At 67.6% G+C, this 57,671-nt stretch carries 28 protein-coding genes, 1 tRNA gene and 1 pseudogene (2 of these 30 only partly in view); 16 read left to right on the plus strand and 14 right to left on the minus strand.

Annotated features, from left to right (window positions below; translation table 11 throughout):
- The 3 genes from G6N45_RS13625 to G6N45_RS13635 form a co-directional block, all read right to left on the minus strand.
- On the minus strand, positions 1-16,056 hold the 5' portion of the coding sequence (locus tag G6N45_RS13625) for a non-ribosomal peptide synthetase (RefSeq protein ID WP_163722802.1). It extends 531 nt beyond the left edge of the window; 16,056 of the gene's 16,587 nt are visible here — the first part of the coding sequence; its start codon is at positions 16,054-16,056; the stop codon falls past the left edge of the window.
- Positions 16,046-22,345, minus strand: a complete 6,300-nt coding sequence (gene pks2 / locus G6N45_RS13630; protein WP_163722803.1) for a sulfolipid-1 biosynthesis phthioceranic/hydroxyphthioceranic acid synthase — start codon at positions 22,343-22,345, stop codon at positions 16,046-16,048. Before pks2 ends, G6N45_RS13625 begins: the two co-directional genes overlap by 11 nt.
- A 250-nt stretch (positions 22,346-22,595) precedes the next feature.
- Entirely contained in the window at positions 22,596-22,817 is a 222-nt protein-coding gene (locus G6N45_RS13635) for an MbtH family protein (protein WP_163722804.1), read from the minus strand.
- 144 nt (positions 22,818-22,961) lie between these two features.
- Here G6N45_RS13635 and G6N45_RS13640 point away from each other — a divergent pair.
- Together G6N45_RS13640 and G6N45_RS13645 are read left to right on the plus strand one after the other, a co-directional pair.
- Positions 22,962-23,422: pseudogene (locus G6N45_RS13640) on the plus strand (transposase); the annotation flags it as partial.
- 268 nt (positions 23,423-23,690) lie between these two features.
- Positions 23,691-24,194, plus strand: coding sequence for a DUF2505 domain-containing protein (locus G6N45_RS13645; RefSeq protein WP_163722805.1), 504 nt, complete (start codon positions 23,691-23,693; stop codon positions 24,192-24,194).
- A 13-nt stretch (positions 24,195-24,207) separates the two neighbouring features.
- Here the strand turns inward: G6N45_RS13645 and G6N45_RS28395 are convergent, their stop codons facing one another.
- Entirely contained in the window at positions 24,208-24,381 is a 174-nt protein-coding gene (locus G6N45_RS28395) for a hypothetical protein (RefSeq protein WP_179965323.1), read from the minus strand.
- Between the two features lie 25 nt (positions 24,382-24,406).
- Positions 24,407-27,397, minus strand: a complete 2,991-nt coding sequence (locus tag G6N45_RS13655) for an MMPL/RND family transporter (RefSeq protein WP_264060832.1) — start codon at positions 27,395-27,397, stop codon at positions 24,407-24,409.
- Positions 27,398-27,786: 389 nt separating this feature from the next.
- Here G6N45_RS13655 and G6N45_RS13660 point away from each other — a divergent pair, with 389 nt between their 5' ends.
- Complete coding sequence (locus G6N45_RS13660) at positions 27,787-28,029, plus strand: SRPBCC family protein (RefSeq protein WP_163722806.1); 243 nt, start codon at positions 27,787-27,789, stop codon at positions 28,027-28,029.
- A 3-nt stretch (positions 28,030-28,032) separates the two neighbouring features.
- Here G6N45_RS13660 and G6N45_RS13665 read toward each other — a convergent pair whose 3' ends face one another.
- Positions 28,033-29,370: a PE-PPE domain-containing protein gene (locus G6N45_RS13665; RefSeq protein ID WP_246228989.1), complete on the minus strand. Its 1,338-nt coding sequence runs from the start codon at positions 29,368-29,370 to the stop codon at positions 28,033-28,035.
- A 109-nt stretch (positions 29,371-29,479) separates the two neighbouring features.
- A complete protein-coding gene (locus tag G6N45_RS13670; protein ID WP_246228991.1) occupies positions 29,480-30,181 on the minus strand; it encodes a dienelactone hydrolase family protein in 702 nt (233 codons plus the stop codon).
- A gap of 344 nt (positions 30,182-30,525) precedes the next feature.
- Here G6N45_RS13670 and G6N45_RS13675 point away from each other — a divergent pair, with 344 nt between their 5' ends.
- Entirely contained in the window at positions 30,526-33,315 is a 2,790-nt protein-coding gene (locus G6N45_RS13675; RefSeq protein WP_163722807.1) for a CocE/NonD family hydrolase, read from the plus strand.
- Positions 33,316-33,350: 35 nt separating this feature from the next.
- Here the strand turns inward: G6N45_RS13675 and G6N45_RS13680 are convergent.
- Positions 33,351-33,423: transfer RNA gene (locus tag G6N45_RS13680), tRNA-Arg, on the minus strand.
- A 75-nt stretch (positions 33,424-33,498) separates the two neighbouring features.
- Here G6N45_RS13680 and G6N45_RS13685 point away from each other — a divergent pair.
- From G6N45_RS13685 to G6N45_RS13700, 4 genes are read left to right on the plus strand one after another with little or no spacing between them, the layout of a single operon-like run.
- Positions 33,499-35,004: a wax ester/triacylglycerol synthase family O-acyltransferase gene (locus G6N45_RS13685; RefSeq protein ID WP_163722808.1), complete on the plus strand. Its 1,506-nt coding sequence runs from the start codon at positions 33,499-33,501 to the stop codon at positions 35,002-35,004.
- Between the two features lie 26 nt (positions 35,005-35,030).
- Positions 35,031-36,644 carry an HAD-IB family hydrolase/lysophospholipid acyltransferase family protein gene (locus tag G6N45_RS13690; RefSeq protein WP_163722809.1) on the plus strand — a complete coding sequence of 538 codons (1,614 nt, stop codon included), beginning with the start codon at positions 35,031-35,033 and terminating at the stop codon, positions 36,642-36,644.
- Positions 36,641-38,989, plus strand: coding sequence for a glycerol-3-phosphate 1-O-acyltransferase (locus G6N45_RS13695; RefSeq protein WP_163722810.1), 2,349 nt, complete (start codon positions 36,641-36,643; stop codon positions 38,987-38,989). Before G6N45_RS13690 ends, G6N45_RS13695 begins: the two co-directional genes overlap by 4 nt.
- 34 nt (positions 38,990-39,023) lie before the next feature.
- A complete protein-coding gene (locus G6N45_RS13700; protein ID WP_163722811.1) occupies positions 39,024-41,078 on the plus strand; it encodes a bifunctional copper resistance protein CopD/cytochrome c oxidase assembly protein in 2,055 nt (684 codons plus the stop codon).
- Here the strand turns inward: G6N45_RS13700 and G6N45_RS27810 are convergent.
- Complete coding sequence (locus G6N45_RS27810; protein ID WP_179965324.1) at positions 41,075-41,977, minus strand: allophanate hydrolase-related protein; 903 nt, start codon at positions 41,975-41,977, stop codon at positions 41,075-41,077. The two genes, G6N45_RS13700 and G6N45_RS27810, sit on opposite strands and share 4 nt — an antisense overlap.
- A 171-nt stretch (positions 41,978-42,148) precedes the next feature.
- On the opposite strand from G6N45_RS27810, the gene G6N45_RS13710 reads away from it, so the two are divergent.
- The 5 genes from G6N45_RS13710 to G6N45_RS13730 all read left to right on the plus strand — a co-directional run bounded on the left by G6N45_RS13710 (position 42,149) and on the right by G6N45_RS13730 (position 50,401).
- Positions 42,149-42,622 carry a single-stranded DNA-binding protein gene (locus tag G6N45_RS13710; RefSeq protein ID WP_163722812.1) on the plus strand — a complete coding sequence of 158 codons (474 nt, stop codon included), beginning with the start codon at positions 42,149-42,151 and terminating at the stop codon, positions 42,620-42,622.
- A gap of 87 nt (positions 42,623-42,709) precedes the next feature.
- Positions 42,710-44,383: an energy-dependent translational throttle protein EttA gene (gene ettA, locus G6N45_RS13715; protein WP_057146074.1), complete on the plus strand. Its 1,674-nt coding sequence runs from the start codon at positions 42,710-42,712 to the stop codon at positions 44,381-44,383.
- A 92-nt stretch (positions 44,384-44,475) separates the two neighbouring features.
- Positions 44,476-49,350 carry an NAD-glutamate dehydrogenase gene (locus G6N45_RS28035; protein WP_163722813.1) on the plus strand — a complete coding sequence of 1,625 codons (4,875 nt, stop codon included), beginning with the start codon at positions 44,476-44,478 and terminating at the stop codon, positions 49,348-49,350.
- The gene (locus G6N45_RS13725) at positions 49,347-49,763 is read left to right on the plus strand and encodes an acyl-CoA thioesterase (protein WP_246228993.1); all 417 of its coding nucleotides are present in this window, start codon (positions 49,347-49,349) and stop codon (positions 49,761-49,763) included. Before G6N45_RS28035 ends, G6N45_RS13725 begins: the two co-directional genes overlap by 4 nt.
- Positions 49,751-50,401 carry a DUF8185 domain-containing protein gene (locus G6N45_RS13730; RefSeq protein WP_407664338.1) on the plus strand — a complete coding sequence of 217 codons (651 nt, stop codon included), beginning with the start codon at positions 49,751-49,753 and terminating at the stop codon, positions 50,399-50,401. Before G6N45_RS13725 ends, G6N45_RS13730 begins: the two co-directional genes overlap by 13 nt.
- Positions 50,402-50,485: 84 nt before the next feature.
- Here the strand turns inward: G6N45_RS13730 and G6N45_RS13735 are convergent, their stop codons facing one another.
- From G6N45_RS13735 to G6N45_RS13745, 3 genes are all read right to left on the minus strand, one after another.
- Positions 50,486-50,875, minus strand: a complete 390-nt coding sequence (locus tag G6N45_RS13735) for a globin (protein ID WP_163722816.1) — start codon at positions 50,873-50,875, stop codon at positions 50,486-50,488.
- 45 nt (positions 50,876-50,920) lie between these two features.
- Positions 50,921-53,515: a helix-turn-helix transcriptional regulator gene (locus G6N45_RS13740; RefSeq protein WP_163722817.1), complete on the minus strand. Its 2,595-nt coding sequence runs from the start codon at positions 53,513-53,515 to the stop codon at positions 50,921-50,923.
- A gap of 78 nt (positions 53,516-53,593) precedes the next feature.
- Positions 53,594-54,751 carry a catalase family protein gene (locus G6N45_RS13745; RefSeq protein WP_163722818.1) on the minus strand — a complete coding sequence of 386 codons (1,158 nt, stop codon included), beginning with the start codon at positions 54,749-54,751 and terminating at the stop codon, positions 53,594-53,596.
- Positions 54,752-54,909: 158 nt separating this feature from the next.
- Between G6N45_RS13745 and G6N45_RS13750 the strand changes: the two genes are divergently transcribed.
- The 3 genes from G6N45_RS13750 to G6N45_RS13760 are packed head-to-tail and all read left to right on the plus strand — an operon-like array spanning position 54,910 to position 56,297.
- Entirely contained in the window at positions 54,910-55,575 is a 666-nt protein-coding gene (locus tag G6N45_RS13750) for an HNH endonuclease (protein ID WP_163722819.1), read from the plus strand.
- A gap of 25 nt (positions 55,576-55,600) precedes the next feature.
- Positions 55,601-55,834 carry an aa3-type cytochrome oxidase subunit CtaJ gene (gene ctaJ / locus G6N45_RS13755; protein ID WP_246228995.1) on the plus strand — a complete coding sequence of 78 codons (234 nt, stop codon included), beginning with the start codon at positions 55,601-55,603 and terminating at the stop codon, positions 55,832-55,834.
- A complete protein-coding gene (locus tag G6N45_RS13760; protein WP_163722820.1) occupies positions 55,821-56,297 on the plus strand; it encodes a DUF5130 domain-containing protein in 477 nt (158 codons plus the stop codon). The genes ctaJ and G6N45_RS13760 overlap by 14 nt, the downstream gene beginning before the upstream one ends.
- A gap of 52 nt (positions 56,298-56,349) precedes the next feature.
- Here the strand turns inward: G6N45_RS13760 and G6N45_RS13765 are convergent, their stop codons facing one another.
- Positions 56,350-56,709, minus strand: a complete 360-nt coding sequence (locus G6N45_RS13765) for an HNH endonuclease (RefSeq protein WP_163722821.1) — start codon at positions 56,707-56,709, stop codon at positions 56,350-56,352.
- Positions 56,710-56,806: 97 nt separating this feature from the next.
- A protein-coding gene (pepN, locus tag G6N45_RS13770) for an aminopeptidase N (protein WP_163722822.1) crosses the window boundary here: on the minus strand, positions 56,807-57,671 show its end. The gene runs 1,721 nt beyond the window's last position; only the last 865 of its 2,586 coding nucleotides appear in the window; its start codon lies off the right edge, out of view; the stop codon is at positions 56,807-56,809.

Here is a 57,671-nt window from a genome sequence, read left to right on the forward strand (position 1 = left end):
GGCCTGCAGCACGGTGTTGACCGTGGTGCGACACGAACGCGCCAACGCGGTAACGGCCCGAGTGGTCTCCTCCGACACGCGAAACGAGGTAGTGCCGCGCGGCCCCAGGGTCAGCCGTCCCGGCGGACCCACGAGAGTGGGAGTGTCGAAGCCCGCCAGCACCTCGCGCCACGCGGCGTGCGCCGCATCGAGGTCTCGACCGGCCAGCCAGGTGACGAACCCGCGATACGACCCGGCCGCAGGCAACCGCTGCCCGTGATACGCGGCAAAGATCTCCTGCAACAAGATCGGCAACGACCAGCCGTCCATCACGATGTGATGGAAAGTCAGCACCATCCGATGCGCACCCTCGGCAGTACGGAGCAACGCCACGCGAAATGCCGGCGGGTGTTCGAGGTCGCACACCGCGGCCCGTTCCTCCGCACACACCCGTTGGATCAGCTCGTGGGGGCCGAGGTCGCTGTCGCTGAGTTCGACGTACTGCCAAGGCATCACGGGATCTGCGGGAATGAGCTGCACCGGCTGATCGAACTGCTGGTCGAACCGGGCCGCCAGGTTGGGATGACGGGCAAGCACCATCTGCACCGCGTCGCGCAACCGGTCGGCGTCGAGCGGGCCGGCAATGGTGAAGCCCAGCTGCATCGCATACACATCGTCGCTGCTGCCATGCGTCGTGCCGGTGTGGAACAGCAGTCCTTGCTGCAGCGGCGTCAGCGGCAAGACATCGGCGATCCGGTGGCGCTGCTGTAACTCGTCGATCTGCTGCTGGCTGAGCCGGGCGGGTGCGATGTCGGATGGCGTCAGCCCGCCCCCACCGCGTTGAACATGGGCACAGATGCCGGCCAGCGCATCGAACCACAACTGACTCAACCGGCCGACCTGCGCCTGGTCCAGTGCCGAAGCAGCCCACATCCAGTCCGCATGCAGATACGGCCCGGCCGCGGTGTCAACAGTGCCGGCGTTGAGCTCCACGGTGTGCGCCAACGCCATCGGCACCGCCGCGGCCACACCGCTCACCGACACACCGCCCTCGCTGACCGACCAGAGGTCGCCGTGGGCCTCCGCCTGTGCGCCGCCCATTCGGCCCAGATAATTGAACCCGATCGTCGGGTCGGGGCCGGATAGCTCGATGTCGGTGTTGAGGTAGCGCAGCAGACCATACGAGAGCCCGTCGGGCAGAGCGCGCAGCTGCTCCTTGGCGTTTTTGATGACGGCGCCAAGCGCCGCATCACCGGAAAGCACCTGCGGCCAGCTGAGTCCACCGACAGTCAGCGCCACCGGGTACTTGGTGGTGAACCAACCCACGGTGCGCGACAGATCAATATCGGAGGCCAACTCGTCATGGCGGCCGTGACCCTCGACATCGATCCCGATCGGAGCATCACTGGTGCCCAAGAACTCCGCCCACGCGAGTGCGTAACCGATCAGCAAGATGTCCTGAATGCCGGTGTGGAATGCCGCCGGCACCTCACCGAGGAGCCGTCGGGTCGTCTCCACGTCCAGTGTCACCGACCGATGCCCCGCAGTGGCGTACGTGTCTGTCTCAGGGCGCATCGCAGGAAGCGCGGGCGGGATCTCCAACACCTTTCGCCACGCCTCGGCGTGGTGTTGCACCGCCGTGGAACGCGCATGGTCGGTCAGCAGCGATGCCCACCGCTGGAACGACGTCCCCACCGCCGGTAACGCTATCGGTTGACCGTTGCGATGGTGCGCCCAAGCAATGTTGAGGTCCTCCAGCAAGATCCGCCACGACACCGCATCAACGACCAAATGATGGATGATCAAAACAAGTTCACGTGTGGATGTCAGCCATAGCGCGCTGATCACCAGCCCCGCCGCCGGATTCAACCGCGATCGCGCCGCCACCACTGCCTCGTGGGACAACACATCCGCCGATTGCAGACAGCTTTCCGCCCGCACCGATCCCGCCTCGGGCACCTTCAAGACCCAGCCGCCGAGGCCGTCGTTGACATGTAGCCGCAGCATCGCGTGCTGGTCCAGCAGGGCCTGCAGCACCACCACCACATCGGCCTCGGTCACACCAGGAGGTGCCTGCACCATCATGGTCTGGTTGAACTCGTCAACTGAGCCGTCGACGCTATTCAGCCACCGGATGATGGGAGTCGCGGAGAGGTCGCCGACACCCTCGTCGACCACATCGCCCGTGCCAACGGAGATGCGCGCGACCCTGGCCAGCCGAGCCACCGTCTGCTCGACGAAAACATCGCGGGGCCGACACAGCAGGCCGGCGGCCCGGGCCTGTGCCACCACCTGCATCGACAGAATGCTGTCGCCACCCAGGTCGAAGAACGAGTCGTCAACCCCGACCCGGTCGAGCCCCAACACCTGGGCGTAGATACCGGCCAGGACCTCCTCCACCGCGTCCGTCGGCGCCCGATAACGCTCGGTGTCGGTGTACTCCGCGATTGGCAGAGCGCGGGTATCGAGTTTGCCGTTGACCGTCAACGGCACCGCGTCGATGACCACCACCGCGGCCGGCACCATATAGCCCGGGAGTCGCTCGGCAAGTTCAGCGCGCAACTCAGCTGGATCCGCGGTCCCGGTGATATAGCCGATCAAACGCCTATCACCCGGCCGATCCTCACGGGCAATCACCACCGCCTCATCAACACCGTCGAGGGCCGCCAAAGCCGTCTGGATCTCCCCGAGTTCGATGCGATACCCACGAATCTTGACCTGCTCATCAACACGACCCAGATACCGCAACTGCCCATCCGGTCGCCAGCACACAAGATCCCCGGTCCGATACATGCGGGTTCCCGAGCCTCCGAAAGGACACGCGACAAACCGAGACCCAGTCAACCCCGCCCGGCCCAGATAGCCCACTCCCACACCACGACCGGCGACGTACAACTCGCCGACCACCCCGAGCGGCACCGGACGCAGCCACGCGTCCAGCACGAACAACGCCGCGGTCGATGCCGGCCTTCCGATCGGTGCCGTCCCCGGCCCAGGTTTCAGCGATGTGCTCATCGACGCATACACCGTAATCTCGGTCGGGCCATAGGCGTTGATCATCACCCGCCCCGGCGCCCACCGATACACCACCTCGGCCGGACACGCCTCACCGCCGAGCAACAGCGCCACCGACTCCAGCCCCTCCGGCGACAACGCTGTTACCGCCGAGGGGGTTTGGGTGAGCACGTTGACCTGTTCGGCGAGCAGCAAGGCGTGAAAGTCCCGCGGCGAGGCCACTACCGAGTCAGGCACCACCACCAGCCGTCCGCCGCCCAGTAGCGCGGCCCAGATCTCCCAAACCGAGAAGTCGAAAGCATACGAATGGCACTGCGTCCACACCTGCCTCGCCGGCAACTCCGGGGGTGATGACGCCGCCAAGTGGATCACGTTGCGGTGGGTCACCGCGACTCCCTTGGGCACACCGGTTGTACCCGAGGTGTAGATGAGATAGGCGAGGTCATCCGCGGATGGCGCCGGCAACCCGGTGCTGGGCCGGCCGTCGATGTCAGGATCCTGGATATCGACAATGGACAGGTGGCACCCGTCCAGCCGATAGGCCAGCCCCGCGGTGGTGATCGCGGCCATCGGTGCGGCGTCCTTCACCATGAACTCGATACGCGCTGTTGGCAGCGCGGGGTCGATCGCAAGGTAGGTCGCTCCGGTCTTGAGCACCGCCAGCATCGCGATGATGGCTTGTGCTGAGCGTTCCAACAGCAGGGCCACGCTCTGCCCCGGACCTGTCCCGCGATCAGATAGCAAGTGCGCCAACTGGTTGGATGCGCCATCAACCTCGCGATAGGTCCACGCCCGCTCACCACAGCTGATGGCCACGGCCTCTGGAGCGCGCACCACCTGTTCGGCGAACACCATTGGGATCGACTCCCGAGTCCCCGACTGGGTCAGTACCGCACGATTGCCGAACTCGTCCAGCCGGGCATACTCTTCGGCGTCGAGTACATCGATCGTCGACACCCGCTGTGCCGGATCAACGGCCATCGCTGCGAGTACCCGCCGCAACCGCTCGATCAGAGTGGCGACGGTTGCCGGGTCGAATACGTCGGTGCGGAACTCGACCGCCCCGACAATCCCGGCGGGCTCACCGGCGTCAGTGAGCTGCTCCGACAGCGAAAAACTCAGATCCACGCGAGCAGTGCGGGTGTCGATCGGGATCTGGGTAACCCGCAGGTCGCCCAACGCCAGCCCACCAGCCGGGTCACCGGTGTGTCCGGGAAGGTTCTGCCAAGCCAACATCACCTGCACCAAAGGGTGATGAGTCAGCGACCTGGATGGGTTGAGCCGATCGACGAGCACCTCAAAGGGCAAATCCTGGTGCTCAAAGGCAGCCAGGCTGCGCCGACGCACTTGGGCCAACAACTCGACGACGGTGGGATCGCCGCTCAGATCCGCCCGCAGCACCAACGTGTTGACGAAGAACCCCACCAACCCATTGAGCGCAGGATCAGTGCGGCCGGCGATCGGGAAGCCCACCGCCACATCCGATCTCGAGCTCAGCCTGGACAGCAACACCGCCAACGCGGCCTGAACCACCATGAAGCTCGTCACGTTGAACTTGGCGGCGAGTCCACGCACTTGCTGCTGCACCGTAACGGGCCAATCCACCGCCACTCTGGCGCCACGCTGATCGGCCTGCGGCGGATACGGCCGATCCGTCGGAAGCTCCAGTCGCTCGGGCATTCCCGCCAGCGCATCTCGCCAATAGGCCAACTGCCGAGCGATCACACTGTCGCCGTCGTCGAGATCGCCGAATCGCGCTCGCTGCCACAACGTGTAATCGGCGTACTGCACGGGTAATTCAGCCCAGTTCGGGGCCCGGCCCGCACACCGGGCGGCATACGCAATACTCAGATCCGACACCATCGGGGTGATCGACCAGCCGTCGGCGGCGATATGATGTACCACGCCCACCAACACGTGATCGTCGTCTGAGACACGATAAAGTGTTGCCCGCAATGGTATTTCGCGTGACAAGTCAAACGCGTGACGCGCTGCGGCATCGATCGCGGCCGTGAGGCGGGCCGACGGCCAGCCGTTGGCATCAACCACATCCCAACCCGCATCGGCCCTATCGGGCGACACCACCACCTGCTGGGGTATGCCCTCGGGTGCCGCGATCAGGGTACGCAGGCTCTCATGGCGACCGACCAGGTCCTGCAGCGCTGCTGCCAGCGCCTCGGTATCCAGGCTTCCGCACAAGCGCAACGCGGTTGCAATATTGTAGACCGGTGAAGGCCCCGTCAACTGGTCCAGGTACCACAACCGGTTCTGGGCGAAGGACAGTGGAAGCACCGCGGGCCGTTGGCCTGCGATCAACCGCTCACGCACATCCGTCCCTTCGACGATGCGAGGTGCCAGCTGGGCAATCGTGGGCGCGTCGAACAGGGTGCGCACCGTGAGGTCGGCGTCCAGGCCGGAGTTGATCGCGGCCGTCACCCGCATCGCCAGAATGCTGTCGCCGCCCAGGTCGAAGAACGAGTCGTCGACCCCAACCCGGTCGAGCCCCAGGACCTGGGCGTAGATGCCGGCCAGGATCTCCTCGACGGCGGTGGCTGGGGCGCGGTAGTGCTCGACGTCCGCGTACTCCGGTGCCGGTAGGGCGCGGATGTCGAGTTTCCCGTTGACGGTCAACGGCAGCCTGTCGATAGCCAAGACGGCGGCCGGCACCATGTACGCCGGCAAGCGCTCGGTCAGCTGCGTGCGCACTTCAGCGGTATCGACGGCGCCGGAATGGATTTCGGTGACATAGGCGACCAGGCGTTTACCGCCCGGGTGGTCTTCGCGGGCGATGACCACCGCCTGATCGACACCGTTCAGCCCGGCCAGTGCCGCGCGCACATCTCCGAGTTCGATGCGATACCCGCGAATCTTGACCTGTTCATCGGCGCGCCCGAGGTACTGCAGCTGCCCGTCAGCACCCCAGCGCACCAGGTCGCCGGTACGATACATGCGGGTTCCGGACGCCCCGAAGGGGCACGCGATGAACCGTGCCGCAGTCAAACTCGCCCGGCGGAGGTAACCGATGCCCACGCCGTGGCCGGCCACATACAACTCGCCGACCATCCCAGCCGGCACCGGGCGCAGCCAGCCGTCGAGCACGAACAACGCCGCACCGGGCACCGGCGCACCGATCGGCACCAACCCAGACCCTGGGGTCAGCGGTGCCGTGATCGCCACACACATCGTCGTTTCGGTGGGGCCGTAGGCGTTGACCATCACCCGACCGGGCGCCCAGCGGTCGACCACGTCGGCGGGGCACGCTTCTCCAACCACCACCAACGCCGCCGACTCCAAGCCCTGCGGAGACAGTGCGGCCACCGCCGAGGGGGTTTGGGTGAGCACATTGACCTGTTCGGCGATCAGCAGGGCGCGCAGATCCTCCGATGAGCCCGTGACCTCCTCGGGTACCACCACCACTCGCCCGCCTCGCAACAAGGCGCCGAAGATCTCCCACACCGATACGTCAAAGGCCAATGTGTGACACAACGGCCACACACCCGCGCCCGGCAGACCGGCGTCCAATGACCCCAGCAACTCGGTGACGTTGCTGTGGGTTATGGCAACACCTTTGGGCAACCCGGTGGTTCCCGAGGTATAGATGACGTACGCGGCACTATCGCCGTACGGCACCGGCAGGCCCGTGTTGGGCTGGGCATCGATAGCGGGGTCGTTGACATCGATTACCACGAATTCGCACCCGGCCAACCGGTCCGCGAGTCCCGCCGTGGTGACGGCCGCGACTGGACCGGCGTCGGCGATCATGAACTGCAGCCGGGGTGCCGGCACCGCACGATCGATCGGCAGGTACACGGCCCCGGTTTTGAGTACCGCCAAGATCGACACGACGGCCTCCGCCGACCGCTCCATGAGCACCGCCACCACATCGCCCGGGCCCACACCATGGCCGGCCAACAGATGCGCCAACCGGTTCGCAGCCTCGTCCAGTTCGCGATAGGTCATGGATCCGCCGCCGCTGGTCACCGCTGTCGCCTCGGGGCAGCGCGCGACGTGTTCGGCGAACAACGTCGGAATCGACCGCGGCAGTGGCGCGGGCTGGGTCAACGCCGCCCGATTACCGAATCGGTCGATCCGCGTGTGCTCATTGACGTCCAGCACATCCATCGATGACAGTCGCCGCCCCGGATCGGCGGCTGTCGCTGCCAGTACCCGCCGGTATCGATCGATCAGTACGTCGATACTGTCCGCGTCGAAGATGTCGGTGTCGAATTCGACGCGAAGGCTCAGCTCGGCGCCCGGCACCGCCTGCATTGTCAACGGGTAGTGGTTGGATTCGTGACTGGTGAAATCGGTGATGGCCAGCCCGCCGACACCCGTCAATGCGTCGGTGTCGATCGGGTAGTTCTCGAACACGAACAGGGTGTCGAACAGCTGGCCGTGACCGGTGACACGGTGGATCTCGCTGAGCGCGAGATGCTGATGTTCCAGGGTGCGGTTGTGGCGGTCGTGCAACTGGTCGAGCAACGCGGCGGTGGTGGTCTCCGGCGCGATGGTGGCGCGCACCGGCACCGTGTTGATCAACAGGCCGACAATGGATTCCGCACCGGCGACGTCGGTGGGCCGCCCGGAGACCGCGGTGCCGAAGACGACGTCATGGTTGCCGGTCAGCCACGTCAGCAGCTGCGCCCACGCACCCTGCAATACGGTGTTGACCGTGAAGTGACGCGCGCGCGCCAATTCGCCAACGGCCCGCGTAATCTCCTTGGTCATCTGATACGTGGCAACGCCGCGCGGCCCTGGTCGTACCCTGCCGGGCGGGCCGACCAGGGTAGGGGTGTCGAAGCCGGCCAACACCTCCTTCCACGCCGCCTGGGCGGCCTCGCGGTCGCGCTCGGCCAGCCAGCCGACCAAGCGGCGATAGGGCACGGCCGCGGGCAGCCGGTGACCGTGATAGCCGGCGAATACTTCCCCCAGCAGGATCGGCAGCGACCAGCCGTCGAGTACTAGGTGGTGACTGGTCAGCACGATCCGATGGTTGTCGTCGGCGCTGCGAACCAGAGCCACCCGGAAGGGCGACGGGTCGGCCAGGTCGCAGACCGCTGCACGCTCGGCAGCGCACAGCTTCTCAATCTGCTCACCGGCATCCCCACCGCTTCCGCTGAGGTCGATGTACCGCCACGAGGCCTCGGGATCGGCCGGGATGATCTGCACTGGCTCGTCGAACTGTTGGCAGAATCGGGCGGCCAGGTTGGGGTGGCGGCTGAGCACGGTGTGCATCGCATCGCGCAACCGGTCCGGGTCCAGCGGCCCGGTGACGGTGATGTCGAGTTGCATCGCATACACATCGTCATGGCTGCCCTGTGTGGCGTGGAAGAGCAGTCCCTGCTGCAGCGGGGTCAGTGGCAGGATGTCGGCGATCCGGAATTGCTGGTCGAGCTGGTCGATCTGGTGTTGGGTCAGCTGGGCCGGGGCGATATCGGAGGGGGTCAACCCGCCCCCGCCGTGTTCGACGTGAGCACAGATCCCGGCCAACGCCTCGAACCACAGCCGCCCCAGCCGGCTGATCTGGGTGGCATCGAGTGCCGAGGTGGCCCACAGCCAGTTGGCGTGCAACCGGGGGCCCGCGGCGGCGTCGATGACGCCGGCGTTGAGTTCCACGGTGTGCGCCAACGACATCGGTACCGCCGTGGCTGCGGCGACGGCCACCAGTCCGTCCTGGTCGACCCGCCACAGGTCATCGGCGAGTTCGCCGGTGCTGCCGCCGAGGCGGCCCAGGTAGTTGAATCCGATCACCGGGTCGGCACCGTCGAGATCGATGTCGGGGTTGAGGTAGCGCAGCAGACCGAAGGTCAAACCGTCAGGCAATGCGCGCAGTTGTTCCTTGGCGCTTTTGATGATGGGGCCCAGTGCCGCATCGCCGCTCATCACCTGTGCCCAACGCAACCCGTTGACCCCCAGCGCCACCGGATACTTGGTGGTGAACCAGCCCACGGTGCGCGAGAGGTCCACATCGGCGGCCAGGCTCTCGTCGCGGCCATGACTTTCGACATCGACGCTGATGGGCGTACCGGTGCCCGAGAACTCTGCGAACGCCAACCCGTAGGCGATCAACAAGATGTCCTGCACCCCGGCGTGGAATGCCGCGGGCACCGCACCGAGCAAGCGGCGGGTCGTCTCGACATCCAGTTCTGCTGACCACCGTCCCGCACTCGCATAGGTGTCTGTGTCGGCTCGAGGTGCCGGCAGAACGGCGGGTACCCGCAACACCTGCCGCCAGGCCTCGGCCTGCTCCGCAACCACAGGGCTGTGTGCATGCTTGCCCAACTCCGACGACCATCGCGCAAATGACGTCCCTTCCGCAGGCAACGCCACCGGCTGGCCGTTGCGATGCTGAGACCACGCGATGTTGATGTCTTCCAACAGGATCCGCCACGACACCCCATCAACGGCCAGATGATGAATTATCAACACCAACCGGCTGGTGTCACCGGCCCACAATGCAGTCAGCATCACCCCGGCGGCGGGGTTCAACCGCGACCGCGCCGCCACCAACGCCTCATCGGTCAGCGCGTCGACGGCGTGCACACACGCGTCGGCATCAACCGATCCGGGCTCGCGCACCATCAAAGACCATTCGGCGCCGTCGTCGCCCGCGCGCAGTCGCAGCATGGCGTGCCGATCCAACAATGCCTGTAGCACGACCATGACATCGGCGCGGGTGACGCCAGTGGCGGCTTGCACCACCATCGTTTGGTTGAGCTGCTCGACGGGTCCGTCCATGTCGTGCAGCCAGCGCATGATCGGGGTGGCCACCACCGGTCCGAGCCCATCATCGACCACCGCCGAATCTTCGCCGCCCGACACCTCGGCGACCCGGGCCAGTCGGGCCACGGTCTGCTCGACGAAGACGTCGCGCGGACGACATGTCAGGCCGGCGGCCCGGGCGCGGGCCACCACCTGCATCGACGAGATACTGTCCCCGCCCAGTTCGAAGAACGAGTCGTCGATCCCGACCCGCTCGACTCCCAGGACCTGGGCGTAGATGCCGGCCAGGATGTCTTCCACCGCGGAACTCGGCGCCCGGTAACGATCGCCGCCCTGGTATTCCGGTGCCGGTAGGGCGCGGGTGTCGAGCTTGCCGTTGACCGTCACGGGCAACGCGTCGATCACCACGACCGCGGCCGGCACCATGTACGGCGGCAACCGATCAGCCAGTGCCGCGCGGACAGCGGCCGGATCTGCGTTCCCGGTGATGTAGCCGACGAGGCGTTTGTCGCCGGGGCGATCCTCGCGAGCAATCGCTACCGCCTGATCGACGCCGTCCACATCGGCGAGCGCACTCTGGATCTCACCGAGCTCGATCCGATAGCCGCGGATCTTGACCTGATCATCGGCACGCCCCAAGTACTGCAACTGCCCATCCGGGCGCCAACACACCAGATCCCCGGTGCGATACATCCGCGCCCCGGGCGCCCCGAACGGACACGCCACAAACCGCGACGCAGTCAACCCCGCTCGGCGCCAATACCCGATGCCTACGCCGCGGCCTGCCAGATACAACTCACCGACCACCCCGGCAGGCACCGACCGCAACCACCCATCTAGCACGAAGAAAGCCGCCCCGGGTATGGGCGAGCCGATCGGCGGCGTACCCGGCCCCGACCTCAGAGGCGCGGTCTTGGATACCCACATAGTCGTCTCAGTCGGGCCGTAGACGTTGACCATCACCCGCCGGGGCGCCCACCGATCCACCAGTTCGGGCGGGCAGGGTTCAGCGCCGATCACCAGCGCCGCCGATCCCAAACCCTCGGGCGATAACCCTCGCACCGCCGACGGGGTCTGGGTCAGCACGCTGACCTGTTCGCGTACCAATAAGGCGTGGAAGTCCTCCGGTGACCGGGCTGTCGCGTCGGGGACCACCACCAGCCGCCCGCCAAACAACAACGCGCCCCAGATCTCCCACACCGAGAAGTCGAACGCATAGGAATGGAATTGCGTCCATACCTGTCCCGGCGACAGCGCGAAGCCCACATCCAATGCCTCGAAAAGTTGAACCACGTTGTAGTGGGTGACTGCCACGCCCTTGGGCACGCCGGTGGTCCCCGACGTGTAGATGATGTGGGCGATGTCGTCGGCTGCGGGTTTCGGCAATGCTGTGCTCGGTTGGCCGTCGAGACGGGGGTCGTTCACATCCACAATCGGCAGCTCGCATCCGTCCAGCCGGCGGGCCAGCCCAGCGGTGGTGAGGGCGGCGACCGGCGCGGAATCGGCGATCATGAATTTGATCCGAGCGGGCGGGTGCGCGGGGTCGATCGGCAGGTAGGCCGCCCCGGTCTTGAGCACTGCCAGGATTGCGACGATGGCCTCTGCGCACCTGGTGAACAGCAGCGCCACACACTGTCCCGGACCCGCACCATGGTCGGCGAGCTTGTGCGCCAACCGATTGGACGCGTCATCGAGTTCCCGGTATGTCCACGAACGCTCACCACAGTTGATCCCCACCGCATCTGGAGCGCGTACCACCTGTTCCGCGAACACCACCGGAATTGACAGCGGAGCCGCGGGGCGAGTCAACACCGCGCGGTTACCCATCTGATCCAGCAGCGCATGTTCACCGGCATCGAGCAAATCCATCGATGACAGGCGCGCATCCGGGTCCGCGATCATGGCAGTCAATACCCGCTGGAGCCGCTCGACCAGGGCGCGCACACTGGCTTCGTCGAACACGTCGCTGCGGAACTCCACGTTCCCGACGATGCCGGCCGGCTCACCGGCCTCGCTCCAGCGTTCGGCCAACGAGAACGCCAGATCCACACGGGCGGTGCGGGTATCGATCGGTATCTGAGCGACCTGCAGATCGCCCAACACCAACGCAGCGGGGTCATTGTTGTCGTACTCAACGAAGTTCTGCCAGCCCAACAACACCTGAACCAGTGGGTGGTGGGTCAGACTTCGGGTGGGGTTGAGTCGGTCGACGAGCACTTCGAAGGGCACGTCTTGGTGCTCGTAGGCGGCGAGGCTTCGCCGGCGTACCTGGGCCAGCACCTCGGCGACGGTGGGATCACCGGCCAGGTCCACCCGCAATACCAGCATGTTGACGAAGAACCCGACCAGTTGATCGAGTGCCCGGTCGCTGCGCCCGGCGATGGGAAATCCCACCGCCACATCAGCGCTGGCGCTGGTTTTGGCCAGCAGCACCGCCAGGGCGGCCTGGACCACCATGAAGCTGGTCGCGTTGTATTCGCGGGCGGTCTTGCGGACTTGTTGCTGCAACTCGGCCGGCCAGTCCACGGCGACACTGCCACCGCGCTGATCGGCCACCGGGGGATAGGGCCGGTCGGTGGGCAGCTGCAGGCGTTCGGGCAGCCCGGCCAGGGCGGTTTGCCAGTAGGCCAGCTGCGCGGCGATCGGGCTGTTGCTGTCGTCGAGATCGCCGAACCGTGCTCGCTGCCACAACGTGTAATCCACGTACTGCACGGGCAATGGAGCCCAGTCAGGTGCCTGTCGCGCACATCGGGCGGCATAGGCCGCATTCAGATCAGCCACCAGTGGAGTGATCGACCAACCATCGGCAGCGATATGGTGCACCGCGGCCACTAAAACGTGCTCGTCATCGCTGACGCGCAAAAGTGTCGCCCTGAGCGGGATTTCGGTCGCCAAATCAAACGCATGGTGCGCGGCGGTGTCGATCGTCTCACCCAGCCGGCTCGCCGACGATCCCGTGGTGTCGAGGACCTGCCAGCCGAAGTCGACCTGATCGGCGGGAACGACCAGCTGCTGCGGTATCCCTTCCACCGCCGGGAATATCGTGCGCAGGCTCTCGTGGCGGCTTACCACGTCAGCCATGGCCGCCCCGAGCGCGTCGGGATCAAGGTGCCCGCTCAGTCGCAGCGCCACCGCCATGTTGTAGACCGGTGAGGGGCCCTGTAATTGGTCGAGGAACCACAACCGGCGTTGTGCGAACGACAGCGGAATCACCGCAGGCCGCGCACCGGCGACCAACGGTTGTCGCCCCCCACCCTCCCCGCCGATGTGGCGCGCTAGTTGAGCCACCGTCGGCGCGTCGAACAGTGCGCGCACCGAAAGGTCGGCGTCCAGATCGGTGTTGATCGTGGCGACCACTCGCATCGCCGACATGCTGTCGCCGCCCAGGTCGAAGAAGGAGTCGTCGACCCCGACCCGGTCCAGTCCGAGAACCCGGGCATAGATGCCCGACAGGACCTCTTCGACCGCGTTGGTGGGAGCGCGGTAACGATCGGTGTCGGTGTATTCGGGTGCCGGCAGGGCCCGGGTGTCGAGCTTGCCGTTGACCGTCAACGGCGCCGCATCGATCACCACCACCGCCGCCGGCACCATATAGGCCGGCAACCGCTGGGCCAGCTGCATCCGCACCACAGCGGGATCAACTGCGCCGGGTCGGGTTTCGGTGACATATCCGACCAAACGCTTGTCGCCGGGACGATCCTGGCGAGCAATCACCACCGCCTGACCAACCCCGTCGACGGCCGCCAGCGCGGTACGGATCTCCCCGAGCTCGATCCGATACCCACGGATCTTGACCTGCTCGTCGGCGCGCCCCAGATACAGCAGCTGCCCGTCGGCACCCCAGCGCACCAGATCCCCGGTGCGATACATCCGCGCCCCCGGCGCCCCGAACGGACACGCCACAAACCGCGACGCGGTGAGCCCGGCGCGGCCGAGATATCCGGCACCGACACCGCTGCCGGCTACATAGAGTTCACCGACCACTCCGGCCGACACCGGCCGCAGCCACCCGTCGAGGACAAACAGCGCCGCCCCCGGCACCGGAAAACCGATCGGCACCACCCCCGATCCCGCCGTCAACGGCGCGCTGATCGTGGCGTACACCGCCGTTTCGGTCGGGCCGTAGCCATTGATCATCACCCGCCCCGGCGCCCACCGATCCATCACCTCGGCCGGACACGCCTCACCGCCCACCACCAGCGCCACCGACTCCAACCCCTGCGGCGACAACGCCGTCACCGCCGACGGAGTCTGACTCAACACACTGACGTGTTCAGCCACCAGCAAGGAGTGAAAGTCCTCCGGCGAGCCCGCCACCGACTCCGGCACCACCACCAGCCGCCCACCATGCAGCAACGCCCCCCAGATCTCCCACACCGAAAAGTCGAACGCATACGAATGACACTGCGTCCACACCTGTCCCGGAGCCGGCTTCACACCGACATCAAGCCCGTCAAAAAGCCGGGTCACGTTGTGATGGGTGACCGCCACACCCTTGGGCACACCGGTCGTACCCGAGGTGTACATGACATGGGCAAGATCATCGGCAGACGGTGCCGGAAGCGGCGTGCACGGGCAATCCTTCACAGCACAGTCATCGACGTCGATGACGGTCAGATCCCCGCCGTCCAATCGCGATCGCAGCGCTGCGGTGGTGACCGCAACGACCGGCCCCGCATCGGCAACCATGAATCCGATCCGCGCATCGGGCACCGCCGGGTCAATCGGCAGATACGCCGCCCCCGTCTTGAGCACCGCCACAATCGCCACGATCGCCTCGAGGCACCGCGCAAACATCAGCGCTACACACTGACCCGCACCCGCCCCATGATCAGACAGCAGATGCGCCAACCGATTCGACGCCTCATCAAGCTCCCGATACGTCAGCGAGCGGCCCTCGAAAGTCACCGCCACCGCCTCGGGCGTACGCGCCGCCTGCACGCCAAACACCACCGGAACCGACACCGCAGCGGAAGCCGGCCGGGACAACACCGCCCGATTACCCAACCCATCCAGCTGGGCGTGCTCCCCATCATCGAGCAAATCGATCGACAACAACCGCCGCGTCGGATTGGCAGTCATTGCTCCCAACACGCGCCGCAACTGTCCCGCCAAAACGGAGACGTCCAGATTCGGAAACGGCTGGCCGGGTCCCGCCGTGCTGAGATAGAGGTCCTCACCAACTCCGGAGAAGAACATCCCGAAGCCACGCACCTGTCCAGAATTGGTGTATGACGCCGATGCGGGGACACCCCCGAAGTCCAGAGTGAATATCGACGGAATGAAATTGACGCACACCCTGTCGGGTATCTGACCCTGGCCACGACCGTGCGCCTGACGCTCTAGCGATTGCACCGGAAACCGTTGGTGCTGCAGGGCTTCTCGCACCCTCGCGTGGACGTGTGCACAGAATTCGGCGACCGTCAACTCCGGCGACACCGTCAAGATCAGCGGCACCACACCGGAAACCATCCCGGGGGCGGTCTTCGATTCGTGGCTTACGCGCCGGCTGACGGGGAAGTCGAGTACGACCTCTGACCCCTCAGCGCAACAACCCCGCACCAGGAGCGCGCACGCCGCGCTGATGATCGACGTGTGAGGCATTTCCCACAGTTGGGCCAACGCTTGAACTCTGCGAAGCACTACACGGTCCAACAGAACGGGTGTCGACGGTCGATACGGATCGCGCTCGCCCGTGGCCTCCGGGAACTGATTCTGGCTTTCCTTTTCCGACGGCAGGTTCGTAGTCCAGTAGCTTTGATCCTCCAGGTATTCGGGCGACGTCTCGTAAGCCAGTTCTGTGCTCACCAGATCCTGCAACGATCCGAACATCGCAGGAGGGATGGGTCTGCCAGAAACAACGGCGGAGTAGACGGCAGCGATCCGATGGCCAACCAGCGCAAGGCCGAATCCGTCGACGATGATGTGATGACAGCAGGTGAACCAGTAGAACTCGTAAGGCCGCGTCCGAAACAGCGCGAACTTGAACAGCGGTCCGCTGAACGCCATCGGTGTGCGTTGTATTGATGACGCTATCTCGTAAGCTTCCTCCACGGGATCATGCGAACTGCTCAGGTCGTGAAACGTAAGCTCAACATGCTCGTAGTCGATTGCCCGCTGGACGACCTGGCCGTACTCTTGGAAGAAACCAGCCCTGACCGGTTCGGCTTCTCGTATCACTCGACGGATCGCCCACTCAAGGGGATCACGTTGTACTGGACCTTCGATTCTCACAAACAGACCGAGTTGCCAGCCTGTGCCATAACAACCCGTTTCGTGTGCAAGCCAAACATCCAGCTGTGCACGCGTCAGCGGCAGCGTCCGTCCATCAAGCGCCATCGGACCGGCTCTCGGTAGCCTCAGCAGGCGCCAACTTCTCGCACAGAAGCACCGCCAGATCGCGAATGGTAACGGTGGCGATGTCGGTGGACGCGATCCGTATTCCCGTTTCGGCTTCGATGCGGGTACGCAGTTCGAGGGCACCCAGTGAGTCCAAGCCGTAACCGGAGAGCGGCCGGTCGGGATCGACACTGCGGCGCAGAATCAGATTGGTCTGATCCGAGATCAGTCGGCGCAGTCGCGCCGGCCGCTCGTCCGGGGGTAGCTCGTCGAGCTCGGCACGCAGTTCGCTTGTGGCCGAGACATTTTCACCGGAGGAGCGGAAGGCGGCGGCGAAGGGGCTGTGCTCGGCGAACCTTGTCAACCACGGTGTGCCCGTGATCGGTGCATAGCCGGTGTAGACGCGGTCGTGGCGTAGCAGCGCTTCGAAGGCATAGGCACCCTCCTCGGGTGCGATGGCGACGCCCGCACTTTCTGCCACCGCGGCGGCCCGCCCGACTTGCGCCCAAGCACCCCAGGCGATCGCGGTAGCGGGGAGGCCCTGGACCCGCCGCCAGTGGGTGAACGCGTCCAGCCAGCTGTTCGCCGCGGCGTAGGCGCCCTGTCCGGGTGAGCCCACCAACGCGGCCGCCGACGAGAACGAGCAGAACCAATCCAACGGCTGGTCGGCGGTAGCCGTATGCAGATTCCATGCGCCGAAGACTTTCGGTGCCCAGTCACGTTCGACCAGCTCATCATTGATGGTGGTCAGTGTCGCGTCCTCGACCACCGCCGCCGCGTGCAGCACTCCGCGGACAGGAAATCCGGTCGCGGTCGCAGTGGCCACCAGCCGTTGCGCGGTCAGGTCTTGGGCTATGTCACCGCACTCCACTACGACATCGGCGCCGGCCGCGCGCATGCGCTCGATAGCCTCCAGCGCCTTCACCGACGGCTGTGACCGAGACGACAGCACGATGCGCCCGCAGCCGGCTGTTGCCATCCTCTCGGCCAAGAATAGACCCAGGCCGCCCAGTCCGCCCGTAATGAGGTAGGCGCCGTCGCGGTGGAAGACCGGGACCTGCGCCGGCGGCACCGGCACTCGACTTCGGCCGGTACGCGGAATGTCGAGCACGAGTTTGCCCGTGTGCTGCGCGGCACTCATCATTCGAATGGCGTTGGCGGCTTCAGCGAGCGGGAAGCGCGTGATCTCGGGTAGCGACAGCACGCCGTCTGCGGTGAGGCGATACACGGTGTTCACCAAGTCTCGGAACCGGTTCGGATCCCCGTATGACAGCAATCCCAGGTCGACGGCGTAGAACGACAGGTTGCGCCGGAATGGAAAGAGTCCCAACCGTGTGTCACCGTAAATGTCGCGCTTGCCTATCTCGATGAATCGTCCACCGAGCGCCAGCAATTCGAGGCCTGCGCGCTGTGCGGCCCCGGTGACCGAGTTGAGCACCACGTCCACGCCGTACCCGTCGGTGTCACGGCGTATCGCATCGGCAAACTCCAGGCTTCGCGAGTCGTACACATGCCTGATGCCCTTGTCGCGTAACAGTTGTCGACGCTGTTCGCTGCCCGCCGTTGCGAAGATCTCGGCTCCGGCGGCGCGGCCGATGGCGACGGCCGCCTGCCCCACCCCCCCGGTTGCGGAATGGATCAACACCTTGTCGCCAGTGGCGATGCGGGCGAGTTCCTGGAGGCCGTACCAGGCAGTGGCGTGTGCCGTGGTCACCGCTGCCGTTTGCTCGTCGGTGAGGCCGGCAGGCAACGTGACGGTGCGGCGTGCGTCGCAGGTGATGAAGGTGCCCCAACAGCCGTCGGCGCACACACCGCCCACACGATCACCCACCTTGTGTTCGGTTACGTCCGGCCCGACCGCAGTCACGACCCCGGCGAAGTCGGTGCCCAGTTGCGGCAGCCGCCCCTCGAACGCCGGGTACCGGCCGAACGCGACGAGCACGTCGGCGAAATTGATGCTTGACGCGCCGACCGCGACCTCAATTTGTCCCCGTTCCGGCGGGACCCGTTCGCAGGCAACGAGTTCCATCGTCTCGAGGTCACCGGGTGTGCGGATCTGCAGTCGCATCCCGTCGCACTCTTGGCTGACGATGGCAATTTTCCGATCCTCGGGGCGCAGCGGAGTCGGGGACAACCGCGCGACATACCACGCGCCGTTTCGCCAGGCCGTCTCGTCCTCCTCTGAACCGCCGAGCAGCTGCTGCGCCAGCTGCCCGGCATCGGTGGCTTCATCCACATCGATCTGGGTGGCGCGCAATTGCGGGTGCTCGGTGCCGATCACCCGCATCAAACCCCGCAGTCCGGCCTGCTCCAGATTGGCCACATCACCGGCGACTATGGTCTGAGCGTTGGTTGTCGCGACGTACAGGCGTGGGAGTTCGCCTGGAATCTCCGGCAATTCGCGGGTGATACGCACCAGATGCTGCACGTTCTCGAGGCCCAGCAGCGGGGACCGATCATCGGCGTCGCCGGTTGTAACTCCGGTGAGGATCACCACGCCGACGAATCCACCCGCGCGCAGATGACTTCTGAACTGTTGCGAGTTCGACGTATGGTCGGCGGTCGGGGGCCAGTACATGGCGACACACTGCGCGCCATTGCTTTTCAGGGCGTCGGTCAACGAGTCGGCCACCAGGTCGTTCGCGGTGGTGCTGATCAGCAGCCAGGTTCCGGCATCGGCGCGCTCCACCTCGGGCAACTCGCGTTGCTGCCACTCAATGGTCAGCAACCGCTTGGCCAGCACCCGATCGTTGTTGCCCTCCTCGGATGCCCCGGTGCCCAATCGCAGCCCCCGCACGGTGAGCAGGACTACCCCGTGCTCGTCGAGGACGTCGAGGTCCGACTCGACCCCGGAACGGTCGGCTTTCGCCACGCGTGTGTAGCAATAGCGGGCGCCGCGGACATCACCGTAGGCGCGAAGTCGCCGAATACCCAACGGGAATGCCAGCACATCCTCGCCAAGGGCATGGACGTCCGGATGAGCGGCCACGGACTGGAAACACGCGTCCAGCAACGCCGGGTGCACGCCGTATGCATCTTGTTGCGAGCGGATTTCGCGCGGTAGCGCGACTTCCACCAGCACCGTGTCGGTTGCCTGCTCGCCGGTGTAGGCCGCCTCGAGACCGGTGAAGGCCGGTCCGTACTGAACACCACGCTGGTCAAGGCGGATGCGCACCTCCATGCCGTCCATGCGACTCGGATGTTCGGCGAGCAGCGCGGATATATCGTGGGCGGGGGGCTGCTCGTCTTCCGCGGCACCGAGGACGGCGGTGGCGTGGCGCGCTAGTTCGCCCCCTTGGTTGGTCTCCACGGTGAAGTCGACGACACCCGGTGACGACAACGCCGCCGACGCGCGGACGGCGGTCTGGTCATCGAGCAGCAGCGCCTGCTCGAATCGGATATCACAGACCTCGGAAGCGTCGCCCAAAACGGCAATTGCCGCCGCAAGCGCCATTTCGCAGTAAGCCGCCCCCGGAAGCACAGCCACATTGCGCACCCGGTGATCGCCCAACCATAGCTGGGCGCCGGTGCCGACCTCGGCCTGCCAGACATGGCGCTCCGGTTCTTCGTGTAAGCGCACATGCTCGCCGAGCAGCGGATGTACTGAAACGGTGCGACCGCCGTGTGTTGGGGATTGCTGATCACCGCGGCTCCACAACAGCTGACGGTGAGTCCACGTCGGCAGCGGCGCATCCACCAGTCGTCCGTTCGGGTAGAGCACGGAGAAGTCGACCGCGGCCCCCGCATTGTGCAGATCCCCGACAAAGCCGAGCAGTCCGTATGGCAGAGCCTGTTCGCGGCGCATGGGCGAAAGTGCGGCCAGCGGCATGTCGAGACTGCGGGCGGTCTGTTCGACCGCGTGCGTCAGCAACGGGTGCGGCGAGAGCTCCGCGACGACCCGGTAGCCCTCCTCCAACGCGGCCTGCATTGCCGGGGCGAACCGCACCATCTGGCGTAGATTCTGCACCCAATACGCGGCATCACACCTCGGCTGCTCTCGCGGGTCGTACTGCGTCGCCGAGAAGAACGGAACCTCCGGTGTCGTCGGACGCAACTCTGCGAGAACGTCGCTGAGTTCGTCGAGAATCGGATCGACCTGGGGCGAGTGTGAGGCGACGTCGACCGCGATCTCGCGGGCCATCACGTCACGCTGCTCCCATGCCGCGACCAGGTCGCGGACCGTTTGGGTGGCGCCGCCGATCACCGTGGACTGCGGCGAGGCCACCACAGCCACCACCGCGTCGTCGACACCGCGACTCATAAGCTCTGAAAGCACTTGCTTGGCAGGCAGTTCCACCGATGCCATGGCGCCGGCGCCCGCGATGCGGGACATCAGTAGTGAGCGTCGGCAGATGACGCGCACGCCGTCTTCCAGCGAAAGGGCTCCGGTGACGACGGCGGCCGCGACCTCGCCCAGGGAATGCCCGATGACCGCGCCCGGCCGCACGCCATAGGAACGGATAGCAGCGGCCAGCGCGACCTGCATGGTGAACAGGGTGGGCTGCACGCGGTCAATACCGGTCACCGTCTGCGGCCCGGTCATCGCCTCGGTCACCGAGAAGCCGGCCTCGCGGGCGATCAGAGGCTCTGCCTCCGCGACGGCGGCGGCGAACGCCGGTTCGGTCGCCAGCAGCTCAGCACCCATCTGAGCCCATTGCGAACCCTGTCCAGAGAACACCAACACCGGTCCGCGGTCGTTCTGCCCGACCACGGGATCATACGGCGTATCGCCGTCGGCGACCTCGCGCAACGCCTTGTCGAGTTCCGGCCGGCTGCTCGCGATGACGGCGGTGCGTACCGGGCGGTGCACGCGCCGACGCGCCAGGGTGTAGGCCAAGTCCAGCAACGCGACGTCTTTATGTGCCGCCACCCAGTCGGCCAGCCGGCCGGCGGTGCGGCGCAGCTCGTCGGCCGACGTGGACGACAGCGGGAACAGCAGGGGTGCCGTCGTTGACTCTGCGATGTCCTCTTCGGCGAAGACTTCGGAAGCCTGGGGTGCCGGCGCAGCTTCCACGATGGCGTGGACGTTGGTCCCCGAGAGCCCATACGACGAGACAGCTGCACGGCGGGCCTCATCGCCGGTGGTGGGCCATGGTGTGATTTCCTGTGGGACAAAGAGTTTGGTTTCTATTTCGGCCATCTCATCGCGCAGTCGCGTGAAGTGCAGGTTCTGGGGAACCGCACCGTGCTGCAGGGCCAGGATCGCCTTCATGAGGCCTAGCGTTCCGGCGGCCGACTGGGCATGCCCGAGATTGGTTTTCACCGTGCCCAGCGCGCAGGGGCCCTCGATGCCATAGACGTTGGCCAGGCTGGCGTATTCGATCGGGTCACCGACCTGGGTGCCGGGGCCGTGTGCCTCGACCATCCCGACGCTGCGGGCATCGACACCCGCTGCGGCCAACGCCGCCCGATACACCGCCGTTTGGGCTGTCACTGACGGCGTGGCGATGTTCACGGTGTGGCCGTCCGCGTTGGCGGCGGTGCCGCGAATCACGGCCAGAATCCGATCGCGGTCGCGCAGCGCATCGGGCAATCGCTTGAGTAACACCACGACGCAGCCTTCGGAGGACACAAAGCCGTCTGCCGCAACGTCGAACGCGTGGCATCGTCCGGTGGGGGACAGCATGCCCTCCGCCGAGCCCGCGACATACTTCCGCGGATCCAGGATCACGGAGGCGCCGCCCGCCAGCGCGAGATCGCTCTCGCGCTCGATCAGGCTGCGACAGGCGATGTGCACCGCGGAGAGACCAGACGAACACGCGGTGTCGACGGTCAGTGCAGGACCGTGGACCCCAAGGACGTAGGCGATCCTCCCGGACGCCAAGCTGAAGCTGTTGCCGGTGAAGCCATACGGCGCCTCCACCGCATGCGCATCGGCGGCCAACAATTGGTAGTCGCCGTGCGTCAAGCCCACGAAAACCCCGGTCAGCGAGTCTGCTAACGCTTCGCGGGTCAACCCGGCGTGTTCCATCGCTTCCCAGGAGGTCTCAAGCAACAGGCGGTGCTGCGGGTCCATCGCGGTGGCCTCGCGCTCGGTGATCCCGAAGAACTCGGGATCGAAGCCGGCGACGTCATCGAGGAACCCACCCCACTTGGACACCGACCGACCCGGCACTCCAGGCTGGGGGTCGTAGTACTCGTCGCCGTCCCACCGGTCGGGCGGAATCTCGGTGATGAGGTCGTCGCCGCGCAGCAGCGCCTCCCACAACCGCTCGGGAGAGTCGATGCCCCCGGGAAGCCGACAGGCCATGCCCAGAACGGCAATGGGAGTGGCACCTGCGTTACCCACGGCCGTTCAGCCTTTTTTCAACTGGTGGTTGCAGCAAGCGCCAGCGGTTTTTATTTGTTCGTGCGGAAGAGGCTGCCACTCCGCACCGGATGGGCAGGTTTCCTGCGCATTCCTTTTACCTAGTCGTCGTATCGGAAGTGCCCGGTGATCAAGCTCCATCCGACCGCCCCCCAATCCAGCCGGTATATTCGTCGTCACGCCGGGTTGCTTATTGACAATCCGGCGCATTTCGCGAGAGCGAAGTCAGTTATCAGTCCCCGCGAGATGCCAGCCTCTCGCGCAGACTTCGGGGCCGGATATCACTCCAGTTCTGTTCGATGTAGTCCAGGCACGCAGCACGGTCGGCTTCGCCGTAGACCACCCGCCATCCGGCGGGGACTTCGGCAAAGATTGGCCAGAGGCTGTGCTGCTCCTCGTCGTTGATCAAGACGAGGAAGCCGGCGTTGTCGTCATCGAACGGATTGGTGCTCATCGGGCCCCCAAAACATTCCCAAAACATCAGTTGACAAGAGCGAACGCTACTGGAGGCCGACGCCCTCGGTCCGAGGTTTTCGCAAATTGCCGTCACCGTCAGAAGCTGGGGTGGGTCACAGGCTGAAGGCGAGTCGACCAAGAGGATCTCGCGGCCGAGTCGACACCTCACTGTGAGGCACACCTGGACGGCGACATCTACCTCTCCCCGCCAGGGCTCGGTGTCATCCTCGGCGCCCGGGTGCTCGGTGAGTTCGGGGACGACCCGAACCGCTACACCACCGCCAAGTCTCGCGAGAACCACGCCGGAACACCACCATTGACCGTCCCGTCGGGCAAGGAACACCCCGTGCCGGCCCGCCACGTCCGCAACCGCCGCCTCTACGACGCGATCGACCAATGGGCATCCCGCGCACTGACACAAGTCTCGGCGCCCGCGCCTTCTATGACCAGCACCGCGCCGCCGGAGACCGGCACCGCCAGGCACTACGCGCCCTGGGCAACCGCCTCGTCGGCATCCTGCACGGCTGCCTTCGCTACCGGACCGCCTACAGCGAACACACAGCCTGGGCCCACCGCCAACGAAACTCCCCCATCAAGGCTGCACGACAACTGGCAGTCCTGGGATGTCTGGAATCGGACGGACTCGATCCGCGGGACGTGGATACAGGAGCCCGTTATCGCGGAATTGACCTACCGGTTTCGGTGGCCCTCGTGCGAGGAATCAGCTATTCGGTACGTGCCATCGGCAGAGCGGTCACAGCAGTAACCGCCTCTGTGGCAACGACACTGTGCTCGTTCTGCGTTCGCGACTCCGCGGCCAACCCACGTCGAAACGATCCCTGGCGAGGCCGCCGACGATAGCATCGCTGCTGTGCCTCGATCGTTCGACTTCTCGGTCGAATCCTCGGCTAGCGTCGAAGAACTCCATTCGGCGTTCTCCGAGCGGGACTACTGGCTGGCACGGCTGGCGGCCTTCGGAGGCACCAGCGGGCTAGAGTCGGTGACCACCGACGGCGAGGGCTCTGTGACTGTGATCGTCGTCCAGGACCTGCGCCGCGAAGTTCTGCCCGGGCTGCTCGCAAAGCTTTACCCCCGGGAATGGCGAGTGGTGCAAGAAGAAACCTGGAGCCCGATCGGCGAAGGCGTGGTGTTCGGGGAGCTCAGCTTCGTGACACATGGAGCACCGGGCTCCGGGTTCGGCACCGCAAAGCTGATACCGACACCGACAGGGTCGCGCCTGGAATGCTCCGCAACCGTGGAGTTCAAAGTCCCGTTGGTTGGCGGCAAGATCGAGGGCTTGATCGGCGGCCAACTGGTCGAGCAGATTTCCGTAGTGCAGGACTTCACCACGAAATGGATCGCCGAACACGCCTGACACCCGACGGGCGTCAGGCGTCAGAAATCATCCGGGCAGCATCGCGCTGGACGCGGCCGCGCCACTGTTGTCTGCCGAGATCATCGCCCAGGATGGGTCGCGTCAGCCTGCTCTCCTGGGCCAGGAGGTAGAGCGGACACAGATTGGTCCACTCCACCGACTTCCATTGCACGCCCGTGGAATCCACCTTTTCGCCATGACGCTCTCCTCGCTCACACCTGGTTCGGAACGGGTACCGCGGTTCGGCCCGTCCGTGACGCGGGCCGCCCGGGGCGCCACCGCGACGGCCACCAGTTCGCACGTCCGACCAGCACTGCCATCGCCGGCACGGTGACCGTCCGGACCAGGAAGGTGTCGAGCAGGATGCCGGTGCCCACGACGAACCCGGCCTGGATGATGGTCGTGATGCTCGCGAACAGCAGACCGAACATCGACGCCGCGAAGATGAGGCCCGCGGCCGTGATCACCCCTCCGGTGGCGCCGACGGTCCGGATGACCCCCGAGCGCATGCCGCGCGGGGACTCGTCACGGATCCGCGAGATGAGCAACATGTTGTAGTCCGCACCCATCGCGACCAGGATGATGAACGTCAATCCCGGTACGCTCCAGTGCAATTCCTGACCGAGAAGGAACTGGAAGGTCACCACGCCCAGACCCAGTGCCGCCAGGTAGGACAGGATCACCGACGCGATGAGGTAGATCGGCGCCACGATCGCGCGCAGCAGCGCGATCAGGATGAACAACACCACCGCGATCGTGACGATGACGATGTACCGCATGTCGTGGTCGTAGTAGTCGCGGGCATCCCGCAGCGTCGCCGGATATCCGGTCATCGAGATGGAGCCGTCCGCCAGTTCGGTGTTCGGCTGGGCTCCGCGGGCGGTGTCGGTGACGGCGATGACCTGATCCATCGCCTCGGTCCCGAAGGGGTTGAGATCGGTCTGGATCAGATAGCGCGCCGCGTGCCCGTCGGGGGAGATGAAGAACGTGGCGGCCTTCTTGAAGTCCTCCGAGTCCAGCACCTGTGACGGGATGAGGAAGCCGGCCATCGATGGCGAGGTAGCGCTGTTGCGCATCGTCAGCAGGAAGCTCGACGCGTCACCGAGGTCGGTGCCCATCTTCTTGGTCTGGTCCACGAGCTGCGCGACGCCGTCGGCGACCTGGCGGCCGCCGTCGGCCAGTGACTTCAGGCCTTCCTGCATGCCCCCGAGGTTCCCCAGAGGCGACTGTCCACGACCGCCGCCGGCTCCACCGAGCCCGAGCGAACCCATCGACCCCGTCAGCGACTTCATCGACTGGCTGAGTTTGGTCACCGTCTGGGTCAGGGTCGACGCCGGCCCGCTCGACTGGAGTTGGTCGACGAGCTTCTGCAGGCTGCCGTCGTCGCGAGCGGCCTGCACCCTGTGGAACTGGTCGCGGGCGGTGACACAGAGTGGGGTGTCGTTGCAGTAGGGGCTGCCGTCGAGCGCGATGACCACGGGATCGATCCACGCGAAGATCTTCGTCATGTCGCCGAAGATCGCCTGCATCGAGTCGCCGAGGGCCCGCATGTTGCTCACCAGCTGCGGGTCGCCCAGCTGCCCGAGGGTCGTCGCGCCGCCGAATTGATTCTGGATCGTCTGCATCGTGGTCAGGATTCCGCTGAGGCCGGACAGCAACTTGGTGACCTGCTCGCGCAACGTCTTCAGGCCGTCCGCAACCTGGTCGGCTCCCGAGGCGAGCTTGTCCAGATCGGCGGACCTGTCGCGGATCAGGCCAGAGGCGTCGTCCAGCTTCGAGCCGACCTCGCCGGCCTGATACGTGGTGCTCGCCTCCTTGAGCGGTTGCCCGCTCGGCCGCGTGATGCCGCGCACGGCCGCGATGTCGGGCAACTGGCTGATCCGCTGCGCCATCTGCTCGAGGTCGGCGAGTGCCTGCGGGGTGCGAAGGTCCCGCGGTGACTGGACCAGAAGGTACTGGGGGATGGTCGTGTTGACGGGAAAGTGGCGGTCCAGCGCCAGGTACCCCACCGAGCTCTCGACGTCGTCGGGCAGCGCTTTCCTATCGTCGTAGTTGAACTTCACGAAGAGCACGGACCCGGCGAGCAGCATCAGCACGGCGAGGCTGGCGACCAGGTTGGTGACCGGGCGCCGGACGATGCGGACCCCCGAACGGCGCCAGAACTGCGAGGTGAGGTCGCGGCGCGGGGCCACCCAGCCACGGCGCCCCGTTAGCACGATGATCGCCGGAAGCAGTGTCACCGAAGCCAGGAACGCGACGGCGATCCCGATGGCGAGCGCAGGGCCGATCGTCGCGAACAGTTCCAGGCGGGCGAAGGTCATCGCCATGAAGGTGACGCCCACGGTGGCCGCGGAGGCCGCGATCACCTTGCCGATCGACCCCAGGGCGTTGCGGATGGCGTCGTCGGAGGTTTGCCCGGCGCGGACGAAGTCGTGGTAGCGGCTGATCAGGAAGACGGCGTAGTCGGTCCCCGCCCCGGCCATCATGCCGCTGAGCAGCGTGATGGTCTGCGGCGACACCCCGAGTCCGAGGACGGCGGCGCCGGCCACCGCGGTCTGCGCAATGCCCAGCGAGACGCCGATGGTGAGCAGCGGCAGCATGATCGTCGCCGGCTTGCGGTAGATGATCACCAGGATCCCGAGCAGCAACGCGATGATCGCCGCCTCGATCCTGACCTGATCCCGTGTGCCCACGTCGAGCGAATCGGCGAACGTGGCCGCCGGACCCGTCAGGTTCGCGGTCAGCGTCGACCCCTCGACGGTGTGTCGGACCACCGCGGCGACGCGGGTGTAGGCCTCATACGACTCGGGTGAACCCAGTTCGCCGGCCAATCCCACCGGCATCAGCCAGGCTTTGCCGTCCTCGCTGGTGAGCCCGGGGCGAAGAGCAGGGGTGCTGATGAAGTCCTCGAGCATCACCACGTGCTCGCTGTCGCGGCGCAGCCGGTCGACTAGGCTGCCGTACACCTGCTCGTCGGACTTACCGAGGCCGCGCTCGTCGGTCAGCATCACCAGCAGGACGTTCTCTGAGCCGGACTCGTCGAAGGCCGCCCCCATCTGCTGGGTTGCGACGATCGACGGTGCGTCGGCGGGAAGGGGGGAGACCGGCTGCTTCTGCGTCGCCTCCACCAGCGTGGGAAACAGCGGCGGCAGGACGACCGCGAGAGCGATCCAGACGGCGATCACGATCCAGGGCCACCGCACGACGACATCGCCCACCCGGCCGAAGACCCCGCCGGCGCGGGCGGTACCCGGTACGACGTCGGCGACGACTAGATCATGGGCCCCTTCACCCACCCCCGATGCCTCTCTTCAGGTTCGAGCCAGGGTCTGAGGGTGAAGCCCGTTGGAAGACAACGCATTTGCCGCGCCCCTGCCCGCTCTCCAATTGTGGGCCACATCCAGCGCGGACGTGCTCGTGTGATGCCGCGAGGGTAATCCGTTTTTTGACGCCGATGTCAGGAATCGCGGTTTTGGAGTACCGTTTCTTCGCGACGAGATGTCGTCTGTGGGCAGTCGGAAACGGCGGAGTGCATGGATGGATCGGTCGGGGGCGCCGCGGTGCGCGACGCCGGAACTGGCGCGGTGGAGCCATGACGCGCTCCATCGACTTCTCGGTCGACTCGCACGCCAGCGTCGACGAGATCTACTGGGCGTTCTCGCAGGAGGAGTATTGGCGCGCCCGGATGAAGGCGTTCGGTGGCATGGGCAAGCTGGACGCGCTCGACGTCCGCCCCGACGGGTCGGTGTCGGACGGGATGATCGGCCGGCTGATGGTTCCCCAGTTCTCGGTGATCCAGCGCTTCACCGCGAAGTGGATCACGCAGAACTCCTGACGATCAGTCTCCGGTCGTCGCCGATGACGAGTCGACGGCCGTCCCGGCACTGTCCCGGCTGGACTCCGTCGAGCCGGCCTCGGTCGTCTTCGCGTCGTCGGCGTCGGCCGTACCGTCCTGGGCCGGGATCGAATCATGTTCGCGCTCAACGTGTTTCCCTCGTCTGAGGGTGCGGTCGACGGTGCGCTTCCCGCCCTTCCCGTCGGCCGCAGCGTCGGTCTCGTCCGCGACCTGGGCGGGCTCCTCCTGGCGCTGCTCGGTCTGCGCGACCGGTGCGGTGTCCTCCGTCTCGGCGGCGGGCCGGGCCGGGGCCGCATGCTCCGACACCGCCTCGAGGCCCTCGCGGAGTGCGCCCGGCATCTTGGCGGCCGTGGTGATCAGCTCGCCGATCGACGGCATCAACCGGGCGGGCCGGTAGCGGCTCGGGTCCGACGGAACGGGGTTGCCGCCGTAGTAGGCCGAGTCGACGATGAGCTTCAGCATCGGTTCGGTGAGATCGGCGATCGTGTCCCCGAACGGCACCACGTCCCGGATCAGCCGCGCCAGCGGGAGCTGATCGGTGGTGTAGGTGACGTAGGTGGTCTGCCCCCGCGTGGTGACGTACGCGGTGACGCGGTCTTCCGCGGGCGGCTGGCAGCGCGCGTCCTGGCACGGCTGCACCTGACCACTGGCGAGCACCGCGCACGTGTTGGCGCCGCCGCACGAGACGGACGGCGTGCCGTCGGCGCCGACGGGCAACTCGATCTCGGACTGGTCCCGGTACCCGTAGAGATAGGCCACCAGCGAGTTGACGTGCGCGAGCACATTGAACAGGTCGGCGGGGGCGTTCGAGTTGTAGTTGTACTGGTAGGCGATGTCGATCACCGCGGCCGCCGCGGTGTCCGTCGGCGTCGGGAACGGATTGACCCCGATGAGCGCGAAGAGCGGGTACCGGGTGCCGAAGCCCCCGTCGGGCCGGGACACGTTGTTGTCGAGGACGAAGACCGTCCTCGACAGTGCCGGGTCGTCTCGCCGGTCGAAGGCCGACAGCACCAGGCTCGCGTTGGCGGCGCCCCAACCCGAGGCCAGCACCGCGTTGTCCTCGCCCGAGTTGGCCTGCAGCGCTTGGCCGATGGCGGCGGGACCGCCGCGGAAGTCGAGGGGGATCAGGTCCGGCCCGGGCTGTCCGCCCGGGTTGTACGGAGCCTGGTTGAAGAGCCCCCCGAAGAAGTCCTCGTTACCTGCGCCGTCCGGGTGCGTCGAACTCCCGACGACGATCAGCGCGGCGAGGTCGACCGACAGTGCCGCGATCGATGCTGGTTGGGTGGCAGCGACACCCCCGACAGCCGCCGCGATACCCACGGCGGTGACACTTACGGCCGCCCCACGAAATTTGCCCATGGTCAACGTAGCCTCCCCGTCACGTTTCTAGCAGAGTAGCGCGCCGGGGTGCATTCGCGGCAACGCACCGTCAGGGTGCTGCGGCGTCGGCGTCCCAGCACTCCTGCAGAAAATGGCCGAGGGTGGTCCAGGCCCGCCGCGACGCGGATTCGCTGTAGAGGATGCCGCGGGCGGGATCGTCGGCCCACGGCGCCATGAACGCGTGCACGGTGTCACCGTAGGCATGCAGCTGCCAGTCGATCCCGCGGCCGGACAACTCGCGGGCCAGCGCCACGACGTCCTCGGGAGGCGCGAACGGATCGTCCCAGCCGTGCAGCACCAGCACCTTGGCGGTGACGTCACGCTGGCCGAGGGTCGGATGCGCGGTCTGCAGGCCGTGGAAGCTTGCGACGCCGGCGAGGGGATGGCCCGCCCGCGCCAGGTCGAGCACCCACAGCCCGCCGAAGCAGAACCCGATCGCGGCGACCTGCGTGCCGCCGACCTGGGGTGCGGTGGTCAGCGCGGTGAACACGGTCGCCAGTCGGTGCGCCAGCGATACGCGGTCGTCGGCGAAGCGGGCCATCTCCGCGGCGGTGGCCTCCATGCCTCCGCGCGTCACGTCCTCGCCGAACAGGTCGACGGCGATCGCCTGGCAGCCCCACTCGGTCAGCCTGCGGGCGAAATCCAGTTGGCCGTCGCTACGCCATCCCGTGGAAGACGAGGACGGTCTGCGCCGGCCTGCGGGTGTCGTCGTGGACGAGCACCGCGTCGAACGAAGCGCCGTCGATGTCATGCCGAAGAGAAGTGTCGATCACAGCCACCCCGCGGACGATTCCACGAAAACACGGCCGGGGGAGGGGCGTTCACTGCACGCATAACGGCTGAAGCCCCCGGGGAAGCCGGGCAGCGTCGCGAGAAAGCTCACCACAGCGGGGGGCGCCCGGTCCGTCGCCAGACGCGGTCGGTGGCCGGTGTTCGACGAATGACGTTGTAGCCGAGCACGTCACCGCGCAAATAAGTGTGAGCTCCGGACGATCGGCGCCGTCACAAAGTCGATTGCCCGATTCGGCACTGATCATCGCGTCGTCGGCGTAGTGTCTGCCCCGTTTCAGGTGTCGCTGATGGAGGGTCGGGTTCATGGGTGCTGCACGTTATGTCGGTCGGGTCGGCGGCTTGGCGATTGCCCTGGGGGTGGGAACGGCGATCCTCACGGGTCAGGGCCTGGCCTACGCCGACGACACCGACGCGTCGCCCTCCGCCTCATCGTCGGCCGAGACCGGTCCGCCGGCGTCGTCGACCCATGGCGACACCGTCACGCTCGACAAGCGTCCGGTCGGCAAGCATCGGACCACGGACGGCACGACGCCCGCCGACACGGTGGAAGGCATCGTCGACCGGGTCGCCGGGGAGCGCGAGAATGCCGACATCGAGCGCAGCGAGAGTACCGACACCGACGATGCCGACACCGAGGGCAGCGAGAATGCCGACACCGAGGGTGCTGACACCGAGGGAAATGAGAGCGCCGACGCCGAGGGTGCTGACACCGAGGGAAATGAGAGCGCCGACGCCGACTCGGCCCCGAGCCGCTCCAGTGAACGCCGCAAGCATAATGGCGTTACCGACGAGCGGGAAAGCACGCCCCCGCAACAGGATTCGCAACTATCGACGGAGGCTCCCGACACCATCGCCGTCGCAGATCCGTCGGCGCAGCAGTCCAGCGCGCTTTCCTGGCTGAAGAGCTCGCAGGTGGTCGCCGGCCGCGAGGCTCGCGAGGTCGAGGCGGCACCCACGACCGGCAGCTCGCTGTGGACGCCGCCGGGTGCGCTGGCCACCGACGACAGCGAGGTGGTCGCGCCGACCCCGCCCAGCACGACCCTGGTGGGTGACCTGCTCGCATCAGTGAACCAGGTGCTGAACCCGGATTCCTCGAATGACGGGACAGCGCCGGTCGGCGGATCGCTGTCCGATCTGCTGCTGCTGGCCGGCGCGCGCCGCGAGATGGCGCAGGTGCAGACACTGGCGATTCCGCCGTACTCGGTGGAGGTCGCCGCCGGGGTGATCGGCGGGTGCGTCGTCGGCACCACCTGCACTACCCCGGACGGCTCCACCTACACCGTTATCGATGATCCGAGCAAAGGCGGCAAGCTGACGCTGGATGCGACGACCGGCGCGTTCCGCTTCCTGCCCTACACGGCCGAGCAGAGCACCAAAGGGCCGTCGGGGGTGGAGACCTTCTCAGTACTCGTCGCCCAGAACACGACGTTCACCACATTCGTGACCGGCTTGCCGATCATCGGGGCGACCCTGATCGCGCCGATCATCCAGATCTTGCAGCAGGCGCACATCTTTTCGGGTCTGATCGGGACCGCCGAGCGGCGGCAGATCGACATCGACATCACCGCCCTTCGGGGGGTGGCAGAGACACCCGTCGCATATACGACGTTCGTGACCTCGTGGGACAAGACGCAAATCAGCGTGAACTTCTTCCCCGCTCTCGCCACTGGAGCGCCCGATGACGGCGTCCCGGGGGCCGAGACCATCTTCAACGGCCCGGGTCTGGCGCAGGCGGGTGCGACCGACCCCAACGACCCCTTCGTGAAGGCGTTCCGGGCGTTCGGCTACAACGTCGTGACCTGGGATCCGCGCGGTGAGTTCGCGTCGGGCGGCGTATTGCAACTCGACAGCCCGCAGTACGAGGGCCAGGACGTCCAGCAACTCATTTCCTGGGTGGCCACCCAGGATGGCGTCGAGTTGGACGATGCGGCGACCAAGGATCCCAGGATGGGGATGGTCGGAGTCTCCTACGGCGGCGGCATCCAACTGGTCACCGCGGCCAGCGATCCTCGAGTCGACGCGATCGCGCCGGGCTGGGCCTGGAACACGCTTCCGGATTCGCTTTACCCACACAACGCGTTCCGGACTTCGTACTCAGCGCTGCTGCTGCTTGGCCTGGTGCAAACCGGCGCGAGGATCAACCCGATGATCTACGGCGGCATCCTCACCGGTGCGACGCTGGGCATCCTGACGCCCGCCCAAATTCAGCTGCTGCAGAACAGCGGGCCCGGCCAGACGGTGCGGAACATCAATGTGCCGACGCTGCTCTTCCAGGGCACCGTCGACGTGCTGTTCCCGCTCCAGCAGTCCATCCTCAACATGGGCTACCTCGCCGCAAACCCCAACGTTAAGCTGCTCTGGTTCTGCGGTGGCCACGGCACATGCCTGCCCGACCAGGGCAACGGCGACGCCGACAGCGTGTGGACGCTGACCGAAACCGTCAAGTGGATGCAGCATTACGTCAAGGACCTCGGCCCGGCCGATCCGAACGCCTTCGAGTGGACCGACCAGAACGGCGACCGGTGGACGTCGACGGTGCGCCCGACGGCCGACGAGTTCTACGACGCGGAGAGCAAAGTTCTCCCGACGCTGTGGAACACCGGCAAGACGCTGCCGATCATTCCGATCATCGGCGGGTCCGGGCCGAGCCCGGACGTCGATCTGCCGTACTCGCTCGGTGACGGATCCGTCGCGACCAACGCGGTCAGCATCGATCTGAACAATCCCGCATCGGGCGAGGCCAATGTCGTCGGCGCACCGCACGTCGTGATCAACTACAGCGGCCTGGGCACCAGCCGGCACATCTACGCGCAGGTCGTCGACAAGTCCACGGGCCTGGTCGTCGGCAACATCGTCTCGCCGATCCCCGTCACCCTCAACGGCCGCGACCAGACCGTCGAGATCGACCTCGAGGACATCGCCTACACGATGACGCCCCACAGCGAGCTGGAACTGCAGATCTTCACCACCGCAACCCCGTTCCTGAACCTGACCCAGTTCGGGTTCGTCCACATCGACAGCGTCGAGGTGTCGTTGCCGACGACGTCGAAGGGCAGCAACCAGGGCCCGAATCCGTTGCCGATCGCCGTGTGAGCCGGCGCGGCATTCGGGGCGTCCTGACAGGGAAGCGCCCCCGGCAGGGATCGAACCTGCGGCCAACCGCTTAGAAGGCGGTTGCTCTATCCACTGAGCTACGGGGGCAACGCCCGAGGAGTGTATCGCGCACCGCCCCTAAAGCCGCTCCGCGTCTCAGGGCGGCCGACTAGCGTGGTGCCCATGAGCAATGCGCCGGATGTAGACGCGGCCGGACTCCCGGAGGAACTCAGCCCGCTCGACCAGATCCTGCACCGTGGCGAAGCCAACCCGCGCACCCGCTCCGGCATCCTCACCGTCGAACTCCTCGACACCACCCCTGACTGGAACGTCTTCCGCGCCCGCTTCGAGAACGCCTCCCGCAAAGTCCTGCGCCTGCGGCAGAAAGTCGTCACGCCGACGCTGCCGACGGCCGCGCCGCGCTGGGTCGTCGACCCGGACTTCAACCTCGACTTCCATCTGCGCCGCGTCCGCGTCCCACAGCCGGGCACACTGCGCCAGGTGATGGATCTGGCCGAGGTCGCCGCCCAGTCGCCGCTCGACATCTCCCGTCCGCTGTGGACCGCCACGCTGATCGAAGGGGTGCACGACGGTCAGGCCGCGTTGATGGTCCATCTCAGCCACGCCGTCACCGACGGGGTCGGCGGGGTCGAGATGTTCGCTAACCTGTACGACCTCGAACGCGACCCGCCCCCGCAGGACGCCGCACCGCTGCCCATCCCGGCCGATCTGTCGCCCAATGATCTGATGCGCCAAGGGCTCAACCGGTTGCCCGGCACCATCGCCGGCGGTGTCCGCGACGCGCTCTTCGGCGCCGCGCAGGCGGTCGGCCACGTCGTGCGCGACCCGGTCTCACGGCTGGGCAGTGTCATCGACTACGCGATGTCGGGCGCGCGCGTCATCGGTCCGGTGGCGCCGCCCTCGCCGCTGCTGCGCCGGCGCAGCCTGTCGAGCCGCAGCGAGGCCATCGACATCGAGTTCGGTGCGCTGCACCGCGCCGCGAAGGCCGCCGGCGGCTCGATCAACGACGCGTACCTGGCGGGGCTGTGCGGCGCGCTGCGGCTCTACCACCAGGCCAAGGGTGTCCCGGTGGACACCCTCCCGATGGCCGTCCCGGTGAACCTGCGCTCCGAGGCGGACCCGGCGGGCGGCAACCGGTTCGCGGGCGTGAACCTCGCCGCGCCGATCGGGCTGACCGATCCCGCGGTGCGCATCCGCAACATCAGGACCCAGATGACGCGCAAGCGCGACGAGCGTGCGCTCGACATGGTCGGCGCGATGGCCCCCGTCGTCTCCCTGCTGCCCGACAGCGTGCTGGAGACCATGGCGGGCTCCATCGTGAACTCCGATGTGCAGGCCAGCAACGTGCCGGTGTACGCGGGCGACACCTTCATCGCCGGCGCGAAGGTGTTGCGGCAGTACGGCCTCGGGCCGCTGCCCGGTGTCGCGATGATGGTCGTGCTGATCTCGCGGTCCGGGTACTGCACGATCTCCACCCGCTACGACCGAGCTGCCGTCACCGATCCGGCGCTGCTGGCCCGGTGCCTGCTCGCCGGTTTCGACGAAGTCCTCGCCCTTGGCGGTGACGGCCGGGCCGCACCGGCCACGTTCACCGACGACTCGTCAACCCCATCCCATGCCACCTCGACGGCCCACGCCACCTCGACGAACGGAAGTGCCGCACAGTGACTCCGAATACGCCCGGTAGCCCTCAGATGCGTCTCCCCGGTTCCGTCGCCGAGATCGAAGCCAGCCCCGAAGGCCCTCAGGTCGGAGCCTTCTTCGACCTGGACGGCACTCTGGTCGCCGGGTTCACGGGCGTCGTCATGACGCAGGACCGGTTGCGGCGCCGCCAGATGTCGGTCGGTGAGTTCATCGGCATGGTGCAGGCCGGCCTCAACCATCAGCTGGGCCGCTCCGAGTTCGAGGACCTCATCGGCAAGGGCGCCCGGATGCTGCGCGGGAACTCGGTCGACGACATCGACGAACTCGCCGAGCGGCTGTTCGTGCAGAAGATCGTGGGCCGCATCTATCCCGAGATGCGTCAACTGGTGCGCGCCCACATGGCCCGCGGGCACACCGTCGTCCTCAGTTCCTCCGCGCTGACCGTCCAGGTCGAACCCGTGGCCCGCTTCCTGGGCATCGACAACGTGCTCAGCAACAAGTTCGAGACCGACGAGAACGGACTGATCACCGGAGAGGTGCAGCGACCCATCATCTGGGGGCCGGGCAAGGCCCGCGCGGTGCAGGAGTTCGCCGCGGCCAACAGCGTCGACCTGTCGAAGAGCTACTTCTACGCCGACGGCGACGAGGATGTCGCGCTGATGTACCTCGTCGGCAATCCCCGGCCGACCAATCCCGCGGGCAAGATGGCCGCTGTCGCCGCCAAGCGAGGCTGGCCCGTGCTGCGCTTCAGCAGCCGCAGCGGGGCGAGCCCGATGTCGCAGCTGCGCACCGCGGCCGGGATCGCGACGATGGTGCCGGTGGCGTGGGGAGCGCTCGGAGTGGGGCTGCTCACGCGCAACCGGCGCACCGGCGTGAACTTCTTCACCTCTGTGTTCGGGAGAACTCTGCTCAACACCGTCGGGATCAACCTGCAGGTGCTCGGCGAGGAGAATCTGACCGCGCAACGCCCCGCGGTGTTCATCTTCAACCACCGCAACCAGGCCGACCCGATGATCGCGGGCAGGCTCGTCAGCGACAACTTCACGTCGGTCGGCAAAAAGGAGCTCGAGAACGACCCCATCGTCGGCACGATGGGCAAGATCATGGACGCCGCGTTCATCGATCGTGACGATCCGCGCAAGGCCGTCGAGGGGCTGAAGAAGGTCGAGGAACTGGCGCGCAAGGGCCTGTCGATCCTGATCGCTCCCGAGGGCACCCGGCTGGACACCACCGAGGTCGGCGAGTTCAAGAAGGGCCCGTTCCGGATCGCGATGTCGGCGGGCATCCCGATCGTGCCCATCGTCATCCGCAACGCCGAGGTGATCGCGGCGCGCGACTCCAGCACTTTCAATCCTGGCACCGTGGATGTCGTTGTCTACCCGCCGATCCCGGTCGACGACTGGACGCACGACAACCTCGCCGAACGCATCGCCGAAGTGCGGCAGCTCTACCTCGACACGCTCAAGGACTGGCCGCACGACACCCTGCCGGTGCCCGACCTGTACGAGCGGAAGAAGGCGGCGAAAGCCCCGGCCAAGAAGGCAGCGAAGAAGACACCGGCGAAGAAGACGGCCGCCAAGAAGACCGCAGCCACGAAGACGACCGAGAAGTCCGCCGCGACCAACGCCGCCGCGAAGAAGGCGCCCGCGAAGGGCCGGCCATGAAGGTGCGCGCCGACGACATCACGGCGTTCACCGCCGTCGATGACACCCTCGTGCTGGCCTCGGTGTCGTCGCCTGCCGAGGAGGAGTTGCTCAGCGACTGGCTGCACCGGCAGCGCACCGAACACCCCGAGACCAAGATCGAGGTGCTGAAGCTGCCGGCCGACGACGACCCGCCTCCCGGCGTGCTCGCCCGGCTGGTGGAGATGCTCGACGCCGATCACGACCGATCCGTCGTTCCGGTGCGGGTGTTCTGGGTGCCGGGCGGCCTGCCCACGCGATCGAAGGTGGTGGCGCTGCTGTCCGGGCGCGACACCTACTGTCCGCCGAAGATCCTGCAGCACAGCATCCTCAAACGGGATCCCTCGCGCGCCCGCGTCGTCGCCGGCGAACCGGCCAAGGTGTCCGAACTGCGCCAGTACTGGAGCGACAACACCACCGCCGAAAACCCCAGGGAATTCGCGCGATTCGTGCTCCGCCGGGCCATCCTGGCGATCGAGCGGGTGGAGTTGCGGCTGCTCGGTCCCGAGTACAAGTCGCCGAGGCTGATCAAACCCGAGGTGCTCTCCTCGGCCCGGTTCCGGGAAGGTCTGGAGAAGATCCCCGGCGCCACCGTCGAACAGGCCGGGGAGATGCTCGACGAACTCGGCACCGGCTGGAGCCGATTCTCCGTCGACCTGATCCCGTCGCTGGGCCGGGCGATCTTCAGCCGCGGCTTCGACCCCAACATCGACTACGACCGCACCGAGGTCGAGGCGATGCGCCATGCGCTGGAAGCCCATCCGGCCGTCCTGCTGTTCTCCCACCGGTCCTACCTCGACGGGGTCATCGTGCCCGTCGCGATGCAGGAGAACCGGCTCCCACCGGTGCACACGTTCGCGGGCATAAACCTGTCGTTCGGCGCCATGGGGCCGCTGATGCGCCGCTCCGGCGTGATCTTCCTGCGCCGCAAGCTCGACGACCCGCTGTACAAGTTCGTGCTGCGCCAATTCGTCGGCTACATCGTCGAGAAGCGGTTCAACCTCTCATGGGCGATCGAGGGCACCCGGTCGCGCACCGGAAAGATGTTGCCGCCCAAGCTCGGTCTGCTCGCCTACGTCGCCGACGCCTACCTCGACGGCCGCAGCGACGACATCCTGTTGCAGCCGGTGTCGATCAGCTTCGACCAGCTACACGAGACCGCCGAGTACGCGTCCTACGCCCGGGGCGGGGAGAAGACCCCGGAGGGGTTGTCGTGGCTGGTCAACTACATCCGCGCCCAGGGCGAGCGCAACTACGGCAAGATCTACGTCCGGTTCCCGCCCGCGGTGTCGATGCGGGAGTACCTCGGCGAGCCGCACGGCCCGATGACGACCGACGACGCGGCCAAACGCCTTGCGCTGCAGAAGATGGCGTTCGAGGTGGCGTGGCGCATCGTGCAGGTGACCCCGGTCAGCGCGACGGGTCTGGTGTCGGCGCTGCTGCTGTCCACCCGCGGCGTCGCACTGACGCTCGACCAGCTGCACCACACGCTGCAGGAATCGCTGGACTACCTCGAGCGCAAGCAGACGCCGATGACCAACAGCGCATTGCGGTTGCGTACCCCCGACGGTGTCCGCGCCGCGCTGGACGCGATGTCCGGCGGGCATCCGGTCACCCGCGTCGACGGCGGCCGCGAGACCGTCTGGTACATCGCGCCGCAGGACGAGCTCGAGGCGGCCTTCTACCGCAACTCGCTGATCGACGCGTTCCTGGAGACCTCGCTGGTCGAGCTCGCCCTCGCCTATGCCACCCGCACGGAAAGCGATCGGATGGAGGCGTTCTGGACCCAGGTGATGCGGCTGCGCGACCTGCTCAAGTTCGAGTTCTACTTCGCCGACTCCGCCGCCTTCCGCGCACACGTCAACGAGGAGATGTCGTGGCACCAGGACTGGGAGAGCGACGTCGCCGCCGGCGGTGACCGTCTCGACGCGCTGCTGCGGGCCAAGCGCCCGACGATAGCCGGCCCGCTGTTGCGGCCGTTCTTCGAGGCCTACCAGATCGTCGCGGACGCACTTCTGGACGCACCGGCCGACATCTCCGAGAAGGACCTGACGGCCAAGGCGCTGGGGCTCGGCCGGCAGTATGTCGCCCAGGACCGCGTGCAGAGCAACGAGTCGGTGTCGGCCCTGCTTTTCACCACCGCACGGCAGGTCGCAGCGGACCAGCATCTGCTCGAACCCGCCGCAGATCTCGACGATCGGCGCAGGCAGTTCCGCAATGAACTGCGGGGCATCCTGACCGACATGAACACCGTCGACCGAGTTGCGCGCAAGCAGTTCGTGACGCGCGAGCGCAGCCGTCGCGAGTTGCGCAACCCGACGGTCTGACGAGCTTCCTGCTGGCAGGTCATACGCTGGAGGGATGACTCTCACCGGCCGACCCGCCACGGTAGGCGTGCGCAAGGCGTCGGTGTGGCCGCTGCTCTACGGCGTCGCCGTGCTCGCCGGGTTGACCGCGGCCGGGCTGTCCGCGCTGTCGCTGGCCGAGGCCCTGACCGCGACCGGACTGCCCGACCCGGGCCCGGTCACCACTTACGGGTTGCCGTTCGTCAAGGCGGCCGGTGAGCTCGCCGCGGTGATCGCCACCGGCTCGTTCCTCTTCGCGGCGTTCATGGTGCCGCCGCAGGCCAACGGCGTGCTCGACGTCGCGGGCTACCGGGCGTTGCGCACCGGCACCGCGGCGGCGGGCATCTGGACCGTCTGCGCGGTGCTGATGGTGCCGCTCACGGTCTCCGACATCAGCGGGCAGCCCCTGTCGTCGCGTCTGAGTCCCGCCGACATCTGGTCGGTCGCGGACCTCATCGACATCGCGGGCGCCTGGCGGTGGACCGCACTGTTCGCCGCGGTGGTGACCGTGGTCAGCATCCCTGTGCTGCGCTGGTCCTGGACGCCGGCGCTGTTCGCCGGATCCCTGGCGACGCTGCTGCCCCTCGCGCTCACCGGCCATTCGTCGTCCGGCGGCGCGCACGACATCGCGACCAACAGCCTTCTCGTCCACCTGATCGCCGGTGCCGTGTGGGCAGGCGGTCTGCTGGCCCTGCTGGCACACGCGCTCCGGGGCGGGTCCGGCGGGCTGGAGCGCAGCGACCGGGGAGTGATCCAGTACGGACACCTGGCGGCACGGCGCTTCTCGGCCGTGGCGCTGTGGTGCTTCGTGGCGATGATGCTCAGCGGCGTCATCAACGCGCTGGTGCGCCTGCGGCCCGAGGACCTGGTGCAGACCCGGTACGGGTGGCTGGTGCTGGCCAAGGTCGCCGCGCTGGTGGCACTCGGATTCCTGGGGTGGCGGCAGCGTCGCAGCGGCGTGGCCGCACTGGCCGCGGACGCGGGCGCACGGGCAGCGCTGATCCGGCTGGCGCTCGTCGAGGCGGTCGTCTTCGGGCTCACCTTCGGCGTCGCCGTCGCATTGGGGCGCACTCCACCACCGCCGCCGACCAACACGAACCTGTCGATCCCCGCGGTCGAGATCGGTTACGACCTGGCCGGCCCGCCGACTGCGGCGCGGCTGCTGTTCGACTGGCGCTTCGACCTGGTGTTCGGCACCGCGGCGCTGGTGTTCGCGGTGGTGTACCTCGCGGCGGTGCGCCGGCTGCGCCGTCGCGGCGACGCGTGGCCGGTCGGTCGCGTGGTGGCCTGGTTGCTCGGCTGCCTGGTGCTGCTGCTGGCGACATCGTCGGGGATCGGCCGCTACATGCCGGCGATGTTCAGCATGCACATGATCGCCCACATGCTGCTGTCGATGCTCGCGCCGATTCTGCTGGTGCTCGGCGCCCCGATGACGCTGGCGCTGCGCGCGTTGCCGACGGCCGGACGAAACGAGCCGCCCGGGCCGCGGGAATGGCTGCTGGCCGCACTGCATTCGCGGTTATCGCGGTTGTTGACCAATCCGTTCGTCGCGACCGCACTGTTCATCGTCGGGTTCTACGGCCTGTACTTCGGCGGCATCTTCGACGCCGCGGTGGGCAGCCACGCCGCGCACCTCGCGATGAATCTGCACTTCCTGCTGAGCGGCTACCTCTTCTACTGGGTGGTGATCGGCGTCGACCCGACACCGCGGCCGCTCCCGTCGATCGCCAAGCTCGGCATGGTGTTCGCGTCGCTTCCGCTGCACGCGTTCTTCGGTGTGGTGCTGATGGGCACCAACACCGCGATCGGCGGCGACTTCTACCGCTCGCTCGGCCTTCCCTGGCACACCGACCTGATCGGGGATCAACGCCTCGGCGGGGCGATCGCGTGGGCCGCGGGTGAAGTGCCGCTGGTCGTGGTGCTCATCGCGCTGTTCGTGCAGTGGCGTCGCAGCGACGACCGGACCGCGCGCCGGCTGGACCGCGCCGCCGACCGCGACGACGACGCCGACCTGGCCGCCTACAACGCGATGCTGGCCGAGTTGGCCCGGCGGGACCGCGCCGACGGCTAGCTCGGCACCGCCCCGGCCGCGATCGCGGCGGGCCAGCTGCCGTAGGCGCTGATGTCGGTGCCGTCGGCCGCGGCGGCGTCGCAGCTGAACGCGGTGCGCCAGGAGCCGTCGGCGAACTCGACCTTGCCCAGCTGCATCGGCGGCGGCAGCGCCGCCAGGAAGCGTCCGAGCGCCGCCGCAGACATCAGCCACCGCTGCCCGTAGAGCGCCGTCCCGGCAGCGCCGTCGGGGACTCGGCTGACCGCCGGTTTGGCCGGCGTCGACGGCAGCACCGTCATCCGGTAGCGCGGGGCGGTGGTGAGCTCGCCGGACCAGCGGGCGCCCAGGTCGGTGAGCTGATGGGTCAGCGGCCCGCCGAGCAGGTGCGCGCCGAACACCACCAGCTCTTGCGGATCGGCAACGGTCAGCGGCCAGACTTCGTCGATGCGGCATCCCGTCAGCGCCGCGGCCACGTCGAGCGCGACCGCGTCGTCGTACGGGCGCGCCAGCACCGAGAATTCCGCCGTCTGCACGGCCGCGCCGCGCGGGTCACCGCAGGGCTCGACTGTCGTCAGGACGGCGTCGACCCCATCGGGGAGCGGCGCGCCGTCCTCCGGCGCGGCGACCAGAGTGGCGTCCGGAATCGCCCGCCGGACTGTGGCGACCAGCGCGTCGGGCGCGCCGATCACGGGTCGCGGTGGCGTGGCGAACCGGACGTCGGCGGGCCAGCCCGATGCCGAGGCCTGGGTGGCGAGCACGGTCATCGCGCGGTTGGCGGTCACGAGATCGGGCGCCGCGACGGTGAAGCGATCCGCGGCCATGGTGGGTGTGATGCCGACGGCGCCGGGCGGCACGGGCACTCGGGTGAGGATGCGCACCCCGGGCAGCGACATCAGGGTGGCGCGACGGTCGGCGGTCACCCCCTCAACCTAAGCGGCCGTCATCCCCAATGCGCGTTTCATCCCCAGCGTCGCGGTCCGACGGGCGCTGCCGCGGCTGCGCTGTCGGCGCCGCGGGGGTCAATGGCGTGTGTCGCCGACGGCACGGGCGCTGTGCCCCCTGCCGCAGCCATACGAGAAAGAGGAACCGTCATGTTCGAGACCCCGATCGCCATCGTCGGCACGATCGTCACCGCTCCGGAGCGCCGCTGGGTCGGCGACCAGGAGCTGTTCAAGTTCCGCGTCGCCAGCAACTCACGCAGGCGCACCCCCGACGGAAGCTGGGAGCCGGGCAATTCGCTGTACGCCACGGTCAACTGCTGGGGACGCCTGGTCACCGGCGTCGGTGCGGGCCTCGGGAAGGGAGACGCGGTGATCGTCGTCGGCACCGTGTACACCAGCGAGTACGAGGACCGCGACGGCAACCGCCGGTCCTCGCTGGAGATCAGGGCCACCTCCGTGGGGCCGGACCTGGCGCGGTGCATCGCCCGTATCGACAAGCGCAGGCACCCCGAACCGGCCGCCGGGGAGGCGCCCGCAGGCGCCGGGGATTCCGGCGTCGTCGAGGACGAGCCCGACGAGCAGGAGGAGGGAGCCGAGACCGTCGGGCTGCCGCTGTCCGCGTAGCGGCGGGCAGCGCCGGCGCGGTCACGCCTAGGATGGGCCCCGGACTATCGCAGATCGCGAAGACCGGAGAAAGGCGACATCGAAGGCATGGCCGAATTCATCTACACGATGCGGAAGGTCCGCAAGGCGCACGGCGACAAGGTCATCCTTGACGACGTCACCCTGAACTTCCTTCCGGGCGCGAAGATCGGCGTCGTCGGCCCCAACGGGGCCGGCAAGTCGAGCGTCTTGCGGATCATGGCCGGATTGGACCAGCCCAACAACGGCGACGCGTTCCTGGCGCCCGGCGCCACGGTCGGGATCCTCATGCAGGAGCCCCAACTCGACGAGACGAAGACGGTCCGCGAGAACGTCGAAGAAGGCGTACCGATCAAGGGCAAGCTCAACCGGTACAACGAGGTCGCCGAACTGATGGCGACCGACTACTCCGACGAGCTCATGGAAGAGATGGGCGCGCTGCAGGAGGAGCTCGACGCCGCTGACGCGTGGGACATCGACAGCCAGCTCGAGCAGGCGATGGACGCACTGCGCTGCCCGCCTGCCGACGAGCCCGTGACGCACCTGTCCGGTGGCGAGAAGCGCCGGGTCGCGCTCTGCAAGCTGCTGCTGTCCAAGCCCGACCTGTTGCTGCTCGACGAGCCCACCAACCACCTCGACGCCGAGAGCGTGCTCTGGCTGGAACAGCACCTCGCCGAGTACGCCGGCGCGATCCTGGCCGTCACCCACGACCGGTACTTCCTCGACAACGTCGCCGAGTGGATCCTCGAACTCGATCGCGGCCGCGCCTACCCCTACGAAGGCAACTACTCCACCTACCTGGAGAAGAAGGGCGAGCGTATCGCCGTGCAGGGGCGCAAAGACGCCAAGCTGCAGAAGCGGCTCAAGGACGAACTGGAATGGGTGCGCTCGGGAGCCAAGGCACGCCAGGCCAAGAACAAGGCCCGTCTCGGCCGTTACGAGGAGATGGTCGCCGAGGCCGAGAAGACCCGCAAGCTCGACTTCGAGGAGATCCAGATCCCGACCGGCCCGCGCCTGGGCAGCGTCGTCGTCGAGGTCGAGCACCTCGACAAGGGATTCGACGGCAGGCAGCTGATCAAGGACCTGTCCTTCACGCTGCCCCGCAACGGCATCGTCGGCGTCATCGGCCCCAACGGCGTGGGCAAGACCACGCTGTTCAAGACCATCGTGGGCCTCGAGCAGCCCGACAGCGGGACCGTCAAGATCGGCGAGACGGTCAAGTTGAGCTATGTGGACCAGAGCCGCTCGGGCATCGACCCGAAGAAGACGGTCTGGGAAGTGGTCTCCGACGGGCTGGACTACATCGAGGTCGGGCAGAACGAGATCCCGTCGCGGGCCTACGTCTCGGCGTTCGGGTTCAAGGGCCCGGACCAGCAGAAGCCCGCGGGCGTGCTGTCCGGCGGTGAGCGGAACCGGCTGAACTTGGCGCTCACGCTCAAAGAGGGCGGAAACCTGATTCTGCTCGACGAACCCACCAACGATCTCGACGTCGAGACGCTGAGTTCCCTGGAGAACGCGCTGCAACAGTTCCCGGGTTGCGCGGTGGTCATCTCCCACGACCGCTGGTTCCTCGACCGCACCTGCACGCACATCCTGGCCTGGGAAGGCGACACCGACAACGAGGCCAAATGGTTCTGGTTCGAGGGCAACTTCGGCGGCTACGAGGAGAACAAGATCGAGCGTCTCGGCGCCGAAGCGGCCCGTCCGCACAGGGTGACCCACCGCAAGCTCACGCGGGGATAGTCTCGTCGTGCGGACCAAGTGACCGACCGCCGAGCGCGGCCGGTCGCAGCCAACGGCGGCCGGTGCGCAGTGTGTGAGTGTAGGAGCGGCGCATGTCGTTGAAACCCGGTGCCATCGGGGGAACCGAGCAGGACGTCACCCCGGAGGTGATCGACCGCCTGCTTCCCGCATACCTGGAGACCTATCGGGGTCCGCACGGCGGTGCCCCCGGGTCGGAGGGCGCCGTCACCGGCCCAGTGCGCCGACCGTCGGAAAGCTCGTCGACGGGTTCGGCCATGGTGCAGGCGCAATACCGGCTGGGTCGGCAACGCGCGGCCGGTGCCACCCTCGTCGCCGTGTACGGCGCCGACGAGCCCGGCGGGTTCGGGCCGGCGCTGCAGGTCATCACCGACAACGCGTCGATGCTGATGGACTCTGTGACGGTGCTGCTGCACCGGGTCGGCGTGGCGTACAAGGCGATCATGAATCCGGTGTTCCGGGTGCGGCGCGGGACCGGCGGGGAGCTGCTCGACATCGTCCCGGCGCCACAAGCCACTTTTGGTGACGGCGTCGACGAGACGTGGGTGCACGTCCAGTTGTCCAGCTCGGCGGATCGGCGCGCCGTCGCCGAGGCGGAGCGGCTGCTGCCGCGGGTGCTCGCCGACGCGCGGCAGGTGGCGCTGGATTCCGAGAGCATGGCCGCGATGCTGCGCAGCCTGGCCGCCGAACTCGACAGCGACACCGGCCGGCGGTTCCCCAGCCCCGACCGCAAGGACGTCGCGGCGCTGATGCGCTGGCTGGCCGACGGGCACTTCGTGCTGCTGGGGTACCAGCGCTGTCAGGTGCGCGACGGGGAGGCCACCGTCGACGCGGGCAGCCGGCTCGGCGTGCTGCGGTTGCGCCAAGACGTGCTGCCGCAACTGACCAACAAGGACGAGCTGCTCGCGCTGGCGCAGGCCACGATCCCGAGCTTCCTGCGCTACGGCGCCTACCCGCACATCGTCGTGGTGCGTGAGCAGCCCGGTGACGGCGGCGACGACTCCGCGGCCATCGAGCACCGCTTCGTCGGCATGTTCACCGTGGCGGCGATGAACGCCAACGTCCTGGAGATCCCGCTGGTCTCCAGACGGGTCAACGACGCGCTGGCGATGGCGCACCGCGACCCCAGCCATCCCGGGCAGCTGCTGCTCGACATCATCCAGACCATCCCGCGCTCGGAGCTGTTCGCGCTCACCGCGCGCGGACTGCTCGACATGGCGATGGCCGTCGTCGACCTCGGCTCCCGCAGGCGCACCCTGCTGTTCATGCGGGCCGACCCGCTGGCCCACTTCGTGTCCTGCCTGGTGTACCTGCCGCGTGACCGCTACACCACCGCCGTGCGGCTGGAGATGCAGGACATCCTGGTCCGCGAGCTCGGCGGTCTCAGCATCGACTACTCCGCGCGGGTCAGTGAATCACCCTGGGCACTGGTGCATTTCACCGTCCGACTGCCTGAGGGTTCCCGCCCCCAGGGTGTCGACGTGTCCGATGCGAACGAGTCGCGCATCCAGGATCTGCTCACCGAGGCCGCGCGGACGTGGGCCGACCGGATGCTCGGCGCGGTCCGCACGGGGTCCATCGACCAGGGCATCGCCGAGCACTACGCGGCGGCCTTCCCCGAGGTCTACAAGCAGGCGGTCACTCCGCTGCACGCTCTCACCGACATCGCGATCATCGAAGAGCTCGAGGACAACACCGTCAAGCTGGTGCTCGACGACACCGAGAGCACCGTCGTCGACGGCATCTCCAACCTGATCTGGTATCTCGGCGGCCAGTCGGCGTCGCTGAGCCGGCTGCTGCCGATGCTGCAGTCGATGGGTGTGACGGTGCTCGAGGAGCGGCCGTTCACGGTGACCAGGCCAGACGGCCTACCGGTCTGGATCTACCAGTTCAAGGTGTCGCCGCACCGTGGCATCCCGGTCACCCCGCCCGGCCCGGAGCGCGACGCCACCGCGCAGCGCTTCGCCGACGCGGTGACCGCGATCTGGCACGGCCACTCCGAGATCGACCGTTTCAACGAGCTCGTGCTGCGCGCCGGGCTGACCTGGCAGCAGGTCGCCGTCCTGCGCGCCTACGCCAAGTACCTCAAGCAGGCCGGGTTCTCCTACAGCCAGTCGCACATCGCGGACGTCCTCAACGACAACGCAGGAACGGCCCGCTCGCTGGTCGAGCTGTTCGAAGCTCTTTTCTGTCCCACCGATCAGGAGCAGAGCGAGGCGACCCGGCGTGACGCCCAGGCCGCGGCCGCCGCGGTGGCCGCCGACATCGACGCGTTGGTCAGCCTCGACACCGACCGGGTGCTGCGGGCGTTCGCCTCGATGATGCAGGCGACCCTGCGCACCAACTACTTCGTGACCCGGCCGGACTCGGCGCGCGCCCGGAACGTGTTGTCGCTCAAGATGAATCCGGAGCTGATCGACGAACTGCCGCTGCCCCGACCGAAATTCGAGATCTTCGTCTACTCCCCTCGGGTCGAGGGCGTGCATCTGCGGTTCGGGTTCGTGGCGCGGGGCGGCCTGCGCTGGTCGGACCGCCGCGAGGATTTCCGCACCGAGGTCCTCGGGCTGGTCAAGGCGCAGGCGGTCAAGAACGCCGTGATCGTCCCCGTCGGGGCGAAGGGCGGCTTCGTGGTGAAGAAGCCGCCGGCGCCGACGGGTGACCCCGCCGAGGACCGCGACGCCACCCGCGAGGAGGGCGTGGCCTGCTACCGGCTGTTCATCGCGGGCCTGCTGGATCTGACCGACAACGTCGACATGTCCACCGGCGCGATCGTCACCCCCGAGGGCGTCGTCCGGCGCGACGGTGACGACGCCTACCTCGTGGTGGCCGCGGACAAGGGCACCGCCACCTTCTCTGACATCGCCAACGACGTCGCCAAGTCCTACGGTTTCTGGCTCGGTGACGCGTTCGCCTCCGGCGGTTCGGTCGGCTACGACCACAAGGCGATGGGTATCACCGCCAAGGGTGCCTGGGAGTCGGTCAAGCGACACTTCCGCGAGATGGGTATCGACACCCAGACCGAGGAGTTCACCGTCGTCGGCGTCGGTGACATGAGCGGCGACGTCTTCGGCAACGGCATGCTGCTCTCGCAGCACATCCGCCTGCTCGCCGCCTTCGACCACCGGCACATCTTCATCGACCCCGACCCGGACGCCGCGACGTCGTGGCAGGAACGCAAGCGGTTGTTCGACCTGGCGCGCTCCAGCTGGGAGGACTACGACACGTCGCTGATCAGCGCCGGCGGCGGTGTCTACAGCCGCGAGCAGAAGTCCATTCCGGTCAGCGCCGAGGCGCGCCACGCGCTGGGGATCGACGACGACGTCACCGAGCTGACGCCGCCCGCCCTGATCCGGGCGATCCTCAAGGCGCCGGCCGATCTGCTGTTCAACGGGGGCATCGGCACCTACGTCAAGGCCGAGACGGAGTCCGACGTCGGCGACCGCGCCAACGACGCGGTGCGGGTGAACGGAAACCAGGTGCGCGCCAAGGTGATCGGCGAGGGTGGCAACCTCGGCGTCACCTCGCTGGGTCGCATCGAGTTCGATCTGGTGGGCGGGCGCATCAACACCGACGCGCTGGACAACTCCGCCGGCGTCGACTGTTCCGACCACGAGGTCAACATCAAGATCCTGATCGACTCGCTGGTGACGGCGGGAAAGGTCACCACCGAGGACCGCACCGACCTGCTGCTGTCGATGACCGACGAGGTGGGCCGACTCGTCTTGGCGGACAACGAGAGTCAGAACGACCTGATGGGAACCAGCCGCGCGAACGCGGCGAGCATGCTGTCGGTGCACTCCCGGATGATCAAGGACTTCGTCGACGAGCGTGGCCTCAACCGTGAGCTGGAGGCGCTGCCCTCGGAGAAGGAGATCCGCCGCCGGACCGAGGCCGGGATCGGGCTGACCTCGCCGGAACTGGCGACGCTGATGGCCCACGTGAAGCTGGCGCTGAAGGACGACCTGCTGGCGGGGGATCTGCCCGATCAGGAGGTGTTCGCCTCCCGGCTGCCGTCGTACTTCCCGACCACGCTGCGGGACCGGTTCGCCACGGAGATCCGCTCGCACCAGCTGCGCCGCGAGATCGTCTCGACCATGCTCGTCAACGACGTGGTGGACACCGCGGGTGTCTCCTACGCCTACCGGGTCGCCGAGGACGTCGGTGTCTCGGCGGTCGATGCGGTGCGCAGCTTCGTGGCCGTCGACGCGATCTTCGGGGTGGGGGACGTGTGGCGGCGGATCCGCGCCGCAGGCGTGGAGGGCGTGTCCGTCGCGGTCACCGACCGGATGACCCTCGATCTTCGCCGGCTGATCGACCGCGCGTCGCGCTGGCTGCTCAACTACCGTCCGCAACCGTTGGCGGTGGGCGCCGAGATCAACCGGTTCGCCGAGAAGGTGGCCACACTGACCCCGCGGATGTCGGAGTGGCTGCGCGGTGACGACAGGGCGATCGTGATGAAGGAGGCGGCGGAGTTCAGCGGCCAGGGTGCGTCCGAGGACCTCGCGTACCAGGTTGCGACGGGGCTCTACCAGTTCAGCCTGCTCGACGTCATCGACATCGCCGACATCGTCGACCGCGATGCGGCCGAGGTGGCGGACGCCTACTTCGCGCTGATGGACCACCTGGGCACCGACGGGCTGTTGACCGCCGTCTCGCGGCTGTCCCGGGAGGACCGTTGGCATTCGTTGGCGCGGTTGGCCATTCGTGACGACATCTACGGTTCGTTGCGGGCACTGAGCTTCGACGTGCTGGCGGTCGGTGAGCCCGAAGAGAACGGCGAGGAGAAGATCTCCGAGTGGGAGATGACCAACACCAACCGGGTCACCCGCGCCCGCCGGACGCTGACCGAACTGTACGAAAGTGGTCAGCACGACCTGGCGACGTTGTCGGTGGCGGCCCGTCAGATCCGCAGCATGACGAGGACGAGCGGGACGGGAACATCCGGGTGACGGCTCAGGGCTTCACAGCGCCGGTTCATGTGCGCTGGTCGGACATCGACATGTACCAGCACATCAACCACGCGACGATGGTCACGATTCTCGAAGAGGCCCGAATCCCGTTCTTGCGGGAGCCGTTCGGTGACGAGATCACCACGATCGGACTCCTGATCGCGGAGGTGCAGATCTCCTACAAGGCGCAATTGCGGCTGATCGATTCGCCGTTGCAGGTGACGATGTGGTCGAAGCGGGTCCGGGCGGTGGACTTCACCATCGGCTACGAGGTGCGTTCGGTCGGGGCGCCGCCCGATTCCCGCGCGGCGGTCATCGCGGAAACCCAGCTGGCCGCGGTGCACATCGAAGAGCAACGGCTGCAGCGGCTTTCGGTGAAACAGCGGGAGTACCTGCAGCACTGGGCGCGATGAGCGAGCGAGGAATCTGGCTCGATGTCGACGGCGGCCACCGCGACGACCTCGCCGCCTTCACCGAACGGGCGCGGCGCGCCGACGAGACCGCGGTGATACGGCTGCGGGAACGCGCCGGGGGACTGGTGGTGGCGTGGGTGTCCACCGGTTTCGACGTGCTGGCCAGTCGAGTGGTGCGCGGCCGGTTGCGCCCGGCCGACCTGTGTGCCGGGGCTGACGCGCTGCTGGCCGGGCTGGCGGCCATGGATGCCGACGGGCACGTCGACCCCGGCTTCGCGATGGATTCCGCGTGGCGGGGTGCGCTGCCGCCCGAGGCCGGGTTCGTGCACCTCGACGACGTGCCCGCCCGTGAGGTGTTCGCGCTCGCGCAGCGCGGCAGCGCGCTGGTTCGTGAGCATTCGGGGGCGCACGGCCCGCCGCCGTCGCTGCTCGACCAGGCCGTCGTGGACGTCGCCACCGATGCCGATACCGTCGGCATCCCGATGCGGTGTGTGTTCGCGCTGACAGCGATGGGTTTCGTGCCCGACACCCCTGACGAGGTGGTCCGGGTGCGTACGACACGGGCGTGGCTTCGCATCGACGCGAGGTTCGGCAGCGTGTACCGCCGCCGCGGCAACCCCGCGGTGGTGCTGCACTAGCTCTTCACTCGGCGAGCAGACAGAAACTCGGGCTATTCGGGCCCCTATCGCCCGAGTTTGCGTCTGCTCGCCGGAATCAGGTTCTCAGAAGGGCGAGTTGACCATCGACTGCGCCGCCATCTCCAGGTAGGCGATCAGCTCCTGGCGGTGCGCGTCGTCGAGGGTCTTGGCGTCGATCTCGGCCACCGCGGTGTGCATGCACCGCAGCCACGCGTCACGTTCGAGGTAACCGATCCGGAACGGCGCATGGCGCATCCGCAGCCGTGGGTGCCCGCGCTGCTCGGAGTAGGTTCGTGGACCACCCCAGTACTGCTCGAGGAAGAGCAGCAGCCGCTCCTCGGCGGCGTCGAGCTCGTCCTCGGGATACAGCGGTCGCAGGATCTCGTCGTCGCGCACCTGCTGGTAGAACCGCGACACGATGGTGCGGAACGTCTCGTGGCCGCCCACCGCGTCATAGAACGATTGTTGATCCATCACCGACCATTGTGGTCCATGAGGCCGGCCGGCCTCACCCGGCGGTCACCTCTTCTTGCCGACCACCCTGGCGAGCTCGTCGCGGTCGGCGACATCGAGCTTGAAGCATGCGCGGTAGACGTGTCCCTCGACGGTGCGCACCGACAGCGTGAGCTGCTCGGCGACCTCACGGTTGGACAACCCCGCCGATACCAGTTCGGCGATCTCCCGTTCCCGGGGCGTCAGCGGCAACGGCCGGGCCGCGGTCCTGATCGCCGGGGTGGTCGCCCCACCGCACGCCTCGGCCAGACGCAGCGCCGTCGCGCCCGATTCACTGGTGCGGCGGCGATCGCCGGCGCCGTCGTGCAGCGCGGCCGCCTGCGCCGCCGCGTCCGCGGCGGACAGCAGCACACCGGCGCGCTCGAATTCGGTGCTGACCGCGTCCAGGGCGGCGGCGTCCGCCTCGGCCGCCGCGGCGGCATGCCGGGCGTACAACGCGGCGAGGTTGCCGCGGACGAGGTCGGCCAGTTCGGCGAGCCGCGCCGCGGTGGTCCGGTCGCCGAATCGCGTCGCGTGGTGCAGCGCCTCGGCCTCCAGGGCGTACTGACCGGACCGGTGGGCAATGTCGGCCGCGGCGCGCGCCAGCTCGACGGCGTTGCGCTCCATGCCCTTGGCCGCCGCGTACCACGACCGTGAGACCAGCCGCTGCGGTTCGTGCAGCTCCATCGACGGACCCGAGTGCTCGGCGGCGTCGGTCAGGATGCGCTCGGCCTCACCGATCCGGCCCAGCGCGGCGTAGGCGCGCGCCAGCAGCAGCCGCCCGGGCAGCTGCCAAGGCAGCGGACTCTCCGCCGACAGCGCTGCCAGAGCCTGCTCGATGGACGAGATGACCTCGGGGAAGTCGCCTCGGGCGGTGGCGACCACGCCGGCCATGATCTTGGCGATGGCCCAGGCGAGGAACTGACCGACCGACGAGAAGTCGGCGTAATGGGCGGCCCGTTTCTCGGCCAGATCGAACTGACCGGTGTGCGTCAGCGCGAGCACGTCGCAGTACCGGACCATCACCCGGATCATGCCGTCGGTCGTCTTCTGCTCGGCGCGACACCGGGCGGCGATCGGTTCGAACTCGTCACCGCGGCCGGCGACGGGCATGGCCAGGCCGGCGGCGAACGCCGCGAACTCGACGGCCTGATCGGGAGCCTGCGGGTCGGCGAGCACCCGCAGCGCCTCGGCGATGCCCGCCTCGATGTTGTTCTCGTGCACGGCCATCGCGGCCGCGGTGGCGTCCAGGATGAGCCGCAGCGCCGGATTTCGCACGCGCTCGTTGACCAGGGCGAGCACCTCGTGCGCGGCTCCCACTTCGCTCATCGACCAGAACAGCGTCGACGCCCTCGGCACACCCCACTGCACCAGTTGCACTTCGTCGAGGTCGGCCGGGGCGAACTGCGCGAGTATTGCGTCGGCGGCCGCGGGCTTACCCTGCCACAGCAGCGCCCGGGACAGCAGGGCACCGTCTGCGAGGCTGCCCGTACGCTCGAAAGCCCTGCGCGCCAACCGTTCTCCGAGCGGCAGGTTCGACAGGTAGATCGCGTCCTTGGCGGCCGAGGTGAGCAGCTCGGTGTCGACGGGCTGGTCGCTGTCGATTGACAACTGCGCCATTCGGATGCGGCTGGCCGCCGTGTCGAGACCGCGTCTGCGCAGGATCTGCACCACCTGACCCTTGAGCCGCCGCTCCGCCGCACGCCCCACCTTGCTGCGCACCACATCACCGACCAGCGGATGGCTGAAGCGGGCATTGAGCACGGGGCCGTCCTGCTGGAACCGGACCAGGCCGCGCATCTCGGCGTCGTCGACGGCGGCATCGCCCGCGAGCTCGGTGAGCGCGTCGATGTCGAGCGGCTCGCACAGTGCGAGCAGTTTGAGTGCCGTCATCACGGCGTCGCCGGCGTGCTCGAGCCGGCTCTCCAGCAGCGCCACCAACCCGGACGGCACGGCCGTCGGGCCGCGCAGCTGCCAGACGTCGTCGACCCGCTTGAGCGTGCCCGCGTCGATGGACCCCTCCACCAGGTGCCGCAGGAACAGAGGATTGCCGCCGGAGGACTCCCACATCAGGTCGGCCGACAGACCCTCGAGGCGCCCGCCGATCACGGACTCGACCAGCTGGACGCTCTGCTGCTTGGTGAACGGCTGCAGCTCTATCCGGCGCAGGTAGCCGTCCTTCCACAGCGACGTGACCGCGTCGGGCACCGGTTCGCCGCTGCGGACGGTGGCCAGGATGCGGCCGGTCTGATCGACGGCCATCTGGTGCAGCAGCGTCGCCGACAACTCGTCGAGCAGATGGGCGTCGTCCACTCCGACGATGCTGTTTCCCTGCGCGACAAGCGATTCCCGCGCCGACGCCAGCAGTGCGGTTGCGTCGCGCGAGGAGCTGCCGCCCACGAGGTGGGCGAACACCCCGAGCGGGATGCTGCGCGACGATTCCGTGGAGGCCACCCAGTGCACTTGGGAGCGCAGTGATTCGGTGACCGACCGCGCCAGCGTGGTCTTGCCGACGCCGGCATCGCCGACGAGCACCACCCCGTAGGACCCGGTCCCGGTCAGCGCAGAACGGACCGCGTCGAATTCTCGTGGGCGGTCGAGCAACTGCCAACCGTGCGGCATGTCACGGGAGTCTAATTGGGTGTGACCGCCAATTCTCGCTAATGGCCCGGGGTTAGCCGCGGCGGGCGTCCTGGCGTCTCATCGCGGGAAGGTGGACAGGTCCGTCGGCTCGACGTAGGCGGTGCCGTTGCGGGAGTGCCGGAATTCGCTCGACGCCTCGTACACCCGCAGCTTGAGCCGGTTGATGGAGCCCAGCGGCCGGTGCTCGGCGATACCCCGCCACGAGTTGAAGGTGAGCCCGTCGTCGGCGAAGTCGCGCAGCGCCTCGCCGTATCCCGTTTGCTCCGGGAAGCGGATGGTGGCCACCGGCCGGTACGGCGAGCTCTCTTCGGGCCACTCGACGGTGGCGTCCTCGATCGGCATGCCCTCGGTGCACAGCTGTGCCGACACCTCGTAGTCGGCGGCCCGGGCCGCGAAGTAGGCGACGACGGCCCGCGAGGCGGCGTCGTACGGCCCGTCCTCGACGGTGGCCGGAACGGCGCCGGCAACGGTCTGCGGTGTCGGCGCCACCCGCAGCTTCGCCACGTAGTCGCCGAAGCGCACCGGTGCGGCGGTGTAGAACGTCTGACGCAGCGGATGGTGGTTGGGTTCGGCGAACACCCGTAGCTTGGCCGGCAGGTCGCGGCCGGACCGCTGCGCGGCCCGGCGCGCGGCGCGCAGCATCCGGTTGATCAGGAGCATCCCGCCGTCGGGCAGCGCGGTGAGCGCCCTGGCGGTGCGCATCCCCGCTTTCGCATAGTCCGCGGCGTCCCGGAACAGGAAGGCCGGTTCGGTGACGAAGACGAAGTCCTGATTCGCGTCGGCGAAGCGGGCGTCGGCGCGTTCGCCACTGGCGCCGGTGACCCCGAGAACCTTCAGACCCAGGCCTCTCACGCCCCGCACCTGGTCCGAGCGGATCGCCCCCGAGGTCTGCGAGATGCGGGCGATCACCGGGAAGGTGGCGCCGGGCCGGGCGAACAAACCCTGTCGCAGCGCCGGGTCGAGGTCACTGTGCACGGTCAGCTCGCCGTGCAGCACGGCGCAGCTCTTGGCGTGCGCGTCGCGGATCGCGTGAGGTCTGCCGCGTCTGCGGTACTTCGCGAACACACGGCTCTTGGCGTACTGGAACTGGTTATTCCTGCGCAGGTCGCGGACCAGCCCGGAGATCAGCTCCTCTTCGCCGGGCGGGACGGCGGCAAGGGCCGGCTGATATCGCACGTAGTCGCTGTGGTCGATGGATGTTCCCCCGCCGGTCATGGGCACAGTCTGACGGCGTTGCGCCGGACCGGCATGAGTAATCGGCTACCTGTCCCTTGCGTGCGGTCACGAGATGTTCATCGGACTGACCTGCGAACACGACGAGAATTGTCGTGCGATCGGGAGAAATCCGTGGTGAACTGTCGGTCGGAGGACGTATGGCGCAGCGCAAAAACGGACGCGGCCACCGGCACCACCGGACCGCGACGGGCTCATCCGGGCCGACAGCCAGTACGACGGCGCGCGCGTTGCACAGCGTGGTGCCCGCGCCCGAGACCCGCCCCGCCGCAACGGCCGAGCCCTCGATCTGGGGGCGCAGACGGGTGCTCCTGCTGAATTCGACGTTCGAACCGCTGACCGCGCTGCCGATGCGCCGCGCCGTGATCATGGTGATGTGCGGCAAGGCTGACGTCGTGCACGACGACCCGATGGGTCCGGTCATCCACTCGGCCAGCCGGACGATCGTGGTGCCGTCGGTGATCCGGCTGCGCACCTATGTGCGCGTCCCCTACCGGGCCCGGGTGCCGATGACGCGGGCGGCGCTCATGCACCGCGACCGCTTCCGGTGCGCGTACTGCGGGGCCAAGGCCGACACCGTCGACCACGTCATTCCCCGTAGCCGCGGTGGTGAGCACTCGTGGGAGAACTGCGTGGCGGCGTGTTCGCCGTGCAACCATCGCAAGGCCGACCGGCTGCTGACCGAACTGGGCTGGACCCTGCGCGCCACCCCGCTGCCGCCCAAGGGGCAGCACTGGCGGCTGCTGTCGAGCGTCAAGGAACTCGATCCCGCGTGGGTCAGATACCTGGGTGAGGGCGCGGCCTGAGCGGCCCGTGCGTTACGGTTTAGCCGTGAACAACACTGCTCTGGTGCACGCGAGTTTCGTGCTGATCCCGCTGGCGCTGGCCGGTGTCCTGGCGCTGCTCATCTACCGCAGGAAGAGCCCGCACCCCGCGACGTACAACATCGCGGAGACGTGGTCGCATGACCCGATCCTGTGGGCGGCGGACGAGCCGGCAGACCACGGCCACGGTGGCCACGGTTCACACCTGACGATCGGAGGCGGCGCAAGTGGCAAGTGGTGAGATCACCCGGGCAGGCGCACTTGACCTCGCCGAGCTGCCGTACGGCTCGGTCGTCACCGCGAGCGGACGGATCTCCGGGGTCACCGAGCCCGGCGAGTTGTCGGTGCACTACCCGTTTCCGACCAAGCAGCTGGTGGTCCTGGACAACGCGCTGAAGTTCGGGTCGCGGGCGGCCCAGGCGCGGTTCGCGGTATACATCGGCGATCTGGGTGAGGACACCGCGGCGTCGGCGCGCGCGATCCTCAACCGGGTTCCGACTCCGGACAACGCGGTGCTGCTGGCCGTGTCACCGAACCAGCGCGCCATCGAGGTGGTCTACGGCTCGCAGGTCAAGGGCCGCGGCATCGAAGAGGCCGCCCCGCTGGGGGTGTCGGCCGCCGCGGCGTCGTTCCGCGAGGGCAACCTGATCGACGGATTGATCAGCGGCATCCGCGTGCTGTCGGCGGGCGTCTCGCCGCGCTGATCTTCACGGACTTCAGCGCGGAATAGCGTTCCTGGCTGCGTTTCGGCGGGTATCACAGCCCGGAATGCGCTTCCGTGGTGCTCAGTTGGGCGCGGATCTTCACGTAGCGCTCGAGGAACAGCCGCTCGTCGAGCCGTTTGCGACGCAGCCAGCCGGTGACCTCGTCGTTGCATTTGCTGGCGTTGCACGCTGCGCACGCGGGCACGACGTTGTCGACGGTGTAGCGCCCGCCGCGCGAGATGGCCATCACGCAGTCGCGCTGCAGGGCTCCGGTGGTTGCGCCGCAGTAGGCGCACCCGTTCCAGGCGGCCTTGATCGCCGTCCACTGGGCGTCGGTGAGGTCGTTGACGACGGCCGCCACCCGGCGTTTGCGTCTGCGCGCCGCTCTGGCCCTACGACTGTTGACCGCCACCGCGTGAGCTTAAGCGCGCTCGGCCGCCGCGAGCGTGCGCAGACTGCCGCCCGCGAGCGGCGTGTCGCGTGCAGACACGCGCGCTCGCGGAGAGGGGTCAGCCGGCGTCGAACTCGCGGGCCCGCAGCGACCGCTCCACGCCGGCGCGGCCCTCGAGCACCAGCCGGCGCAGCGCCGGCGGCACCTGCGGGTCGGCCAGGAACCGGTCGGCCGCGTCGAGCGCGTCGGCGCTGATGTCCCACGACGGATACAGCCCGACCACCACGGTCTGGGCGACCTCGCTGGACCGGCGCTCCCACACCCCGGAGACGGCACCGAAGTAGCGATCGCGGAACGGCGCCAGCAGCGTGCCCTGGCCGGGCTGGACGAAGCCGCCGATGATGGCCCGCGCGGTGATGTTAGCCAAGGCGTCGTCCTCGATGACCGTCTGCCAGGCCGACTCCTTGACCGGTACCTGCGGTCGGGCCGCGGCGGCTGCGGCCGCATGCCGCCGTCCGGCCGCGGTCGGGTCGTTCTGGGCCTCGGCATCGATCAGCGGTGTCTCGGGGCCGTCGGCGTCGAGCACACCGGCGCGCGCCAACGCGGTCACTACCCGCCACCGCAGGTCGGTGTCGATCACCAGACCCTCGAGGTTCACCGCGGCCGGCTCGTTGTCGAGCAGCGTCGACAGCACCGCGACGTGGTTCGGGGACAGCACCGACGTGCACAGCGCGTTGACGAACGCCAGCTGGTGGTCCGATCCGGGCGCCGACGCGCCGGCGAGGTCGAGCAGCTTGTCCCCGAACGCGGGCCAACCGTTCTCTGCTGCCCACTGCGGGTCGGCGTACGATCCCAGCGCTGTCTGCGCCTGCAGCAGGAGTCGCTGTGCCACACCGACTTCGGACTCCGCATGCAAACCGCTCATCACCAGGGCGACGAAGTCACGGGCGCGCAGCTCGGCATCGCGGGTCATCTCCCACGCC

The sequence above is a fragment of the Mycolicibacterium psychrotolerans genome, from assembly GCF_010729305.1.
GTDB classification, from domain to species: domain Bacteria; phylum Actinomycetota; class Actinomycetes; order Mycobacteriales; family Mycobacteriaceae; genus Mycobacterium; species Mycobacterium psychrotolerans.

What these genes read in the sequence shown, in the direction of transcription:
- G6N45_RS13695 (WP_163722810.1), top strand. Translation starts at nt 36,641, where the DNA reads ATGAAGGTGCGCGCCGACGACATCACGGCGTTCACCGCCGTCGATGAC.
- G6N45_RS13660 (WP_163722806.1), top strand. Translation starts at nt 27,787, where the DNA reads ATGACGCGCTCCATCGACTTCTCGGTCGACTCGCACGCCAGCGTCGAC.
- G6N45_RS13740 (WP_163722817.1), bottom strand. Translation starts at nt 53,515, where the DNA reads ATGCCGCACGGTTGGCAGTTGCTCGACCGCCCACGAGAATTCGACGCG.
- G6N45_RS13710 (WP_163722812.1), top strand. Translation starts at nt 42,149, where the DNA reads ATGTTCGAGACCCCGATCGCCATCGTCGGCACGATCGTCACCGCTCCG.
- G6N45_RS13745 (WP_163722818.1), bottom strand. Translation starts at nt 54,751, where the DNA reads ATGACCGGCGGGGGAACATCCATCGACCACAGCGACTACGTGCGATAT.
- G6N45_RS13635 (WP_163722804.1), bottom strand. Translation starts at nt 22,817, where the DNA reads ATGAGCACCAATCCGTTCGATGACGACAACGCCGGCTTCCTCGTCTTG.
- G6N45_RS13700 (WP_163722811.1), top strand. Translation starts at nt 39,024, where the DNA reads ATGACTCTCACCGGCCGACCCGCCACGGTAGGCGTGCGCAAGGCGTCG.
- ettA (WP_057146074.1), top strand. Translation starts at nt 42,710, where the DNA reads ATGGCCGAATTCATCTACACGATGCGGAAGGTCCGCAAGGCGCACGGC.
- G6N45_RS13690 (WP_163722809.1), top strand. Translation starts at nt 35,031, where the DNA reads ATGCGTCTCCCCGGTTCCGTCGCCGAGATCGAAGCCAGCCCCGAAGGC.
- G6N45_RS13670 (WP_246228991.1), bottom strand. Translation starts at nt 30,181, where the DNA reads ATGACATCGACGGCGCTTCGTTCGACGCGGTGCTCGTCCACGACGACA.
- G6N45_RS28035 (WP_163722813.1), top strand. Translation starts at nt 44,476, where the DNA reads ATGTCGTTGAAACCCGGTGCCATCGGGGGAACCGAGCAGGACGTCACC.
- G6N45_RS13750 (WP_163722819.1), top strand. Translation starts at nt 54,910, where the DNA reads ATGGCGCAGCGCAAAAACGGACGCGGCCACCGGCACCACCGGACCGCG.
- G6N45_RS13685 (WP_163722808.1), top strand. Translation starts at nt 33,499, where the DNA reads ATGAGCAATGCGCCGGATGTAGACGCGGCCGGACTCCCGGAGGAACTC.
- G6N45_RS13735 (WP_163722816.1), bottom strand. Translation starts at nt 50,875, where the DNA reads ATGGATCAACAATCGTTCTATGACGCGGTGGGCGGCCACGAGACGTTC.
- G6N45_RS13675 (WP_163722807.1), top strand. Translation starts at nt 30,526, where the DNA reads ATGGGTGCTGCACGTTATGTCGGTCGGGTCGGCGGCTTGGCGATTGCC.